Source organism: Roseicyclus mahoneyensis, from assembly GCF_003148775.1.
Taxonomy (GTDB): Bacteria; Pseudomonadota; Alphaproteobacteria; order Rhodobacterales; family Rhodobacteraceae; genus Roseicyclus; species Roseicyclus mahoneyensis.
In genome coordinates, this window is sequence record NZ_QGGW01000007.1 from 1 (window position 1) to 55,518 (window position 55,518).

57 protein-coding genes and 1 pseudogene (1 of these 58 only partly in view) are annotated in these 55,518 nt (G+C 66.2%); 30 read left to right on the plus strand and 28 right to left on the minus strand.

Features of this window, described 5'->3' with window-relative positions:
- From C7455_RS20490 to C7455_RS13800, 4 genes and pseudogenes are all read right to left on the minus strand, one after another.
- Positions 1-91: pseudogene (locus tag C7455_RS20490) on the minus strand (succinyl-CoA--3-ketoacid-CoA transferase); the annotation flags it as partial.
- A 69-nt stretch (positions 92-160) separates the two neighbouring features.
- Positions 161-1,267 carry a class II histone deacetylase gene (locus tag C7455_RS13790; RefSeq protein ID WP_109669504.1) on the minus strand — a complete coding sequence of 369 codons (1,107 nt, stop codon included), beginning with the start codon at positions 1,265-1,267 and terminating at the stop codon, positions 161-163.
- A gap of 188 nt (positions 1,268-1,455) precedes the next feature.
- Positions 1,456-1,695, minus strand: coding sequence for a hypothetical protein (locus C7455_RS13795; protein WP_109669199.1), 240 nt, complete (start codon positions 1,693-1,695; stop codon positions 1,456-1,458).
- A 10-nt stretch (positions 1,696-1,705) separates the two neighbouring features.
- Complete coding sequence (locus C7455_RS13800; RefSeq protein WP_109669200.1) at positions 1,706-2,095, minus strand: thiol-disulfide oxidoreductase DCC family protein; 390 nt, start codon at positions 2,093-2,095, stop codon at positions 1,706-1,708.
- 114 nt (positions 2,096-2,209) lie between these two features.
- On the opposite strand from C7455_RS13800, the gene C7455_RS13805 reads away from it, so the two are divergent.
- The 3 genes from C7455_RS13805 (at position 2,210) to C7455_RS13815 (ending at position 3,545) form a co-directional block, all read left to right on the plus strand.
- Positions 2,210-2,923 carry a M48 family metallopeptidase gene (locus tag C7455_RS13805; protein ID WP_109669202.1) on the plus strand — a complete coding sequence of 238 codons (714 nt, stop codon included), beginning with the start codon at positions 2,210-2,212 and terminating at the stop codon, positions 2,921-2,923.
- Between the two features lie 86 nt (positions 2,924-3,009).
- Positions 3,010-3,264 (plus strand): DUF6455 family protein, encoded by a 255-nt coding sequence (locus C7455_RS13810; protein WP_109669204.1) that lies wholly within the window; start codon positions 3,010-3,012, stop codon positions 3,262-3,264.
- Complete coding sequence (locus tag C7455_RS13815) at positions 3,261-3,545, plus strand: DUF6455 family protein (RefSeq protein WP_109669206.1); 285 nt, start codon at positions 3,261-3,263, stop codon at positions 3,543-3,545. Before C7455_RS13810 ends, C7455_RS13815 begins: the two co-directional genes overlap by 4 nt.
- Before the next feature lie 4 nt (positions 3,546-3,549).
- On the opposite strand, the gene rimO is transcribed toward C7455_RS13815, so the two are convergent.
- Entirely contained in the window at positions 3,550-4,917 is a 1,368-nt protein-coding gene (rimO, locus tag C7455_RS13820; protein WP_109669207.1) for a 30S ribosomal protein S12 methylthiotransferase RimO, read from the minus strand.
- 144 nt (positions 4,918-5,061) lie between these two features.
- On the opposite strand from rimO, the gene C7455_RS13825 reads away from it, so the two are divergent.
- From C7455_RS13825 to C7455_RS13835, 3 genes are all read left to right on the plus strand, one after another.
- Entirely contained in the window at positions 5,062-7,059 is a 1,998-nt protein-coding gene (locus tag C7455_RS13825) for an AsmA family protein (RefSeq protein ID WP_109669209.1), read from the plus strand.
- A 14-nt stretch (positions 7,060-7,073) separates the two neighbouring features.
- A complete protein-coding gene (locus tag C7455_RS13830) occupies positions 7,074-7,568 on the plus strand; it encodes a transglycosylase SLT domain-containing protein (protein WP_170119084.1) in 495 nt (164 codons plus the stop codon).
- Positions 7,569-7,672: 104 nt separating this feature from the next.
- A complete protein-coding gene (locus tag C7455_RS13835) occupies positions 7,673-8,854 on the plus strand; it encodes a S41 family peptidase (protein ID WP_109669212.1) in 1,182 nt (393 codons plus the stop codon).
- A gap of 83 nt (positions 8,855-8,937) precedes the next feature.
- On the opposite strand, the gene C7455_RS13840 is transcribed toward C7455_RS13835, so the two are convergent.
- The 5 genes from C7455_RS13840 to metF all read right to left on the minus strand — a co-directional run bounded on the left by C7455_RS13840 (position 8,938) and on the right by metF (position 13,899).
- A complete protein-coding gene (locus tag C7455_RS13840) occupies positions 8,938-9,558 on the minus strand; it encodes a GcrA family cell cycle regulator (protein WP_109669214.1) in 621 nt (206 codons plus the stop codon).
- Positions 9,559-9,685: 127 nt separating this feature from the next.
- On the minus strand, positions 9,686-10,528 hold the full coding sequence (locus C7455_RS13845; protein ID WP_245904354.1) for a DMT family transporter: 843 nt from the start codon (positions 10,526-10,528) through the stop codon (positions 9,686-9,688).
- Between the two features lie 118 nt (positions 10,529-10,646).
- Positions 10,647-11,573 carry an ornithine carbamoyltransferase gene (argF, locus tag C7455_RS13850; RefSeq protein WP_109669217.1) on the minus strand — a complete coding sequence of 309 codons (927 nt, stop codon included), beginning with the start codon at positions 11,571-11,573 and terminating at the stop codon, positions 10,647-10,649.
- Between the two features lie 88 nt (positions 11,574-11,661).
- Positions 11,662-12,852, minus strand: a complete 1,191-nt coding sequence (locus tag C7455_RS13855; RefSeq protein ID WP_109669219.1) for an aspartate aminotransferase family protein — start codon at positions 12,850-12,852, stop codon at positions 11,662-11,664.
- Positions 12,853-13,032: 180 nt separating this feature from the next.
- On the minus strand, positions 13,033-13,899 hold the full coding sequence (gene metF / locus C7455_RS13860; RefSeq protein WP_109669220.1) for a methylenetetrahydrofolate reductase [NAD(P)H]: 867 nt from the start codon (positions 13,897-13,899) through the stop codon (positions 13,033-13,035).
- 93 nt (positions 13,900-13,992) lie between these two features.
- On the opposite strand from metF, the gene C7455_RS13865 reads away from it, so the two are divergent.
- Positions 13,993-14,901 (plus strand): LysR family transcriptional regulator, encoded by a 909-nt coding sequence (locus tag C7455_RS13865; RefSeq protein ID WP_109669222.1) that lies wholly within the window; start codon positions 13,993-13,995, stop codon positions 14,899-14,901.
- A gap of 73 nt (positions 14,902-14,974) precedes the next feature.
- Positions 14,975-15,772 carry an inositol monophosphatase family protein gene (locus C7455_RS13870; RefSeq protein WP_109669223.1) on the plus strand — a complete coding sequence of 266 codons (798 nt, stop codon included), beginning with the start codon at positions 14,975-14,977 and terminating at the stop codon, positions 15,770-15,772.
- Here C7455_RS13870 and C7455_RS13875 read toward each other — a convergent pair.
- The 4 genes from C7455_RS13875 to fsa form a co-directional block, all read right to left on the minus strand.
- Positions 15,769-16,455, minus strand: coding sequence for a CDP-alcohol phosphatidyltransferase family protein (locus C7455_RS13875; protein WP_109669225.1), 687 nt, complete (start codon positions 16,453-16,455; stop codon positions 15,769-15,771). The genes C7455_RS13870 and C7455_RS13875 overlap by 4 nt on opposite strands.
- Before the next feature lie 59 nt (positions 16,456-16,514).
- On the minus strand, positions 16,515-17,438 hold the full coding sequence (locus tag C7455_RS13880; protein ID WP_109669226.1) for a tyrosine recombinase XerC: 924 nt from the start codon (positions 17,436-17,438) through the stop codon (positions 16,515-16,517).
- A 1-nt stretch (position 17,439) separates the two neighbouring features.
- Entirely contained in the window at positions 17,440-18,108 is a 669-nt protein-coding gene (locus C7455_RS13885) for a DUF484 family protein (protein WP_109669505.1), read from the minus strand.
- A gap of 115 nt (positions 18,109-18,223) precedes the next feature.
- The gene (gene fsa, locus C7455_RS13890; RefSeq protein ID WP_109669228.1) at positions 18,224-18,880 is read right to left on the minus strand and encodes a fructose-6-phosphate aldolase; all 657 of its coding nucleotides are present in this window, start codon (positions 18,878-18,880) and stop codon (positions 18,224-18,226) included.
- Between the two features lie 75 nt (positions 18,881-18,955).
- Here fsa and C7455_RS13895 point away from each other — a divergent pair, with 75 nt between their 5' ends.
- The 4 genes from C7455_RS13895 (at position 18,956) to C7455_RS13910 (ending at position 24,211) form a co-directional block, all read left to right on the plus strand.
- A complete protein-coding gene (locus C7455_RS13895; protein ID WP_109669230.1) occupies positions 18,956-21,148 on the plus strand; it encodes a primosomal protein N' in 2,193 nt (730 codons plus the stop codon).
- A gap of 68 nt (positions 21,149-21,216) precedes the next feature.
- On the plus strand, positions 21,217-22,302 hold the full coding sequence (hisC, locus tag C7455_RS13900; RefSeq protein ID WP_109669232.1) for a histidinol-phosphate transaminase: 1,086 nt from the start codon (positions 21,217-21,219) through the stop codon (positions 22,300-22,302).
- Positions 22,299-23,234, plus strand: coding sequence for a prephenate/arogenate dehydrogenase family protein (locus C7455_RS13905; RefSeq protein WP_109669233.1), 936 nt, complete (start codon positions 22,299-22,301; stop codon positions 23,232-23,234). The genes hisC and C7455_RS13905 overlap by 4 nt, the downstream gene beginning before the upstream one ends.
- Positions 23,231-24,211, plus strand: coding sequence for an extensin-like domain-containing protein (locus C7455_RS13910; RefSeq protein ID WP_245904336.1), 981 nt, complete (start codon positions 23,231-23,233; stop codon positions 24,209-24,211). The genes C7455_RS13905 and C7455_RS13910 overlap by 4 nt, the downstream gene beginning before the upstream one ends.
- Here the strand turns inward: C7455_RS13910 and C7455_RS13915 are convergent.
- On the minus strand, positions 24,208-25,209 hold the full coding sequence (locus C7455_RS13915; RefSeq protein WP_109669236.1) for a DUF2125 domain-containing protein: 1,002 nt from the start codon (positions 25,207-25,209) through the stop codon (positions 24,208-24,210). The genes C7455_RS13910 and C7455_RS13915 overlap by 4 nt on opposite strands.
- An 80-nt stretch (positions 25,210-25,289) precedes the next feature.
- Here C7455_RS13915 and C7455_RS13920 point away from each other — a divergent pair, with 80 nt between their 5' ends.
- The 3 genes from C7455_RS13920 (at position 25,290) to C7455_RS13930 (ending at position 29,138) form a co-directional block, all read left to right on the plus strand.
- A complete protein-coding gene (locus tag C7455_RS13920) occupies positions 25,290-25,826 on the plus strand; it encodes a gamma-glutamylcyclotransferase (RefSeq protein WP_109669238.1) in 537 nt (178 codons plus the stop codon).
- Between the two features lie 87 nt (positions 25,827-25,913).
- The gene (locus tag C7455_RS13925; protein ID WP_245904337.1) at positions 25,914-27,173 is read left to right on the plus strand and encodes a biopolymer transporter ExbB; all 1,260 of its coding nucleotides are present in this window, start codon (positions 25,914-25,916) and stop codon (positions 27,171-27,173) included.
- Positions 27,174-27,179: 6 nt separating this feature from the next.
- Positions 27,180-29,138, plus strand: a complete 1,959-nt coding sequence (locus C7455_RS13930; protein ID WP_109669239.1) for a peptidoglycan -binding protein — start codon at positions 27,180-27,182, stop codon at positions 29,136-29,138.
- An 11-nt stretch (positions 29,139-29,149) separates the two neighbouring features.
- Here C7455_RS13930 and C7455_RS13935 read toward each other — a convergent pair whose 3' ends face one another.
- The 3 genes from C7455_RS13935 to gloB form a co-directional block, all read right to left on the minus strand.
- Positions 29,150-30,109 carry a M23 family metallopeptidase gene (locus C7455_RS13935; RefSeq protein WP_109669241.1) on the minus strand — a complete coding sequence of 320 codons (960 nt, stop codon included), beginning with the start codon at positions 30,107-30,109 and terminating at the stop codon, positions 29,150-29,152.
- A gap of 91 nt (positions 30,110-30,200) precedes the next feature.
- Positions 30,201-32,537, minus strand: coding sequence for an ATP-dependent Clp protease ATP-binding subunit ClpA (clpA, locus tag C7455_RS13940; protein ID WP_109669509.1), 2,337 nt, complete (start codon positions 32,535-32,537; stop codon positions 30,201-30,203).
- A 194-nt stretch (positions 32,538-32,731) separates the two neighbouring features.
- Complete coding sequence (gene gloB, locus C7455_RS13945; protein ID WP_109669242.1) at positions 32,732-33,514, minus strand: hydroxyacylglutathione hydrolase; 783 nt, start codon at positions 33,512-33,514, stop codon at positions 32,732-32,734.
- Positions 33,515-33,580: 66 nt separating this feature from the next.
- Between gloB and C7455_RS13950 the strand changes: the two genes are divergently transcribed.
- Complete coding sequence (locus tag C7455_RS13950; RefSeq protein ID WP_109669244.1) at positions 33,581-34,348, plus strand: methyltransferase domain-containing protein; 768 nt, start codon at positions 33,581-33,583, stop codon at positions 34,346-34,348.
- A 12-nt stretch (positions 34,349-34,360) separates the two neighbouring features.
- Here the strand turns inward: C7455_RS13950 and C7455_RS13955 are convergent, their stop codons facing one another.
- The 3 genes from C7455_RS13955 to C7455_RS13965 form a co-directional block, all read right to left on the minus strand.
- On the minus strand, positions 34,361-35,152 hold the full coding sequence (locus C7455_RS13955; RefSeq protein WP_109669245.1) for a hypothetical protein: 792 nt from the start codon (positions 35,150-35,152) through the stop codon (positions 34,361-34,363).
- A gap of 129 nt (positions 35,153-35,281) precedes the next feature.
- Entirely contained in the window at positions 35,282-35,554 is a 273-nt protein-coding gene (locus C7455_RS13960) for a hypothetical protein (protein WP_146200003.1), read from the minus strand.
- Between the two features lie 75 nt (positions 35,555-35,629).
- Positions 35,630-35,893: a hypothetical protein gene (locus C7455_RS13965; protein ID WP_109669249.1), complete on the minus strand. Its 264-nt coding sequence runs from the start codon at positions 35,891-35,893 to the stop codon at positions 35,630-35,632.
- Between the two features lie 390 nt (positions 35,894-36,283).
- On the opposite strand from C7455_RS13965, the gene C7455_RS13970 reads away from it, so the two are divergent.
- The 6 genes from C7455_RS13970 to C7455_RS13995 all read left to right on the plus strand — a co-directional run bounded on the left by C7455_RS13970 (position 36,284) and on the right by C7455_RS13995 (position 41,630).
- Positions 36,284-36,826, plus strand: coding sequence for a F0F1 ATP synthase subunit delta (locus C7455_RS13970; RefSeq protein WP_245904338.1), 543 nt, complete (start codon positions 36,284-36,286; stop codon positions 36,824-36,826).
- 1 nt (position 36,827) lies between these two features.
- Positions 36,828-38,366, plus strand: a complete 1,539-nt coding sequence (gene atpA, locus C7455_RS13975) for a F0F1 ATP synthase subunit alpha (RefSeq protein WP_109669250.1) — start codon at positions 36,828-36,830, stop codon at positions 38,364-38,366.
- 12 nt (positions 38,367-38,378) lie between these two features.
- Positions 38,379-39,257, plus strand: coding sequence for a F0F1 ATP synthase subunit gamma (locus C7455_RS13980; protein ID WP_109669252.1), 879 nt, complete (start codon positions 38,379-38,381; stop codon positions 39,255-39,257).
- Between the two features lie 16 nt (positions 39,258-39,273).
- The gene (atpD, locus tag C7455_RS13985) at positions 39,274-40,698 is read left to right on the plus strand and encodes a F0F1 ATP synthase subunit beta (RefSeq protein WP_109669254.1); all 1,425 of its coding nucleotides are present in this window, start codon (positions 39,274-39,276) and stop codon (positions 40,696-40,698) included.
- 9 nt (positions 40,699-40,707) lie between these two features.
- A complete protein-coding gene (locus C7455_RS13990) occupies positions 40,708-41,127 on the plus strand; it encodes a F0F1 ATP synthase subunit epsilon (protein ID WP_109669256.1) in 420 nt (139 codons plus the stop codon).
- 152 nt (positions 41,128-41,279) lie between these two features.
- Positions 41,280-41,630, plus strand: coding sequence for an H-type lectin domain-containing protein (locus C7455_RS13995; RefSeq protein ID WP_109669257.1), 351 nt, complete (start codon positions 41,280-41,282; stop codon positions 41,628-41,630).
- 13 nt (positions 41,631-41,643) lie between these two features.
- On the opposite strand, the gene C7455_RS14000 is transcribed toward C7455_RS13995, so the two are convergent.
- Positions 41,644-42,672 (minus strand): ribose-phosphate pyrophosphokinase, encoded by a 1,029-nt coding sequence (locus tag C7455_RS14000; protein WP_109669259.1) that lies wholly within the window; start codon positions 42,670-42,672, stop codon positions 41,644-41,646.
- A 109-nt stretch (positions 42,673-42,781) separates the two neighbouring features.
- On the opposite strand from C7455_RS14000, the gene C7455_RS14005 reads away from it, so the two are divergent.
- The gene (locus C7455_RS14005; RefSeq protein WP_109669513.1) at positions 42,782-43,384 is read left to right on the plus strand and encodes a 2-hydroxychromene-2-carboxylate isomerase; all 603 of its coding nucleotides are present in this window, start codon (positions 42,782-42,784) and stop codon (positions 43,382-43,384) included.
- Positions 43,381-44,148, plus strand: a complete 768-nt coding sequence (locus C7455_RS14010; protein WP_245904339.1) for an alpha/beta fold hydrolase — start codon at positions 43,381-43,383, stop codon at positions 44,146-44,148. The genes C7455_RS14005 and C7455_RS14010 overlap by 4 nt, the downstream gene beginning before the upstream one ends.
- 48 nt (positions 44,149-44,196) lie before the next feature.
- Here C7455_RS14010 and C7455_RS14015 read toward each other — a convergent pair whose 3' ends face one another.
- The 6 genes from C7455_RS14015 to C7455_RS14040 all read right to left on the minus strand — a co-directional run bounded on the left by C7455_RS14015 (position 44,197) and on the right by C7455_RS14040 (position 49,241).
- Complete coding sequence (locus C7455_RS14015; RefSeq protein ID WP_109669262.1) at positions 44,197-45,243, minus strand: threonine aldolase family protein; 1,047 nt, start codon at positions 45,241-45,243, stop codon at positions 44,197-44,199.
- The gene (locus C7455_RS14020) at positions 45,240-45,686 is read right to left on the minus strand and encodes a YcgN family cysteine cluster protein (RefSeq protein ID WP_109669264.1); all 447 of its coding nucleotides are present in this window, start codon (positions 45,684-45,686) and stop codon (positions 45,240-45,242) included. Before C7455_RS14020 ends, C7455_RS14015 begins: the two co-directional genes overlap by 4 nt.
- Positions 45,683-46,609 carry a bifunctional riboflavin kinase/FAD synthetase gene (locus C7455_RS14025; protein ID WP_109669266.1) on the minus strand — a complete coding sequence of 309 codons (927 nt, stop codon included), beginning with the start codon at positions 46,607-46,609 and terminating at the stop codon, positions 45,683-45,685. The genes C7455_RS14020 and C7455_RS14025 overlap by 4 nt, the downstream gene beginning before the upstream one ends.
- Positions 46,610-46,655: 46 nt before the next feature.
- Positions 46,656-47,099 carry a MaoC family dehydratase gene (locus C7455_RS14030; protein ID WP_109669515.1) on the minus strand — a complete coding sequence of 148 codons (444 nt, stop codon included), beginning with the start codon at positions 47,097-47,099 and terminating at the stop codon, positions 46,656-46,658.
- Between the two features lie 206 nt (positions 47,100-47,305).
- On the minus strand, positions 47,306-48,178 hold the full coding sequence (locus C7455_RS14035) for a TIGR01459 family HAD-type hydrolase (protein WP_109669267.1): 873 nt from the start codon (positions 48,176-48,178) through the stop codon (positions 47,306-47,308).
- A gap of 139 nt (positions 48,179-48,317) precedes the next feature.
- Positions 48,318-49,241, minus strand: a complete 924-nt coding sequence (locus C7455_RS14040; protein ID WP_109669517.1) for a manganese-dependent inorganic pyrophosphatase — start codon at positions 49,239-49,241, stop codon at positions 48,318-48,320.
- A gap of 197 nt (positions 49,242-49,438) precedes the next feature.
- Here C7455_RS14040 and C7455_RS14045 point away from each other — a divergent pair, with 197 nt between their 5' ends.
- From C7455_RS14045 to C7455_RS14070, 6 genes are all read left to right on the plus strand, one after another.
- Positions 49,439-50,857 carry a Hint domain-containing protein gene (locus C7455_RS14045; protein WP_170119085.1) on the plus strand — a complete coding sequence of 473 codons (1,419 nt, stop codon included), beginning with the start codon at positions 49,439-49,441 and terminating at the stop codon, positions 50,855-50,857.
- 133 nt (positions 50,858-50,990) lie between these two features.
- Positions 50,991-51,302: a co-chaperone GroES gene (gene groES, locus C7455_RS14050; RefSeq protein ID WP_109669270.1), complete on the plus strand. Its 312-nt coding sequence runs from the start codon at positions 50,991-50,993 to the stop codon at positions 51,300-51,302.
- Between the two features lie 42 nt (positions 51,303-51,344).
- Complete coding sequence (groL, locus tag C7455_RS14055; protein WP_109669272.1) at positions 51,345-52,985, plus strand: chaperonin GroEL; 1,641 nt, start codon at positions 51,345-51,347, stop codon at positions 52,983-52,985.
- A gap of 189 nt (positions 52,986-53,174) precedes the next feature.
- Complete coding sequence (locus C7455_RS14060; protein WP_170119086.1) at positions 53,175-54,020, plus strand: NAD(P)-dependent oxidoreductase; 846 nt, start codon at positions 53,175-53,177, stop codon at positions 54,018-54,020.
- The gene (locus tag C7455_RS14065; protein ID WP_109669275.1) at positions 54,013-55,146 is read left to right on the plus strand and encodes an alpha-D-ribose 1-methylphosphonate 5-triphosphate diphosphatase; all 1,134 of its coding nucleotides are present in this window, start codon (positions 54,013-54,015) and stop codon (positions 55,144-55,146) included. Before C7455_RS14060 ends, C7455_RS14065 begins: the two co-directional genes overlap by 8 nt.
- Positions 55,143-55,518, plus strand: the 5' portion of a protein-coding gene (locus tag C7455_RS14070; protein ID WP_109669277.1) for a DMT family transporter. The gene runs 491 nt beyond the window's last position; the window shows 376 of its 867 coding nt (coding positions 1-376); the start codon lies at positions 55,143-55,145; the stop codon falls past the right edge of the window. The genes C7455_RS14065 and C7455_RS14070 overlap by 4 nt, the downstream gene beginning before the upstream one ends.

Sequence of the window (55,518 nt, forward strand, 5' to 3'; positions counted from 1 at the left end):
CGCACAGGCCGAAACCGCCCGCCGCGATCAGCATGCCGTCGAACAGAACCCCATCCAGCGCATCCGCCGCCGAGCTGTAGACCTTTTTCATGCCGGTTTCCCCTTGCTGAGTTGCTTGGCGCGCACCCTGCCGCCGCAACGCGGCGAAGTCAACGCGGGCTCAGGCCTCGAGCGCGGCCTCCATCTCGGCAATCAGGGTGGAACAATAGTGTTCGAACCGGGGGCCGGGTTGTTGCCGGTCAAGTCGGGGCTTCATCGGGTCGGGCGCGATGATGGCGCTGCCCGACATCGCCTCCAGCACGGCATGGCCGCAAAACGGCACATGCGCCTCTGAATAGCCGCCCTCATGTGTCAGCATCAGCTTGCCCTCGCACAGGTCAGCCGCCGCCTCCATCGTCATCTCAGTCATCGCGCGGAAGGTGTCCGATCCCGCCATCATCCGGCCCAAGGGGTCCACGCCCGAGGCGTCGAAGCCGCAGGCCACCACGATGGTGTCAGGCTGAAAGGCGTAGAGTTGCGGGATCACCAGCCGCTCGAACGCCTCCAGATAGGTGGCATGCCCGCCGCCCGGAGGCAGGGGGATGTTGAGGTTGAACCCCTCGCCCGCGCCCGCACCCCGATCCTCGAAATCGCCCGAATCCTGCGGATAGTTGCGTTCCTGATGGATCGAGATGGTCAGCGTGTCGGGGCGTTCGTAATAGATGGCTTCCGTCCCGTTGCCGTGGTGCACGTCCCAGTCGATCACCGCGACCCGGTCGGCAAGGCCCGCTGCGCGCGCCGCCTCAAGTGCAATCGCGATGTTGTTGAGCAGGCAGAACCCGTTGGGGAAATCGGGCAGGCAATGATGCCCCGGCGGGCGCGACAGGGCATAGGCGTTGTCGAGCCGGCCCTGCAGCACGTCGATGAGCGCGGCCCTGGTCAGCCCCGCCGAGATGGCCGCGATCTCGAATCCGTCGGGACCGAAGGGGGTGCGCAGGCCCAACTCGCCGCCGCCCTTGGCGGCCGTTTCGCGAAACAGGTCGATGTAGCTTTGCGGATGAATGCGCAGCAGGTCTTCCTCGGTGGCAGGCTGCGCGCCCGGCGTCGCAAGCTCGGCCATCAGGCCCGTCACCTCGACAAGGTTCTTGAACCTGCGCTTGGTCTCGGGGTTCTCGGGCAGGCCACCGGCGGTCGAAGGCTGCATCAGCCCGCCCACAGGCACCATGAAGCTGTAGTTGCCGCCCGAATGCCAGAAGCACCGTTCGTTGACGAAAAATCCGGTGGTCATGCGCATCCCCCTTGCCCGGTCCGGCGTCGGTCTGGCCCTGGGCAGAGTATGGGGGTCTGGAAGGGCACCTGTCCATAGGGCTCAAGCTGGGTGTGGACAAGGGTGTGGAACGATTGCAAAATCACAAGGATCTGTCCCTGCGCGCCCGCGGAGAGGGAAAAGGATACCGGATTTGTGACAGTTGCGGGTCAGTCCCGCTCCAGCCGGTAGACCCCCTCGGGCAGATCCAGAGCCGCGGCCAGGTCGCGCAATTGCGCCATGGACAACGTCACCACCTGCTCGCGGTCGGTGCGTGCGTCATATTGGGTGAGCGTGACGCATTCGGCGAAGGCTGCGATGGCCACATCCTCTTGCAACGGCTGGCCATCCTCGCCTTCGTCGACAAGGGTGATGACGGTTGCGTCGAACTCGTGCTCGATGGTGAACATGAGCGCGAGCCTAGGCGCGCCGATCCGGACCCGCAAGCCCTCGCGCCTCACGCCGCATCTGCTTGCGGTAGAGCCACGGTGCGGCCAGACGGTTGTAGGCCAGATCAGCCAGCGGGCGCATGCCGGGCGCCATGACCAGCCGCGCAAGCCAGCCCATGCGCGGCAGCGTTGCCCAGATCGCGGCAAAGGCGGGGATGCCGCTGACGATGGTGCCATCGGGAAGGGCCGCGTGCATCCGACGCTTGGCCTGATCGGATGTCAGGCTCCAGCCGCCCAGATCTGCGGTATTGAGATCCTCGAACCGCAGGGGGGCGCCCGCGGCCTCGGCCCGGGCGCGGTAATGGGCGATCTCGGCCCGGCAGATCGGGCAGCGGTCGTTGTAAAGGATGCGTGTGGTCATGCTCCCACAGCTAAGCTGCGCCGCCGCCGCGTCAACCGGCCACAAGCCCGTGATCGGGGCTGGACCGTCCGGGGTGGGCCGCTAAAACTGGCACGGAGATCGGAAAAAGCTCCCATGCGCCTGACAGTGATCGCCCTTTGCGCCGCCGCCCTGTTGTCGGGCTGCGTGCAGGTCGTGCCCCTCCCACAGGCCTCGCCGCCACCGGTCGATATGGCCGCCCGCGCGCGGCAGGCGGTCGCGAATTTCGATGAGGTGGTGACGCGGGTGGAGCCTGTCGCCGAACAGGTCTGCCGCGAACAGACGCCCGACCAGATTTGCGATTTCATCATCTATGTCGACCGGTCGCCCCAAAGCGGCGTCAACGCTTTTCACACGCTCGACCCGCAGGGGCGGCCCGCGATCATCTTCACGCTGGGCCTGATCGCGGTGGCGCAAAACACCGACGAGCTGGCCTTCATCATGGGGCATGAGGCTGCCCATCACATCGCCCGACACCTGCCCACCGGCCGATTGCAGGCCGAGCAGGGCGCGCGCGTCTTCGCCGATATCGCCCGCGCCCGCGGCGCAAGTGCCGCCGAGATCGGCGAGGCGGCGCAGATCGGATCCTTCGTCGCCTTCCGCCAGTTCGGCCAGCAGGCCGAGCTTGAAGCCGATGCCATCGGCACCTTGATCGCGGCGCGCGCGGGCTATGACCCCTTGATCGGGTCAGCCTTCTTTACCCGCATCCCCGATCCGGCGCAGGAATTCCTGTCTTCCCATCCCCCCAATGCGGCACGGATCGAGACGGTCCGCAGCACCCTGCGCGCCATGGGCCGCCCCGGCGTTTGATCTGCGTCAAGGCGGTCCCGGCGCGCGAGGCTAGATTTCCCAAAGGATCAGAAGCCTCACCGAAGGCCGCACAAGGGGTGCCACGCATGCAATCCAACATGACAAGCGACCGCCACGCGGCGTTGATGGCCAAGATGGCCACCATTCTGGGCACCGATCTGGACGATGCGGAACTGCGCGGCGACCTGCCGCCCGAGATGCGCGACGACATGCTGAGCGCCTGCACCGGCTGCGCCGAGCCGGGCAATTGCGCCCGCTGGCTTGCCCGAACGGCCCAGGCCGAGGCCGCGCCGGACTATTGCCGCAACCGCGACATCCTGCACGCGTTGGCGGCGGAATGACCGATCCGCGCCCTCATCCGCTTGGCCCCGAGAACCGCCATTACTGGCTGGCCGTGACCATGGCTCGGAAAACCGGCGCCGACATGCAGCGCGCGCTGGAGGATGGGGTGATCGCTCACGCAGACTGGGCCGCTTTGGTGCAGCGCTGCCGTGGCTGCGGCTGGGCCGAGGGGTGCAATCACTGGATGAGGTCGCAAGATGCGGGCGCGGCCGATGTGCCGCAGGCCTGCCCAAACGCCCCGACCTTCGAAAAGGTGCTGGCGGCGTTCGGCGCTGTCTGACCTCTCAGGCGCGGATACGGCCCCAGAGATCGTATTCGCTGGCCTCTTCCACCTCGACGGTCACGAAATCGCCGGGGGAAAGCCCCTCGAACCCTTCGTCGATGAAAAGATTGCCGTCGATCTCGGGCGCATCCGACATGGTGCGGCAGGTCGCGCCTTCTTGGTCCACCGTATCGACCAGAACGGTCAGGGTCCGGCCCACCTTGGCGGCCAGCTTGGCCTCGGAAATTGCCTGCGCCTTTTGCATGAAGCGGTCCCAGCGGTCTTGCTTGACGGCCTCGGGGACATGATCGGGCAGGGCGTTCGACCGGGCCCCGGCGACATTTTCATATTGGAAGCAGCCGACGCGATCGAGCTGCGCCTCGTCCAGCCAGTCGAGCAGTGTCTGGAACTCCGCCTCGGTCTCGCCGGGGTAGCCAACGATGAAGGTCGACCGCAGCGTGATGTCGGGGCAGTCCCGTCGCCATGCCGCGATCTCGTCGAGGGTGCGCGAAGCTGCTGCGGGCCGCGCCATGCGCTTCAGAACGTCCGGGTGGGCGTGCTGGAACGGGATGTCGAGATAGGGCAGCAGGCCGTTGGTGGGGTCGGCCATCAGCGGGATCAGATCGCGCACATGGGGGTAGGGGTAGACATAGTGCAAGCGAACCCACGCCCCGAGTGTGGACAAGTCTCTGGATAGATCGAGAATCGGAAACTTCGCCTCGCGCCCTTTCCAGTCGGTGCCATAGGCGCTGGTGTCCTGGCTGATCACCAGCAACTCGCGCACGCCCGCCTCGACCAGCTTTTCCGCCTCGCGCAGCACCGCCTTGGCCGGGCGCGACTGCAACCGCCCACGCATGTCGGGGATGATGCAGAACTTGCACTTGTGATCGCAGCCCTCGGCAATCTTGAGATAGCTGTAATGGCGCGGGGTCAGCGACACGCCGCGCGCGGGCAGAAGGTCGATGAACGGATCGGGCGCGGGTGGCACGGCGGCATGCACGGCATCAAGCACCTGCTCGTACTGGTGTGGCCCCGTCACGGCCAGCACGGTCGGATGCGCGCCGGTGATGTATTCCGGTTCCGCCCCCAGACAGCCCGTCACGATCACCCGCCCGTTTTCGCGCAGCGCCTCGCCTATGGCGTCGAGCGATTCCAGCTTGGCGCTGTCCAGAAACCCGCAGGTGTTCACGATCACCGCATCCGCACCGGCATAATCGGGCGAGATGGCATAGCCCTCCGCGCGCAGCCGCGTCAGAATGCGTTCACTGTCGACCAAGGCCTTGGGACAGCCGAGCGAGACCATCCCGATCCGGGGCTGGCCGGGGCGGGCGGTGTCGGGAATAGCGGCGCGCGCAAGGTCGGGCCGCAGGGCGGGCGGGTTCTGGCTCATGGCTGCGGCAGATAGCGCGGTCTGCGCTTGCGCGAAAGGGGTCAGCGCCGCTTTGCCGATCCGCCCGCGGCCGAGCGCAAAAAGGGGTGCACAAGGACCTTGGCTTCGCGTTAGACTCGCAAGAAACGGGCAGGGGCACCCCTCATGCGGTGGTTGATACGAATTCTGGGCGTCTTGGCGCTCTTGGCTCTCCTTTCGGTCGGCGCGATCCTCGCGGTGCCCGCCGACCGGATTGCGTCGGTCGCGGCCGACCGCTTGGGTCAGGCGCTGGGCCGAGAGGTCAGCCTGTCGGGTGCGGTGCGCCCCACGCTCTGGCCGCATCTGGGCGTCCGGGCCGAGGGGGTGCGCGTCGGCAATCCCGACTGGGTGACGCAAGGCCCCCTGATTGCCGCCGAGGCGCTGAGCCTGCGCGTGCCATGGTCGGCGGTCCTGTCGGGCGAGGTCTTGATCGACGAGATCACGCTGGTCGCCCCCCAGATCATGCTGGTGCGTGCCGCCGACGGGCGGGTCAGCTGGGCGCTGGCCGCCGAGGCGATATCCGATGCAGGCCCGGCGACGGCCCCGGCGGAAACCCGCAACATCGGCATCACCTCTGTGCGCATCAGCGACGGCAGCTTTGCCTATATCGACAGCACGACGGGTCAGACGCTGCGCATCGCCGAGCTTGACGCCCGTCTCGGACTGCCCGCCGATGGCCCCGCCACGGTGGAGGGCACGGCCGAGGTCAATGGCACGGCCCTGACCCTCGCCGCCACGCTGGGCGCCCCCCGCGCGCTGATGGATGGGGCGACCAGCCTCCTCGATGTGGCGCTGGACTGGCGTGGCGGCAGTGCCCGCTTCGACGGGCGGGCAGAGCTTGCCCCGGCCTTCAGCGGCGATCTGCAGGTGGATGCCACCGACCTCGACCCGCTTCTGGCGATTCTTGGCGCGGCGATGCCGGACCTGCCGCAAGGCTATGGCCGCGACCGGCTGGCCTTGGCGGGGCAGGTGACGCTGACCGAGGCGGGCACGGCCCATCTGCGCGACGGTCGGCTGACGCTGGACGACACGCAGCTGACGCTCGCGCTGGACCTGACACCAGGCGCGGAGCGCCCGATGATCCGCGGCACCGTCACGGGCGCGCGCCTTGTGCTGCCCTCGGACGGTTCCGCGACCGGGGGCGGGTCCGGCACCGCGTCGGATCCCCAGCAGGGCTGGTCGCGTGTGCCTATCGATGTCTCGGGCCTGTTCGCTGCCGATGCCGAGATCGCCCTTGTCGTCGAGCGGATCGAGGGGGCGGGCGTGACGCTTGGCCCGGTCGATCTGCGCGCCACGCTCGACCGCGGGCGTCTGGTGCTCGATATCGAACGGATCGGCACCTATGGCGGTGTCCTTGCGGGGCAATTCGTGGTCAACGGGCGCAGCGGCCTGTCGGTGCGCAGCGATGTCATCCTTGCAGGCGTCGACCTGAACCCGCTCATGACCGATCTGGCCGATTACGACCGGCTGGAGGGCAGGGGCAGCATCAGCCTGCAGCTTCTGGGCGTGGGCAATGACATGGCCACCCTGATGGCCAGCCTTGAGGGCGAGGGCGATTTCGCCCTTGGGGCAGGCGCGATCCGGGGCCTCGATCTGGCCGGCATGATCCGCAACTTCGATCCCTCCTTCCGCGGCGAAGGGGTGCGGACTGTCTTTGACAGTGTCGAAGCGAATTTCGCCGTCGCGGGCGGCATCTTGACCAATGACGACCTCTTGCTGGATGCGCCTTGGGGCGATGTGACGGGCGAGGGGACGGTGAACATAGGGGCGCAGACGCTGTCCTACCGCCTGACGCCGGGTGTGCTGCGTGGCGAGGGGGGGGCGCGTATCCGGGTGCCGATCCTCGTCTCGGGCGCTTGGGCCAACCCCAGCATCCGCCCCGACCTCGAATTCCTCGCCGAGCAGGAATTGGCCGAGCAGGCCGAACGGCTGGAGGCCGAGGCCCGCGCCCGTCTTGACGCCGAGGCCGCGAGGCTGGAGGAAGAGGCGCGCCGCCGGATCAACGCGGCGCTCGGCACCGAGTTCGACGCCGAGACCACCGAGGAGGCCGCCCGCGAGGTGCTGGAACAGCGCCTGCGCGAGGAAGCGGAACAGCAACTTCTGCGCCTACTGGGGCGCAACTGAGGCGGGGAAATGCGATGCAGCGTGTGACGGGTGTGGCAATGGTTCTTGCCGCGATGATGCTGGCGGCCTGCGGCGGCGGGCGCGAGACGGCATCGACATCTTCGGTGCCGGCCGGCCTCTATCCCGGTGAAACGCCACAGATGCGCGCGTTGGTGCAGCGCTACGCCCGCATCCACGACATCCCCGAGCCGCTCCTTCACCGGGTCATCCAGCGCGAAAGCGATTACCGCGCCGATGCGCGCAACGGGCCCTATTGGGGCCTGATGCAGATCTTGCCTCAGACGGCCTCGACCATGGGGTTCGATGGCCCGCCCGAGCGCTTGCTCGACCCCGAGGTGAACCTGCAATATGCGGGCCGCTACCTGCGCGGCGCGTGGCTGGTCAGCGACGGCGACATCGACGAGGCGGTGGGCTGGTATGCGCGCGGCTACTATTACGAGGCGCGCGACCGCTGCTTGCTGGTCGAAACCGGCCTGAACAGCCGCGAGATCGCGCGACACTGCCGGTAGGGGGTTGGGTGTTGGTCCTGTGCGGACCTTTGCGGCATTGCGAGACCGAGGACCGTTCAGTGCCCTTCCTGGACATTGAGTCACGCATGCATACACATTGACCCATGTCGATGATCCATGACCTTGAGCAAATAGAGAGAACGGTCCTGCCGACGGACCCCAGCTTTCGGGCAATCGCACGCGAGGAAGTGGATCGTCACATCTTTGAGGCCCGGCAAAATGCCCTTGCGGATGCGAAGGACGAGTTCCTCCTGTCATTGATGCGACTTCTGGCGCTTCCGGGGAACGGGCATACACGTCTCATCCCGAACAATGCCATCTCGGTTCTGCCTCTCAGGTTCGTGACCATCGGGACCGCTGTACGACTGCTTGGCGCCCCGTCCGGTTTCGCCGGGGCGATTGGCACAGATTTGATATCCATCAACGGCATTCCTGTGAGCGAGATCGAAGTCGCCGCAGAGAAGTTTCTGGCGGGAACAAGACAACGAAAACGCGTCATCGGACCAATCCTTTTCGCTTGGCCGAGCGCATTGGTTCGCTTGGGCGTTTTGTCCGGCAGCGGCACAATCGAATACCGGATACGCAATGAGACGGGCCGGATCAGCGAGCTTGTTCCGGATATGGCAAACAGGGTTCCCGGTTCTGCGCTCTACCCGCGAAACGAGCATGGAAAAGCCTGCGCGCTCTGGTCTCCCACGACCTTTCTGGAGATCAGGGATTTCGGCCCACGCGGTCTGCTACTGGTGCTTCCGAGCTTCTTCGATCCCGGCGAAACGGAACTTTCGAATGCGGTTTCCGAGGCGGCAAGCTGCGCAAGATCGCACCCCTACACGCCCCTTCTTTTGGATGTTCGAGGCAATACGGGCGGCAACTTTCTCCGGACCATGCCATTGATCGACGCGATCATGGAGGGTGCGCAAGATCGCCGGGTTGGCGTGCTTGTCGATAAATTCACCTTCTCTGCCGCGATCGTCTTCGTCGCCATCCTGAAGCACCGTCTCGGAGCGCGGCTCAAACTTGTCGGGGAAGAGATGGGGGATGGTCTGACCTTCTTTGCAGAAGGGGGAACGATCGACCTGTCGACCGGTGGCGCGGTCGTCCGATACGCATCGGCCTTTCATGATTGGGCGGAAGGGCGCATCGACGAGACCACTCCGAGCGAGATCGCGGAAGAGATCGTCCCGGTCGGAACACTGGAGTTGGACACTACCCGGATCGCAAATTCAGACGATGCTGCATCGCGGGATCGGTTCTGCCGGGAGGTTCTCATTAGCCTAAGCGTCTAGACGAACCTCCGGTCCGTCTAGCAACTCGGGCGTTCGTGCCGCGCGGGTAGGTTCCGCGTCCGCCTCCCGGGTGTCCTTGTCGCCTACCGCCGCCTGTCGCGGCGGCTCGACATCGGCTGGAACGCCACGCCCACATGCGCCTCGCAATAGGGTTTGCCCTGTTGCACCGGCAGGCCGCAGAAATAGAAATCCTCGGTCGCGGGGTCGCCGATGGGCCATTTGCAGGTGCGTTCGGTCAGTTCCATCAGGCTGATGCGCTTGGCGGTCTTTTCGACCTCCTGCACCTTTGCCAGCGCCTCGGGGCTGATTTCATTGGCCGAGGGTTGCGGCGGCAGGGGCTGGCCCGCGGGCACGATGGCCTTGCGCAGCGGCGTCACGTTCGACGGGCGCGGCGTCGGCTCGGGCTCGGTCATGTCTTCGGGCGTCGCGGGTTCTGCGGGTGCCTGCCGCGTCTCGGGCTTGCGCGGGCGCAGGGGCTGGGCGGCCTCCTCGGTCTCGGGCGTGGCCTCTGGGCTGGGCTTTGGCGCGGTGCCCGCCGCCGCAACCGGGGCGCCGGTGGTGCGGTTCGACAGGCCAAGGCGATGGACCTTGCCGATCACCGCATTGCGGGTCACGCCGCCCAGTTCCTTGGCGATCTGGCTGGCCGACTGGCCCTCGCCCCACATCTTCTTTAGCAGCTCGACCCGTTCGTCGGTCCAGGACATGCCTGTCTCCTGATTGCTGGGCCGCCGTGGCCCGTCCCCAAGGTCCCGCCCTATGACGGGTCTGGCGCGAAATTTGAACCCCCATTCTATCCTTGCGGCCTTGGGCGGCGCAAGGGCAGGACCGCGATCAGCTGTTACGGCGGTTGACCGCCTCGCGCCACGCCAGTAGCGCCGCGCCTGCGATGATGGTCAAGGCGCCGATCAGGCTGACCGCCGTCGGGACCACCCCGAAGAGCAAGGCATCGTAGCCCGCTGCAAAGACCAGCGTGAGGTAGGAAAACGGCGTGATGAAACTGGTGTCGGCACGCGCCAGCGCATTGATGAAGAACACCTGCGCGCAGGCCATGAGCAGGCCGATGCCCGCCATCCCCGCCCATTGCGCGGGCGCGGGCGGTTGCCAGACCCAGACCACGGCCAGCGCCGCGATGGCCAGACCGATGGAATTGTTGACGATCAGGATTTGGAGCGGCCTTTCGCGTCCCGACAGCCGCTTCATGAAGATCAGTTCCAGCCCCAGCGCCAAGGCGGCGCCAAGGGCAAGCAACGCACCGGGCTGCACCGCCTCGGTTCCGGGCCGGATCAAGATCATCGCACCGGCCAGTGCGATGGCGGCGGCAAGCCAGCGCCACGGCCCCACCTTTTCCCCCAACAGCGGGATGGCAAGGATCATGGCGAGGACCGGGTTCAGAAAGGAAATCGCCGTCGCATCCGACAAGGGGATGGAGGCGGCCGCCGCAAACATCAGCGTAACACCGCCCCAGCCGCAGGCTGTGCGCAGCACGTGGGTGCGGTAATCTGGTCGGGTCAGCACCGGGCGCAGCGCGACGATCGCCGTTGCAAAGACCAGCCACGCAAAGAGGAACCGCCCGAAACTCACCTGCATCGGATGAAGCGCAGGCCCGAGCGCATCGGTGCCCAGCGCCTTGGCGATCAGCGTGGTGGCGGCCAGAAAGGCGGTGGCGCAGATCATCAGCACCACCGCCAGCCCGGGCGCGGCCCGGTGCAGCGGCGCAGGGATCGCCGCGGGCGGGATGGCGGCCTGCGGCGTCGACGCCGAACGGGGCGGTGTTGCGGTCATCGCGGGGCGGTCATACCCCCAGGCACCAGCGCAAGATCGCCTTTTGCGCATGCAGCCTGTTCTCCGCTTCGTCGAAGACAACCGATTGCGGGCCGTCCATCACCGCATCCGTCACCTCCTCGTTCCGGTGCGCGGGCAGGCAATGCATGAACAGCGCGTCGGGCTTGGCCTGCGCCATGAGAGCCTCGTTCACCTGATAAGGGCGCAGCTGGTTGTGGCGGCGTTCCCGCGTGGTCTGGCTGTCATGCATGCTGACCCAGGTGTCGGTCACCACCAGATCCGCGCCCGCGACCGCGCGCGCGGGGTCGCGCTCGATCGTGACGGTAACGCCCTTGGTGCGGGCCTCGTCGAGAAAGAGCCGTTCGGGGTCGAGCGTCGGCGGCCCGGAAAACGTCAGGTCGAAGCCGAACTGCCCGGCGGCATGGGCGAGGCTGGCAAAGACATTGTTGCCGTCGCCGCACCAGACGACCTTTTTCCCAGCGATGGGCCCGCGATGTTCCTCGAAGGTCAGGATGTCGGCCATGATCTGGCAGGGGTGGGTGCGGTTGGTCAGCCCGTTGACGACCGGCACGCTGGCATGATCGGACATTTCCAGCAGCACATCCTCTTCGAAAGTGCGGATCATGATGAGATCGACGTAGCGCGACAGCACGCGGGCGGTATCCGCGATGGTCTCGCCATGGCCGAGCTGCATCTCGGAGCCCGTGAGCACCATGGTCTGCCCGCCCATCTGCCGTACGCCGACGTCAAAGGACACCCGGGTGCGGGTCGAGGGTTTCTCGAAGATCAGCGCGACCATGCGGCCCGCCAGCGGCTGATCGTCATCGGGCGCGCCCTTTGGGCGGCCGGTCCGGTCCGTCTTCATCGCGGCGGCCTGATCGATCATGGCCCGCAGGTCTGCCGGGGCGGTCTTGTTGATATCGAGGAAATGGGGCATGCGAAAACGCTTCTTGTGAGCAGCGGGGCCGGTGGGGGGCTGCCTGCCCCCCACACCCCCCGGGCATATTTCCGGAAAGATGAAGGAGTTACGCGGCCGCGATTTTTCGGCTGACGGCAGAGGCGGCTGTGTCGAGGCGGGCGACACCTTCGGCGATCTCAGCCTCCGAGATGGTGAGCGCGGGCAGGACTCGCACCACGTTGTCGGCTGCCGGAACGGTCAGAATCTGGGCGTCATAGCCCGCCGCGACCACATCGGTGTTGGTCGCCTGGCACTTGAGGCCCAGCATCAGGCCCGAGCCGCGCACGCCCTCGAACACATCGGGATGGGCTGCGACGAGGCCCTCGAGCCTCTGGCGCAAGAACCCGGCCTTCTGGCGGACCTCGTCGAGAAACCCCTCGCGCGTGATCTCGTCCATCACCGCAACGCCCACGGCGCAGCCGAGCGGGTTGCCGCCATAGGTAGACCCATGCGTGCCCGCCGTCATCCCGCGCGCGGCGCGTTCAGTCGCCAAGAGCGCGCCCAGCGGGTAGCCGCCGCCGATGCCCTTGGCGACCATCATGATGTCGGGCGTGATGCCCGCCCATTCATGCGCGAAAAGACGGCCCGTCCGGCCGACGCCGCATTGGATCTCGTCGAAGATCAGCAAAAGCCCGTGCTCGTCGCACAGATCGCGCAGGCCCTTGAGGCAGGCATCGGGCAGGGGGCGGATGCCTGCCTCGCCTTGCACCGGCTCGACCATGATCGCGCCCACATCCGGGGCGGCCGCGGCCGCGCGCAGCGCCTCATGGTCGGCGAACGCCAGTTGGCGGAAGCCGGGCAGCAGCGGGCCGAAGCCCTTGGTCAGCTTCTCCGACCCGGCGGCGGAAATCGCGGCGATGGACCGCCCGTGGAACGCACCCTCGAAGGTCAGGATCGTGGTGCGTTCGGGCGTGTCGCTCTCGGACCAGTATTTCCGCGCCATCTTGACGGCGAGTTCTGTCGCCTCGGTGCCCGAGTTGCAGAAAAACACCGTGTCGGCGAAGGTATGCTCCACAAGCCGTTCGGCCAGCGCCTCCTGCTGCGGCACGACGTAAAGGTTCGACGTGTGCCACAGCGCATTCGCCTGATCGGTGAGCGCGCGGACCAGCGCCGGATGCCCATGGCCCAGCGACATCACCGCGATGCCGGAGGCGAAATCGATGAAGCGTCGCCCGTCGGCCTCGACCATCCACGAGCCTTCGCCTTTGACGAATGACAGCTTGGCACGGTTGTAGCTGGGCAGGACAGGCGAGATCATCTCCGTCTCCGATGCTGGACTGAAAGGACCTGCATTGCGCAGGCCGCATCCCAAGTCAATTCACGGAAGATGATGGGGTCAAGTGCGCTGCGTGATGAGGACGCTGTTTTATTGCGCCCTTCTGTGTTTTGAAACTACCCTTTGGGGGGCCGGAAGGGGCCGGGGCAGGCCCCCCACGTCTCAAGCGACCTCGGATAGCGCGACCTTGGGGGTAACACCCAGCGCGGCACATACATCGCGGGTCAGGTCCGGCGCGTTGAGTGTGTAGAAATGCAGATCCTCGACCCCGCCCTCGATCAGGTCGGTGCACAGTTCGGTCGCCAGTGCCGTGGCCAAGAGCTGCTCGCGCCCATCGCGGGCGGCCTTGTCGAAGGCCTCGTCCAGCCAGCCAGGAATCGGCGTGCCGCACATCTCGGCGAATTTGCGCACGCCCTTCCAGGAATTGATCGGCAAGATGCCGGGGATGATGGGCGCGGTGATGCCAGCCGATGCGCAGGCGTCACGGAAGCGGAAGAAGGTCTCGGCCTCGAAGAAGAACTGCGTTATCGCGGAATTCGCGCCGGCATCGATCTTGCGCTTGAGGTAATCGACGCAATCCTGCACCGAGCCCGCCTCGGGGTGCGGGTCGGGGTAGGCGCCGACGCGCAGGTGGAACTTGCCGGTCTTGGCCAGCGCCTCGATCAGCTCGATGGAATTGGCGAAGCCGTCGGGATGCGGGGTGAACCGGCCCGCGCCCTTGGGCGGATCGCCGCGCAGCGCCACCAGCTGGGTCACGCCGGCGGCGGCATAGCTCTGTGCGATTTCAAGCGTCTCTTCGCGGGTGGCGTCGACGCAGGTCAGATGCGCCGCGACATCGACGCCGTAATTGGCATGGATCGTCTTGACCGCGTCATGGGTCAACGCCCGCGTGGTGCCGCCCGCGCCATAGGTCACAGACACGAAGGTGGGCGCCAGCGGAGACAGCACGCCAAGTGTTTCCCACAGGCGAAACGATGCCTCCAGCGATTTGGGCGGGAAGAACTCGAAGGAGACGCGAGGGGCGGTCATGGCGATTCTGATCCTTGATGTGTCGCCACCGGATGTCGCATAGACTACCCCTTGCGACAAATTCATAATCCTCAAGATCAATATGAGTTTCACATGCATCTCGAGTTCCGGCACCTGCGCACGATCAAGGCCATCCACGAGGAGGGCGGGCTGGCGCGTGCCGCCGACCGCCTGCACATCACGCAGAGCGCGCTCAGCCACCAGATCAAGGGGCTGGAGGATCAGGCGGGTCTTGATCTGTTCGTGCGCCGCTCCAAACCGATGAAGCTTTCGCCCGCGGGGCTGAAACTGCTGCGGCTGGCCGAAGAAGTGCTGCCGCGTATCGCGGCGCTCGAGGATGAGTTCGACAACCTGCGCAAGGGCAAGTCGGGCCGGCTGCACATTGCCATCGAATGCCACGCCTGTTTCGATTGGCTTTTGCCGGTGCTGGAGGCCTTCCGCACCGGCTGGGCCGATATCGACGTGGATATCCGCCCCGGCCTTCAGTTCGAGGCGCTGCCTGCGCTTTTGCGCGAAGAGGTGGATCTTGTGGTCTCCTCTGATCCCGAAAAGATCGCAGGCGTCGATTTCACGCCGTTGTTCGACTATGAGCCGGTCTTCGTCTGCGCTGCCGATCACCCGCTGGCGGCCAAGGACTGGATCGAGGCCGAGGATTTCGCCGATCAAACGCTGATCACCTACCCGGTTGACCGCGCGCGGCTTGATGTGTTCAGCCAGTTGCTGTTCGCGGCAGGGGTGGAGCCGAAATCGATCCGGCAGGTGGAACTGTCCGCCGTCATCTTGCTGCTGGTCGCCTCGGGGCGAGGCGTGGCGGTGCTGCCCGACTGGGTGGTGCGCGATACCGGGCGGCATCCCTCGCTGGTGACGCGGCGCCTGACCGAGGGCGGCATCACCCGGCGGCTTTACGGTGCGACGCGGGCCGATGACACCGCCAAGCCCTTCATGGCGCAGATGCTGAAACTGTGCCGGACCGAGCCGCCCAAACTCCAACGGCGGGGCTGAACGCCTCGGCCCCTTGGCACGCCCGCGCGCGGGGTCTATAGGCTCGCGCCTGTCCGATCCGAAGGAAAGACCGATGCAAGGCTCCGCCAATCTCAACATTATGCTCAAGGCCGCTCGCAAGGCGGGGCGGAGCCTCGTCAAGGATTTCCGCGAGGTGGAGAACTTGCAGGTCTCCACCAAGGGCCCCGGCGACTTCGTCACCCGTGCCGACCGCGCCGCTGAGGAGATCCTGAAGACGGAGCTGATGTCGGCGCGTCCGAACTACGGGTTTCTGGGCGAAGAGGGCACCGTGATCGAAGGCACCGATCCGACGCGGCGCTGGATCGTCGATCCCTTGGATGGGACCACGAATTTCCTGCACGGCATGCCGCATTGGGCGGTCTCCATCGCCTTGGAGCACAAGGGCGAGATCGTCGCGGGCGTCGTCTACGACCCCGCCAAGGACGAGATGTTCTACGCCGAAAAGGGCGCGGGCTGCTGGCTCAATGACAGCAAGCGGTTGCGCGTATCGGGCCGCACCAAGTTGATCGAAAGCGTCTTTGCCACCGGTGTGCCCTTTGCGGGCGGCCGCTACCTGCCCGCCACCTTGCAAGATCTTGCGCGCCTGATGCCTGCCTGCGCGGGCGTGCGGCGCTGGGGGGCGGCGGCGCTCGATCTGGCCTATGTCGCGGCGGGGCGCTACGAGGGCTATTGGGAACGCGGCCTAAATGCCTGGGATATCGCCGCCGGCATCATTCTTGTCCGCGAGGCGGGCGGTCTGGTGCAGCCGATCCGCGAGGGGCAGGACATGCTCGAGGATGGACAGGTCGTCGCCGGCGCCGAGCCGATCTTCGACCAGTTCGCCAAGATCATCCGCGACCGCGAGGCCTAACCCCGCGCCGGGACCATTTGCTGCACAATGCCTGCAAGCAGCAGGTAGAGAGAGGTCGCGGTCACGATCCCCGTCAGCACCGGATTGGGCGCAAAGCCCGTCCAGGCGGCAAAGGCGATGGACAGTGTCCAGAGGATGGCCACCGGCAGCGTCACCATCCTCCAGCGCGCAGTGCGCACGGGATGGACGAATTTCAGGTTCAGGAACTGCGCCACGCTCAGCACGATGACCAACGCGAGGATGGCTTCCCATGGGGGGACCATCACCAACAGCGCCAGCGTCACCATGTTCCAGCAGCCGGGGAAACCGCGAAAGCTCTTGTCTGCGGTCTTCATCCGCGTATCGGCGAAATAAAGCGCCGAGCCAAACGGGATCAGCAGGACCACGACCCAGCCAGACCATCCCGGCAACAGCCCCGAGCCATAAAGCGCGTAGGCCGGGATCATCACATAGGTCAGGAAGTCGATGATGAGGTCCAGAAGAACGCCGTCGATGATCGGCGCATTCTCGGTCACGACGTAGCGCCGCGCGAGCGGACCGTCGATGCCATCGACGATGAAGGCCACGGTCAGCCAGATGGTCATCATCGCCCAATCCTGCTGCGCCGCCTCCAGCAGGGCCAGCATGGCGAGCGAGGCGCCTGCCGCAGTAAAGAGATGAACGGAATAAGCCCGGATACGCATCTGGTCCAGATGACCTGTTGCGCGGGTCTTGGCAACAGGGCCGTGACGGTTTTGTGACGTCAGGCCTTGGGATGGGCCATGGCATAGACTTCGAGCAGGCGGGCGGTGTCGACCGCCGTATAGGCTTGCGTTGTCGACAGCGAGGCATGGCCCAGCAATTCCTGGATCGCCCTAAGGTCACCGCCCGCGTTCAACAGGTGCGTGGCAAAGCTGTGGCGCAGGGCATGCGGCGTGGCCGTGGCGGGCAGGCCCAGTTGCATCCGTGCGTCTTCCATCACCTTGGCCACCAGTCGTCCGTTCAGCGGCCCGCCCCTTATGCCACGAAAGATCGGCGTGCCGGGGCGCAGGTCATGGGGGCAAAGTTCCGTGTAACGGGCCACCGCGTCGCGGGCGGCGGGCAGCACCGGAACCTCGCGGTCGCGGCCGCCCTTGCCGCGGATGCGCAGGCCCTCGCCCAGCGGCAGCACCGCGGCGTCAAGCGCCAGCGCCTCGGACCGGCGCAGCCCGCAGCCATAAAGCAGCGTCAGCACTGCCACGTCGCGCGCCCCGACCCAATCGCGGGCGTCTTGCCCGCCCACCGTCTCGATCATGTCGCGCGCGCCCTCGATGCTGAGCGGACGGGGCAGGCGGCGGCCGTGTTTCGGCGCGCGCATCGACAGGACGGGTGTGGCGTCGAACCCCTCGCGCTCGGCCCACCAGCGGTAGAAGCCCTTCACCGCCGAGAGCCTGCGCGCCAGCGAGCGCGATCCGACGCCGCGCGCCCGCTGCGCCGCCATCCACGCGCGCAGGTCCGACGCGGTCAGCGCGCGCAAGGCCGCGGGGCCGGGGATGTCGCCCGCATGCTGCGCCTGAAAGCTCAGGAAATCTGTCAGGTCGCGCCCGTAGGCGTCGACCGTGGCATCCGATGCGTCGCGCAGGCTGCCGATGTCCGACAGCCAGCGCTGCATCAGGTCGCGAAGCCCGGGGGCAAGCGCGAGGCTCATCTCAGTCGAGCCAGCGCCGCATCAGCCGCTCGAAGGCACCGGCAAAGAAGGTCAGCAGGTCGGTGCCCTGGCTTGGGCGGAACTGATGCGGGTCCTCGGACCCCATGACCAGCAGCGCGGGAAGGCGGCCGGGACCGAGGTTCAGCGCCATCAGCGCCTCGGACTTGATCCAGACCGCATCGGCGCCAAAGATCATCGGGCTGCCGTCGCCGACCTGGCGCAGCGTCACCTGCCGGTGCGGCACGGCGCGCCCGCCGGTGATGTAGCTTTCGACGAACCCGGGCGCGACGACGGTCAGCACATCCTCGAGCTTTTGCACATGGGGGGCTGCGGTGGCCGTCGCCTCGGCGCTTTCGAGAACGAGGCGCACCCGGTCGACCCGCAGCGTGCCCGCCACATCGGTGCCGAGCGCGCGCAGGAAGCCGGTGAACTCGGTCTGGTCCAGCAGCGTCAGGATCGCCCGGTGCAACTGGTTGGTACCCGCGAGGTTCTCATAGGCCGCAGCGATGACCGACCGGTGGGTATCCTCCAGCCGGTCCAGCCGGTTTTCCAGCCGCTCCATCGCGATGCCACGCATGTCGACGATGTTGCCGCCCATCTGCCGGTCGTTGGCGGCGATCAGGGCGCGCATCAGGTCGCGGTCGTCAAGGATAAGGTCGGGATCGGACATGATCCGGTCCCGCCAGTCGGCTTCGGCATAGGATGACAGATCGTCGGGTTCAACGCTGCTCACGGGTGCTGCCCCTCTTGGTGTTTTTGTCGTTGTCCGCGACCTTACAGGAAAGTCACAGAATTTTCTGCCCCGTTTTTGTCCAATCTTTCAGGAAGGCGTCCAGCCCCTTGTCGGTCAACACATGATTGGCCATCGCTTTGATCACGGCAGGTGGCGCGGTGGCCACATCGGCACCCAGCAAAGCGGCCTCTTTCATGTGGTTGGCGGTGCGGACCGAGGCTGTGAGTATCTCTGTGGGGAAATCGTAATTGTCATAGATCTGACGGATCTCCGCGATCAGTTCCATGCCGTCGATGTTGAGATCGTCCAAGCGCCCGACGAAGGGCGAGATGAACGTGGCCCCCGCCTTGGCCGCCAGCAGCGCCTGGTTTGCGCTGAAACACAGCGTGACGTTGACCATGCGCCCTTCGCCGGTCAGCACCTTGCAGGCCTTCAGCCCGTCCCAGGTCAGCGGCACCTTGATGGCGATGTTGTCCGCGATCTTGGCCAGTTCGCGCCCCTCGGCAATCATGCCCTCGGCGTCCAGCGCCACAGTCTCGGCCGACACCGGGCGGCCCGGGATCATCGCGCAGATCTCGGCGGTGACCTCCTTGATGTCGCGGCCCGATTTGGCGATCAGCGAGGGGTTGGTAGTGACACCGTCGACCATTCCCAGATCGTTGAGTTCGCGGATCGCATCGACTTCGGCAGTATCCACAAAGAATTTCATGGCGGCTCTTCCTTTCGGGCTGAGGTCATGGTGAGTTGGCCGTCTTCTATCGCAGCGACCCCCGGGCGAAAAGCCATGAGTGACAGCTATTTCGACGAAGGCGCGCTGATCGGCGTCCTCACGCCCGAGCCGCTGGACCGGGTGCTGGACTACCGCGCGCCCGAAGGCGGGTGCTGGCCGGGTGCCTTTGTCGAGGTGCCCTTGGGGCCGCGCAAGGTGCTTGGCGTGGTCTGGGGGCCGGGGCAGGGCGATTTCGACGCGTCGAAAATCCGCGCCGCGACCCGCGTTCTCGATGCCGCGCCGATGCGCGACGAGTTGCGGGTTTTTCTTGAAAAGGCAGGGGCCTACACCCTCACGCCGCTGTCGCAAATGCTGCGGCTTGCCACCCGTGTGCCGGGCCTGTCGGATCCGCCGTCGATGCGCAAGGTCTACCGGCTGGGTCATGCCACCCCCGCCAAGATGACCGATGCGCGGGCCCGGGTAATCGCGGTTCTGGTGGAGTATGGCGGCCTCGCCTTCACGCTCAAGGAACTGGCCGATCTGGCAGGCGTCACCGCCTCCGTGGTCAAGGGGCTGGCCGCCCAAGGCGTGGTGGAGGAGGCCGACACCCCCCGCGACACGCCCTTTCTGCCGCTCGACCCCGACCGTCCGGGCAAACCTTTGACGGATGACCAGCAGGCCGCCGCCGACGCCCTGCGCACCGCCATCACGTCCGGGCGCTACGGCACGACGCTGCTCAAGGGCGTGACCGGCTCGGGCAAGACCGAGGTCTATCTGGAGGCGGTGGCTGACTGCTTGCGACAGGGTCGTCAGGCGCTGGTGCTTTTGCCCGAAATCGCGCTGACCTCCGAGTTTCTCACGCGGGTCGAGGCGCGCTTTGGCGCCAAGCCCGCCGAATGGCATTCGGGCGTCACCATGACCGAACGCCGCCGGACGTGGCGGATGGTGGGGCAGGGGCACGCGCAACTGGTCGTCGGCGCGCGCTCTGCGCTGTTCTTGCCGTTTCAGGATCTTGGCCTGATCGTCGTGGATGAGGAACACGACACATCCTACAAGCAAGAAGAGGGCGCGCTTTATAATGCGCGCGACATGGCCGTGCTGCGCGCCTCGCTCAACGACGCGCAGGTGGTTCTGGCCTCGGCCACACCGTCGCTCGAGACTTGGGCCAATGCGCAGGCGGGCAAATACGCGCGCCTCGACCTGAGTGCGCGTTTCGGCACCGCCGTCCTGCCCCAGATGCGCGCCATCGACATGCGGGCCGAGGATCTGCCGGGGCAGGCGTGGATTTCCCCTACTCTCAAGCGCGAGGTTTCACAGCGTCTGGACAAGGGCGAACAGTCCCTTCTCTTCCTCAATCGCCGCGGCTATGCCCCCGTCACACTCTGCAGGGCCTGCGGCGCGCAGGTCGGCTGCGACCATTGCGACGCGCGGATGGTCGAACACCGCTTCCAGAAGCGGCTGGTCTGTCACCAATGCGGCGAGACCAAACCCCTGCCCGAGGTCTGCCCGGCCTGCAACGTTTCGGGCAAGATGGCCGCCGTCGGCCCCGGCGTGGAACGCATCGCGGAGGAGGCCGCGCGCGTCTTTCCCGACGCGAAGCTGGCGATCCTGAGTTCCGACCTCTTCGGCTCCGCCCGCGCCCTCAAGGCGCAGATCGAACAGATCGCATCGGGTGAGACTGACATCATCATCGGCACGCAACTCGTCGCCAAGGGGCACAATTTCCCCCGCCTGACACTGGTAGGCGTGATCGACGCCGACCTCGGCCTGCAAGGCTCCGACCTGCGTGCCGCCGAGCGCACGTTCCAGCTGATGCGGCAAGTCTCGGGCCGCGCGGGCCGGGCAGAGGCACCGGGCGTGGCGCTCCTGCAAAGCTTCCAGCCCGAGCACCCGGTGGTCCGCGCCATCCTGAGCGGGGACGAGGAAGGCTTCTGGCGGGCCGAGGCGGCGGAGCGCGAAGCGGCGGGCATGCCGCCCTATGGCCGGCTCGCGGGCATCATCATAAGTGCCGAGGATGCAGCGGCGGGCTTTGACCTCGGGACGCGGCTTGCCCGCAACGACCAGCCCATCCGCGACATCGGCGGCATCGTCTACGGCCCCGCACCCGCCCCCATTGCCCGCGTGCGCGGCCGCCACCGGGTGCGCCTGCTGGTCAAGGCCCCCAAGGGCGCGCCGCTGCAATCGGCCATCGCGCGCTGGATCTCGCCGGTAAAGGCATCTGCCAAACTGCGGCTATCGGTCGATATCGACCCGCAAAGCTTCTACTGATAGCGGTTTTCCACAGCGCAAAACCCCGCTAGGTAGACCCGATCAACTCCAAGCCTCCGGTGCATCCCATGTCCGCCCCGATCCGCCCACAACCCGGCATCCTCGACATCGCGCTTTATCAGGGCGGGCAATCCGTGCTGGAGGGTCATGCCGAACCGCTCAAGCTCAGCTCGAACGAGAACCCCTTCGGCCCATCCCCCGCTGCGCTCAGGGCGATGGCAGCGGCGCTGGGCGACAGCCACCGCTACCCCTCGACCGACCACGCCACCCTCCGCGCCGCCATCGCAGAGGTGCATGGGCTGGATGCGGATCGCATCATCTGCGGCACAGGCTCGGACGAGATCATCCACCTGCTGTGCCAAGCCTATGTGGGCGAGGGGCTGGAGGTGATGCACACCGAGCACGGCTTTGCCATGTATCGCATCAGCGCGCTGGCTGCGGGCGCGACCCCGGTGGAGGTCCCCGAGCGCGACCGCGTCGTCGATGTGGGCGCGATTCTTGATCGTGCGGGGCCGGAGACCCGGCTGGTGTTCATCGCCAACCCCGCCAACCCTACCGCGACCTTCCTGCCCATGGATGCCCTGACCCGGCTGGCCGATGGTCTGCCCGAGACCTGTGTTCTTGTGCTCGACGGCGCTTATGCCGAGTTCGCGGAAGGGTATGACGGCGGCAAAGCGCTGGTCGAGGCACGGCAAAACGTCGTCATGATGCGCACCTTTTCAAAGGCTTACGGCCTTGGCGGCTTGCGCGTGGGGTATGGCTATGCGCCGCGCGACATCATCGATGTCCTCAACCGCATCCGCGGCCCCTTCAACCTTTCGGGCGTGGCCCTTGCGGGGGCAGAGGCCGCGGTGCGCGATCTGGATTGGGTCGCCAAGTGCCTGCAAGACAACGCAGAGGAACGCGCCCGGCTGACGGGCGGCTTGCGCCAGCTGGGCATCGCCTGCGACGAGAGTTTCGCCAATTTCGTCCTTGCCCGCTTTGCAGACGAGGCCGAGGCGCTGGCCGCCGACGCTTTCCTCAAGCGTCACGGCATCATCGTGCGCCACCCGAAAAACTACGGATTCCCTCAGGCGCTGCGCATCACCGTAGGTCGGCCCGAGGACAATTCCCGCGTGCTCGATGCGCTGGCCAGCTTCAAGGGGGCGGCATGAGCGCGCTTTACAACCGCGTCGCCCTGATCGGGCTTGGCCTGATCGCGGGCTCTATGGCGCATGCGATGCGGCGTGGCGGGCTGGCGGGGGAAATCGTGGGCACTGCCCGCTCCCCCGAAACCCGCTCCGTCGCGGCCGAGATCGGGCTGTGCGACCGCATCACCGAGACCGCGGCCGAGGCTGTGGCAGGTGCCGACCTTATCGTGCTTTGCGTCCCGCCCGGCGCCATGGGGGCGGTGGCCGCCGAGATCGGCCCCCTTCTGGCACCGGGCGCCACCGTGACCGATGTCGGATCGGTCAAGCGCGATGTCATCGCACAGGTCGGTCCCCATATTCCCGCAGGCGTCCATTTCGTGCCGGGCCATCCGCTCGCGGGCACGGAACATTCCGGGCCGCGCGCGGGCTTCGCGGAGCTGTTTGACAACCGCTATGTCCTGCTGACCCCCGAACCGGGCACGGATGCCGCCGCAATCGCCCGCCTGCGCGCGCTTTGGGAAGCCTGCGGCGCCCGGGTCGAGGAGATGGACGCCGATCACCACGACCTTGTGCTGGCCGTGACCAGCCACACGCCGCACCTGATCGCCTATACGATGGTGGGCGTGGCCGACGACCTGCGCCGCGTCACCGACAGCGAGGTCATCAAGTATTCCGCCGCCGGTTTCCGCGACTTCACGCGCATCGCCGCCTCCGACCCGACCATGTGGCGCGACGTGTTCTTGACCAACAAGGATGCGACGCTGGAAATCCTCGGCCGATTCACTGAGGAACTCTTCGCCCTTCAGCGCGCGATAAGGCGCGGCGATGGCGATCACCTGCACGCCTATTTCACCCGTACCCGCGCGATCCGACGAGGGATCATCGAGGCCGGGCAGGATACCGACGCCCCCGATTTCGGCCGCTCCAAGCCCAAGCGCGAGGTGCCCGGCGCGTGAAGGCATGGGCCGGAACCATGGCCGCCTGCGTGGCTGTCTTGTGTGCCGCGACGGTTGCGGCAGACCCCGTGGACAGCTCGCCCAGACCGGCCCTGCGCCCCGGGCCGCCCGCCGTCGCAGCCGCCCAAGCACCGACTGTTGCGCGAGTCGTGGTGGCAGGCAGCGCGCAGGCACCCCGTGCAGCCCTCCGGCCCGTCCTCCGGCCCAGCGGCCCGGTTGCGACGGAGCCGGCACCGGCCCAAGCCCAATCCGCCGTCCCCGCCCAGCCTGCCCCGCCGCCCTCCGCCACCCTGCCCGATGCGCTTGCAGGGCTGGTGTTCAACGGCGGCGTCGCGTCGCAATTCGCCCTTGCGCAATCGCCGCGCCCGGCCCTGCGACCGGATGGGTTGGAACAGCGGGTGGCCGCGGCCACGACCGCGACACGACCGGGCCGCACCCAACCCTCTGGCAGCGGCGGTCAATTGTGCGGCGTTCCGGGCCTTGTCGGAGAAAGGCTGGAGCCGATCACCGTGCGCGGCAGCGCCTGCGGCATCGCCGAACCCGTGCGTCTGCGCGCCGTCGACGGGATCGCGATGAGCACGCCCGCCACGGTCAATTGCAACACCGCCCGCGCGCTTCAGACATGGGTGCAACGCAGCGTGGTTCCCAGCGTGGGACGCACCGGAGGCGGAGTGTCATCGCTGCGGGTCGTCGCATCCTACGCCTGCCGGACGCGCAACAACCAGCCCGGCGCGCGGGTGTCGGAACATGGCCGGGGCAATGCGATCGACATCGCAGGCATCGGGCTGGCCGACGGGTCCGAGCTGACGGTCCTGACCGGTTGGCGCGACCGCCGTCAGGGCCAGATCCTGCGCGCGATGCACAGCGGTGCGTGCGGGCCCTTTGGGACGGTGTTGGGGCCCAATGCGGACCGTTTCCATCAAGATCACTTTCATCTGGATGTGGCCACGCACCGGTCCGGCACCTATTGCCGTTAGCGCAGGCGCAGCCGTGGCGCGTCGCCCACCGGCAGCGGGCCGAAATACATGAAGCCGGCGTCCAGCCGCAGCGTCACGTCCAGATCCTCGCGCCGGCCCGACAGACCCGCAAGAAACCCCAGCGCGGTCTCGACCGAGCGCCGCATGCTCGCCCCCAGCGCGCCCGAGCGTTCGGCCATGTCCAGCATCGCGGGCCAGTTTTGCGCCCGGATCGCCACCTCGCCCGTCGCGCGGCCCTCGGCATCCACATCGACCGCACCGGACAGGCGCAACATCAGATCGCCCCATTCGGCCCGTGCCTCCGACAGGTCGATGCGGGTGGGCTGCGGGCGCCTCACCTCGAGCGCTGACAGGTCCCATGGCCGGTCAAAGGTCACCACCGCCTCCGACAGCGCCACGGGGATCGCCGCAGGCATCACGCCCGCTGGGTCGAGCAGTCGGGCCACATCCTCGGGCGGGGTAAGGTCGCTGGCCCTGAACGAGATCGTATAGGTAGCGTCGGTGTCGGTCTGGCGGATCATGCTCAACTGCCCCTCGGCCAGATGGCTGCGCCAGCCAGCGGTGCTTTCGATGGCCAGATCGCGCATCCGCGTCTGCGAGGCATCGAGCGCCAGATTGGCCGCGGGGCGCAGATCCAGCACCGAGGCCAGATCGGCCGCGCTGATGGTCAGGCGCTCATGGGGCGAGGCAAGGCTGTGGCTGGGCGGCCAGATCGCCTCGATCCGCCCCGGATCGAGCGTGGCTTGCCGCAAGGTGAAGGACGGGGCCGACCAGACCAGCCCCGTGGCCGGATCGGCCAACGTCAGGTCGGTGAAGGCGGTCACGAATTGTGCCGGAAAGCCCGTCACGCCCACATCGGCGCGGGTGACCACCCAGCCTTCGGCCTCGCGGGCATCCAGCCATCCGGTCACTGCCCGTTCCGTCAAGGCGGCCCAGCCGAACCAAGCGCCCGAGGCAAGCGTCGCCAAAACCAGCAGTGCCGCAAACAGCCGTTTCATGCCACATCCCCTACCGTCTTGACGCCCGTCCCGCTATAGCGCCGTGCAAGGTGGCTGACCATGCAAGAGGCGACGGGCAAATGGGCGATCTTTGGGTCTTTGGATACGGATCGCTTTTGTGGAACCCCGGCTTTGTGGTGGCCGAGACGCGGGTGGCGCGGTTGCACGACTGGCGTCGCAGTTTCTGCATGTCCTCGATCCACCACCGCGGCACGCGCGATGCGCCGGGCCTTGTGCTGGCGCTCGATCATGCGCCGGGCGCGGTCTGCCACGGCATCGCCTTTCGCGTGGAGGCCGGTCATGCACAGGACACGCTGGGCTACCTGCGCGACCGCGAACTGATCTCCTCCGCCTATCTCGAGACGCGACAGGAGGTGGAGCTTGCCCAAGGCGGGCGGCAGGCCGAGGTCCTGACCTATGTCATCGACCCCGCGCATGAGCAGTATTGCACCCTGCCGCTGGAGGATCAGGCGCAGATCATCGCGCGCGCGGTGGGCGGGCGGGGGCCGAACGACGAATACCTCACTAATACCGCGACCCATCTGCATGCGTTGGGCCTACCCGACCCGGATCTCGACTGGCTGGTCGCCCGTGTGCGCCAGATCAAGGCGGGCTGAGGGCGGCGCGGGCGCATTGCGCCATTGGCTTATGCACGCAGCGCTTGTAGATTGACCGCAGGCAACATCAAGAACCGGGCCGGAGCCATGGCGAGCAGAGCAGACACGGGCGCCCCGGCGCAAGGGCCGCGCATGACGCGCACCACGCCGCAGGGGCCGCGCATCACGCGACCGACACAGCAGATCGTCTTGATGCTGATCATCTGCGCTGCGGTCGCGGCGGGCGGCGTGCTGGTCTGGCCGCAGGTGCAGCCCGTTTTCCTTGCCTCGCCCTATCTCAACGGCACCATCGGCGTCGTGTTCATCGTCGGCGTGCTGGCCTGTTTCTTTCAGGTGTTCCAGCTGTTTTCCTCGGTCGCCTGGATCGAGGCGCTGGCCGGCACTGCCCCGCAAGACGCCACCGAACGCCCGCCGCGCCTGCTGGCGGCGATGACCGGCATCGCACGGGTGCGGGGCCGCGGCCTTCAGGTCACGGGACCCGCGGCGCGCTCGATGCTCGACAGTGTCGGTGCCCGGATGGAGGAAAGCCGCGACATCACGCGCTACATCGCCAACCTGCTGATCTTTCTAGGGCTTCTGGGCACCTTCTTTGGTCTGGCAACCACCATTCCCGCCGTGGTCGATACCATCCGCTCGTTGCAACCGGGCGAGGGTGAGGCGAGCGTGGCCGTCTTTGGCCGGCTGATGGACGGGCTCGAGGATCAGCTGGGCGGCATGGGCACGGCCTTTGCCTCCTCGCTTCTGGGCCTTGCGGGCTCGCTGGTCGTAGGCCTGCTGGAGCTTTATGCGGGGCACGGCCAGAACCGGTTTTACCGCGAGCTTGAGGAATGGCTGGCCTCGATCACCCGGGTCAGCTTCGCCAGTGGCGAGGGCGAGGGGGGCGGCGTCGATCGCAACGCCATCGCCACGGTGCTCGACCACATGGTCGACCAGATGGAAACGCTGCAATCGCTCTTCACCCAGTCCGAGACCCGCCGCAGCGCGACCGAGGACCGGATGCTGCGGCTGGCGCAAGCGGTTGAGGGGTTGACCACGAAATTGGGGCCCGGACCCGTTGCTGCGACCGAACGTCTGGCCGAAGCACAAGAGCGTCTGAGCCAAGTGCTCGAGGAAGGCCAGCGCGGCGGCGGCATCGACGACGAAAGCCGGATGCGCCTGCGGTCCATCGACGTGCAACTGCTCAAGATCTACGAGGATCTGGGCGCAAGTCGCAATGACGAGGTGATGGCGCTGCGCGGCGATCTGAACGAGCTGACGACAGCGATCCGCGATCTGGTCAACGCCGCCCGCGCGCCTGCCCGTCGCCCGCAGCCCGCCCCCCCGCCCCCCGTCCAAAGCGGGGAGTGACCCGCGATGGCCTTTCAGCGCCGCGCGTCCAACAAGATGTCCGGGGTCATCTGGCCCGGCTTCGTCGATGCGATCACGTCGCTTTTGATGGTGATGATCTTCGTCTTGTCGATCTTCATGGTCGTCCAGTTCGTTCTCTCCGAACAGATCACCACGCAAGACGAGGAGCTGAACACGCTCAACGCCCAACTCAACGCGCTGGCCGACGCGCTGGGGCTTGAGGAAAACCGCGCTGCGGCGCTGGAAAGCCGGGTGGCGACGCTGACAGGCTCGCTGGCCAGTGCCGAAAGCGCACTGGCCGAGCAAGACGCGCTGATCGCCTCGCTCACCGCCCAAGGTGAGGCGCAAGTCGCCCTGATCGCCGATTTCGAGGCGCGGGTGGCCTCGCTCATTGCGGCCAATACCCAACTTGAGGCCGACCGTGACGCGGCCGCCGCCGAATTGGCCGAAACGCTCAGCGCCGCCGAGGCGCTGCAACTGGCGCTGGCCACGGCCCGGTCCGAGATCGACAGTGCCGCCGAGGAGGCCCGTCTTGCCGCTGCCCGCCGCGAAGCGCTCGAAGCGCTGATCGCGGACCTTCGGACCGAGACAGAGACGCAATCGGCCACCATCGCCACGCTCGAGACGCAACTGAGCGAAGAGGAGGCCGCCCGTCTGGTCGAGGCCGCCGCCGCCGAGGCTCTGCGCGCGCGGCTGGAAGACGCTGGCGCTGAGCTGACCGCGATGACCCTTGCGCTGGAGCAACAGCGCCGCCGTGCCGAGGAAACGCTGACCCTGCTGGCCGCCGCGCGGGCCGCCGAGCAGGATCTGGCGGCCCGCCTTGCCGCCGCCCTTGTCGCTGCCGACGAACGCGGCAGCCTTGCCGACCAGCTTGCCGCAGCCGAGGCCGAGGCCGACCGGCTCGAGGCGTTGGCGGGTGATCGCGCGCGCGACCTGACCGAGACCGAGGCTGCGTTGGCCCTTGCGCTGTCGCGCATCGAAAGCGTCGAGGCCAGCGCCGCCGCGCGTCTGGCCGAGCTAGAGGCGCAGATCGCGGCGATGGAGGCCGAGGCGCAAGGGCAGGCCGAGGCCGCGACGAGCCTTGAGGCTCGTGCCGAAACGCTGGAGGCGCAACTGGCCGCCGCCCTCTCCGCGCGTCTGGCGGCAGAGGCGTCTCTCGAAAACGCCCTGTCCGAGGCCGAGGCCCGCGCCGCCCTGCTGGCGCAGGCCAATGCGGAACTGGACCGGACCGAGGCCGCATCCGCCGAAAGCCAGCGGCAGGTGGCTTTGCTCAACGAGCAGGTGGCCGCCCTGCGCACACAGCTGGGCGGATTGCAGGCCCTGATCGACGCCTCTGCCGCCCGCGACGCGGAGGCCGAGGTGCAGATCGCCACCTTGGGCGCACAGCTCAATCAAGCGCTTGCGCGCGTGGCGCAGGAACAGACCGCGCTGGCCGCCCAGCAGACCCGGCTGGCGGAACTGGAAGCCGCCGAAGCGGCGCGTCTGGCTGCCGAGGCGGAAGAGCTGGAACGCTACCGCTCGGAATTCTTCGGTCGGCTGCGCGCGTTGCTGGAGGGGCGCGAGGGTGTCAGGATCGAGGGCGACCGCTTCGTCTTTTCCTCCGAGGTGCTGTTCGATCTGGGCTCGGCCGATCTGGCGCCCGAGGGGTTGGCGCAGATCCGCAGTGTCGCCGAGCTTTTGTCCGAGGTGGCGGACGACATCCCCGAGGGGATCGATTGGATCGTGCGAGTCGACGGACATACCGACAATCAGCAGGTTCGCGTGGGCGGGGCTTTTGGCTCGAACTGGGAATTGAGTCAGGCGCGCGCGCTGTCGGTCGTCTTGTTCATGTCCGAGGAACTGGGGTTTGCGCCCGACCGGCTGGCTGCCACGGGATTTGGGGAATACAGCCCGATCGCCGACAATGCGACAGCGGATGGCCGGGCGCAGAACCGCCGGATCGAGTTGAAACTGACCGAGCGTTAGAGACCGGCCGCTCAGGGCGTGACGATCACCGCTGCGTCAAGCCTGTCGATCTCCACCCCGTCGCGGATCAGCGTCACGGCACCCCGGTAAAGGCCAGGCGACCATCCGCCTGACGGTGTCCGCAGGCCCGTGGCGCGAAACAATTGCGCCTGCGTGCGGTCGAGCGCGACGTCATGCGCATGCACCTCCGCCCCAGAAGCGTCGGCGATGCGCAAGCGCAGCGTGTCGCCCGCCCTGCCGCTGTGGATATAGGCCCAGAGCACCAGCGCCTCTCCCCCGGCCGGCACCGCCCCTATCGCGGCCGCGCCGGCTTGAATGGCCTCGAATTCGGGGATGGACGCGGCGAAGCCGGCCGACAAGATGCCCCCGCCGGGATGGTCCAGCGGCTCGGCCCAGAGCGGGGTCGCCGACCCGCCGCAGTTGGCAAGATCGGAGGGGTCGAAGGGATCGACGACGCGCCCCTCGTGACGGAGGATGAATTCCAGATGTGGAAACTCCGTCCGGCCGGAATAGCCGATCAGGCCAAGGGGTGTGCCCGCGGCGACCTGTTGTCCTTCGACCACCGCGATGGAGCCTTGCATCAGGTGGCAATATTGCGTCTCCCAGCCGCCAGGATGGGTCAGCACCACGCCGTTGCCGCAGTCCTGCCCCTCTGGCCGTGTCGCCGTCCCGCCATCTGGCACACCGTCGCGCAAGGCGCGTACCACCCCATCGGCGGCAGCGATCACCGTGACACCGGCCAGCATCGCGGCCAGATCGGCGGTGCGGATGTCGGTGCCGGTGTGGGTGTCGTAGCTTTGCGGCCCGCACGCGTAATCGCGCGCGCCCGGTCCCGGATCACGATCAACGAATTGCTGCAAAAAGCAGGTCTCGCCCAAGGTGCAATCGACCGGAAAGAGCAGGCGGGGCGCATCTTGCGCCATTGCGGGCAGGGCGAGGGCGATCAGAGCCGTGGCGAGACTGTGACGCATGATGGGGCAGGGGCCTTTGCCGTCAGGGGAAGGAAAAAGGCCCGGCCCACACGGGACCGGGCCTTTTTGTCGGATGTACTCTCGTTCGCCGTCAATCGGCGGTCAGCAGCGGCGGCTTTTTCGAGGTGATACGGCGGCTGCCCGGTTCCTCGATCTTCAGGTCGATCTTGCCGTCCTTCACGCCGACCGTGACGTTGCCGCCCTTTGCCAGCTTGCCGAACAGCAGTTCCTCGGCCAGCGGCTTCTTGATGTGCTCCTGGATCACGCGGCCCAGCGGGCGGGCGCCCATCCGGTCGTCGTAGCCCTTTTCGCCCAGCCATTCGGCCGCCGGTTTGGTCAGTTCGATGGTCACGTTGCGATCCATCAGCTGCGCCTCGAGTTGCAGCACGAACTTTTCCACCACCTGCAAGATCACCTCTTTCGGCAGCGCGCCGAAGGAGATGACCGCATCCAGACGGTTGCGGAATTCGGGCGTGAAGGTCCGCTCGATGGCGGCGGTATCCTCGCCCTCGCGCTTGTCGCGGCCAAACCCGATCGCGGCCTTTTGCATGTCGGCCGCGCCCGCGTTCGAGGTCATGATCAAGATTACGTTGCGGAAATCGACCTTGCGCCCGTTGTGGTCGGTCAGCGTGCCATGGTCCATCACCTGCAAGAGGATGTTGAACACATCGGGATGCGCCTTTTCGATCTCGTCAAGCAGCAGCACGCTGTGCGGATGCTGGTCGATCCCGTCGGTCAGGAGGCCCCCCTGATCGAAGCCCACATAGCCCGGCGGCGCGCCGATGAGCCGGGAAACGGCGTGCTTCTCCATGTACTCCGACATGTCGAAGCGCAGCAGTTCCACGCCCAGCGTGTCCGCCAATTGCTTGGCCACTTCTGTCTTGCCGACGCCCGTGGGGCCGGCGAACAGGTAGTTGCCGATGGGCTTTTCGGGCTCGCGCAGACCGGCCCGCGCCAGCTTGATCGACGAAGACAGCGCCTCGATTGCGGCGTCCTGACCGAAGACCACGCGCTTGAGCGACACTTCAAGGTCCTTCAGAACCTCGGCGTCGTCCTTGCTGACGTTCTTGGGCGGGATGCGGGCGATTTTGGCCACGACATCCTCGATCTCTTTCGCGCCGATGGTCTTGCGCCGCTTGCTTTCGGCCACAAGGTGCTGCGCCGCGCCGGCCTCGTCGATCACGTCGATGGCTTTGTCGGGCAGCTTGCGGTCGTTGATGTAGCGCGCGCTCAATTCCACAGCCGTCTTGATCGCGTCGGCCGTGTATTTGACGCTGTGGTGTTCCTCGAAATAGGGCTTGAGACCCCTGAGTATCTTGATCGCATCCTCGACCGAAGGCTCGTTCACGTCGATCTTCTGGAACCGGCGCGACAGCGCGCGGTCCTTTTCGAAATGCTGGCGATATTCCTTGTAGGTGGTCGATCCCATGCAGCGCAGCTTGCCGCCCTGCAACGCCGGTTTGAGCAGGTTCGAGGCATCCATCGCCCCGCCGCTGGTCGCGCCCGCACCGATCACGGTGTGGATCTCGTCGATGAACAAGATCGCGTCGGGGTGATCCTCAAGCTCTTTCACCACGGCCTTCAGCCGCTCCTCGAAATCGCCGCGATACCGGGTGCCGGCCAGAAGGGCGCCCATGTCGAGCGAGAAGATGGTGGATTTCGCCAGAACCTCGGGGATTTCGCCCTCGACGATCTTTTTGGCCAGACCTTCGGCAATGGCGGTCTTGCCCACGCCGGGGTCGCCCACCAGAAGAGGGTTGTTCTTGCGGCGGCGGCACAGCACCTGGATGCAGCGTTCCACTTCATGGGCGCGACCGATCAGCGGGTCGATGTCGCCCTTGCGGGACTTGGCATTCAGATCGACGCAATATTTCGCAAGTGCCGATTCCTTCGCCTCGCCCCCCTCGTTGGAGGAGGTTTGGCTGGCGCGTGTTTCCTCTTCCATGTCGGTCGCGCCCGTGACCGGGCGGCTTTCGCCGTAGGACGGATCCTTGGCGACGCCATGGGCGATGAAGTTCACCGCGTCATAGCGCGTCATGTCCTGTTCTTGCAGGAAATACGCGGCGTTGCTCTCGCGCTCGGCAAAGATGGCCACCAGCACGTTTGCCCCCGTCACCTCGGTCCGGCCCGAGGACTGGACGTGGATGGCGGCGCGCTGGATCACGCGCTGGAAGGCAGCCGTCGGGACCGCCTCGGAACCGTCGATATCGGTTTCCAGCGTCGACAGGTCATCGTCGATGAACGCGGTCAGCGTCTCGCGCAGCGCGTCGATGTCGACCGAACAGGCCAGCATGACTTTGCGGGCTTCGGGTTCGTCGATCAGAGCCAGAAGCAGATGCTCCAGCGTTGCAAGTTCGTGGCGGCGCGCATTCGCGTTGGCCAGCGCCGCGTGAATGGCCTGCTCAAGTGTTGTCGAAAAAGACGGCACCAGCGTGCTCCTTTCCTCGTGCATCGGTCCGGCCTGTGCCTGACGCGATCATGGCCTCATTGTCTTAAGCTTTGCTTTCTCCGGGCGTCTTTCAAGGAGAAACTGCTCAAGGTCTCGTGTGCGGGCGCGGCCGTGGCCTCTATACCTTGGCCGCGGCGTCGTTGCTCAAATTTTGTGCACTTGCCCGGGGGATCTCAGAACGCATCCTTCAGGCTTCGGATGCGGGCAAACACGGTTGTGGCGTCGGCCCCCGAAAGATCGAGGGTCCGGGCGATGGATGGGTCTGTGGCGCGCAGAAACGGGTTGGTCGCCAGTTCCTCGGCCAAGGTGGAGGGGACTGTGGGACGGCCCGCGGCACGGGCCGCCTCGATGGACGATACCCGAGAGATAAGCGCGGAATTGCCGGGATCAACCGTCACCGCGAAACGGGCGTTGCCGGTGGTGTATTCATGCCCCGAGCAGACCAGCGTCGCAGGCGGAAGGGCAGCCAGTTTCGACAGGCTCGCCCACATCTGCGCGGCCGTCCCTTCGAACAGGCGCCCACACCCCAGCGCCATCAGGCTGTCGGCGGTAAACACTGCCTGTGCTTGCGGAAAATGAAAGGCGATATGGCCAAGCGTATGCCCCGGCACGTCGATCACATGGCCGGTCAGCCCGCCGATGGTAACGCTGTCACCTTCGGCGAGCGGATGGTCGAGCGCGGGCAGGCGGTGGACATCTGCGGCCGCGCCCCAGACCTGCGCGCCGGTCGCGGCGCGCAAGGCGTCCACGCCATCGACATGGTCCCAGTGGTGATGGGTGATCAAGATGTCGCTCAGGGTCCAGCCGCGCGCTGCCAGAACGGCCTCGATCGGGGGCGCCTCGGGCACGTCGATCACGGCGGTGGCCCCCGTCGCGGGGTCATGCAAAAGGAAGGCGTAATTGTCCTTCAGGCAGGGGATGGTCACGATTTCTGGCGCTGAGGCGGTCTCGGGCATGGAATTCCTGTCTGCGTTCCGTAAGGTGCGGGGGTGCCACCCTCGCGCACCCAACCAGCTAGTGCAATGCATCTCGACGTCACTGACCTGCGCCAATTCTATTACCGCACCCGTCTGGGCCGCATCGCGCAAAAGGCGATCCGCGACCGGATGCTGGCACTCTGGCCCGAGGCGCAGGGGCAGACGGTCGTGGGGTTCGGCTTTGCCGTTCCCTTGCTGCGCCCCTATCTGGCCTCGGCGCGGCGGGTCGTGGGCCTGATGCCCGCCGAACAGGGCGTGATGCCGTGGCCTGCGGGCCTCGACAACGTGTCCGTCCTGTGCCGCGAGGGCCTCTGGCCACTTCAGACGGGTGTCGCCGACAAGATCGTGTGCCTGCACGGGTTGGAGACCTCGGAACATCCCTCTGCGGTTCTGGAGGAATGCCAGCGCGTTCTGGGGCCGGGCGGCAAGGCGCTGTTCATCGTGCCCAACCGGTCTGGCATGTGGGCGCGACGCGACGCCACGCCCTTCGGATTTGGCCGACCCTATTCGCTGAGCCAGCTCGAGGCGCAAATGAAGCGGCATGATTTCATGCCCGAACGCCACGCTGCCGCCCTGTTCGCGCCGCCCTCGCACCAACGGTTCTGGCTCCGATCAGCCGAGCTGTTCGAGCGGCTTGGCGCCACAATGTCGAGCTATTACGCCGGTGGCGTTTTGCTGCTGGAGGTGTCCAAGCGCGTCTATGCCCCCACGCGCCCCGGTTTGGCCGAGCGCGTGCGCCAGCCGCTCAAGGTGCTGGAAGGCAGTCCTGCGCCCGCAGGGGCCAGCAACCGGGATGGCGGCGGACCCGTGTGACCATCCTGCGCGTCATGCAAACACTGCCTGATCCGTCGTGATCGTCCGGTTCGAGATCACCTGAGGCGCAATTTCCTGCCGGGTGTCCTCTAGGATCGTGATCTCGCCGGTGTTGGGGTCGGTCCGGGTCACCAGTTGCCCCAGATCAATCTCGCCCAGCCGGATGAGGCCCAGTTCGGCGATCAACGCCTCCTCGGTGGTCGCGGTGATGTCGGCGGGGGGCGTCACGCCTTCGGGCAGGATGTAGATGGCGCGCGACAAGAAGGTCTGGTCGGGGTCGGTGCCGGCACCCAGCGCGACATTGGCAATGTCGAGCACGAAGAGAGATCCTTCGACGTCATCGGCAAGGATGATTTCCAGCGTATCGCCGCTGTCGAGGAAGGCGGTGAACCCATCCTCGGGCGCGTCCGGGTCGGTGGCCAGCGTTTCGAGCGACGCGTTGCTGATGTCGATCGTGATGAGCGCGTCCTCGCCGTCGGCCTCGTTGATGAGGTCGGGAAACGGAGGGGTGTCCGGTTCGGCCAAGGGGGCCGGGTCGGTCGTGCCGGGGTCGGTATCGGTATCCCGCACCGGGTCGGGTGCGGGGACCGGGTCCGGTTCGGTCTCGGGCGGGGTGTCGTCCAGATCGTTCACCGGCGGTACGGGTTCAGGCGTGGGCTCGGGCATGACGCCACCGCCGACATCGACGGGGTCGAGATCATCGGGATCGGGTTCCGCAAACTCGTTGTCGCCGCCGTCCAAAAAGGCGGGGGCGGCAAACGCCACAAAAAGAAGTGCGGGCAGAAGCCCGATCAGACCGAACATTGAGGTTTCCTAGCATCTGCCGTCAATCATTGGGGGGGAGATAGCAGGCATTTGAGGCAACTTTTCGACCGACCGGGAAAAAAACAAGGAGTCCGATCTTGGATCTTGCCGGGTTTCGGGGCCACCGGCTCAGGGTCGGACGCGCCAAGCGGTGTGCGGTCCCGGATGGTGCGCGATGCCCTTGGCGGTGCCGAACTCTCGGGGCACGGCCGGGAAACCGGTGCCGAAGGCCATGGCATCCCCCTGCAGGTCGGCCAGAGGAAGGCCCGGGTCATTCGCCTCGACCTGTCGCGGTGCGGTGCGGCTGTCGCGGATGTTGGCGGGATCGCTTTCGTCGACGCGGCCCAATTGGCCCAAGGCCAACAGCGGCACTCCGGTCGCAAGGTGGACCTCCTGGAGCATCGGCTGGGCGAACCCTTCGGGCGCGTGCATGATGTGCAAGATATACTCAGTGATGCCGTCACCCCTGTCGATCCCTTAGGTCACGACAAGGCTGTCTTGCGGTTCGATCTGCGCGATATCTTCGGGGCCTGCCTGCGCGGCCGGCGCCTTGGCGCAGATCGGCGCAAAGCTCGCAGACGTAGCGTTGGTGACCATGGTGTCGTTGAGGCCCGCATCCATGGCGGGTTGCAGCACTGGTTCAGGCGTTTCGGGCGAGGTGCCTTGCTTGCAGGCGCTGTCGTCATGATCAACGCTCAGGGCGCTGGCCGCGACCAGCACCACGCCGAAAATGCAAAGCAAGAACGACCTGCGCGCATGATCACCGTGTTTCCAGTTTCCATCAAGATCTGTTCTGCGCGACCCGTCTGAATCGAAGCACCGAATCCCGGGGGATGTGTTGCCGGGACGCGGTCGGATTCTCGCCCGGCTCTGGCACGGCCGTCGTTTGCTGCAAGGTCAAAGCGTCGCAGATGCCGTCTTGTCGGCGACGCCCTTTCCAGCAAGGTGATCTCGATGCGGCAAACGCATCCTATCGCGGTTGCAGCATTGCGGGGGCTCTGCTACATGACCGGCGATTTAAGGGGAAACGGCTGCCATCCGCTGCCGCTATGCGAAAAGCCCGGAAGCGCCGCAGCGCTTCTGCCGGGTTACCTTTATGATGAAAGGGTGGACGTGAGCGAACCTGTTTCAATGTCGACTGGCATCGCCGCGCGCTATGCGACCGCGTTGTTCGATCTCGCCTCGGAAGAAGGCGCACTGACCGCGCTCGAAGCGGATGTCGGGGCGCTGGAAACAGCGCTTGCCGACAGTGCCGATCTGCGCGACCTGATCACCTCGCCGATCTACGGGCGCGGTGTCAGCGCCATGGCCATCGGCAAGGTCGCCGAGGCGATGCAGCTCAGCGCGATCACCGGCAACACGCTGCGCCTTATGGCGTCCAAGCGCCGCCTGTTCGTGCTGCCCGCCCTGCTGACAGCACTGCGCGCCAAGATCGCCGACCACAAGGGCGAGATCAGCGCCGAGGTCACCTCCGCCAAGGCGCTGACCAAGGCGCAGTCGGACAAGCTCTCCAAGGTTCTCAAGGCCGCCACCGGCCGTGACGTGACCCTGAAATCGACCGTCGATGAAAGCCTCATCGGCGGTCTTGTCGTCAAGGTTGGCTCGACCATGATCGATACCTCGATCAAGGCAAAGCTCAACGCACTCCAGAACACGATGAAAGAGGTCGGTTAAGATGGCGATCCAAGCTGCAGAAATCTCTGCGATCCTGAAGGACCAGATCAAGAATTTCGGCCAGGACGCCGAAGTGGCCGAAGTGGGCCGCGTGCTGTCGGTCGGTGACGGGATCGCCCGCGTCTATGGTCTGGACAATGTCCAGGCCGGCGAGATGGTGGAATTCCCCGGTGGCATCCGCGGCATGGCTCTGAACCTCGAAGCCGACAATGTCGGCGTCGTGATCTTCGGCTCGGACCGCGACATCAAGGAAGGCGACACCGTCAAGCGGACCAAGTCCATCGTGGACGTGCCCGCAGGCAATGCGCTGCTGGGCCGCGTTGTCGACGGTCTGGGCAACCCGATCGACGGCAAGGGCGAGATCAAGGCATCCGAGCGTCGCATCGCCGACGTCAAGGCACCGGGCATCATCCCGCGCAAATCCGTGCACGAACCGATGGCGACCGGCATCAAGGCCATCGACGCCATGATCCCGATCGGCCGTGGCCAGCGCGAACTGATCATCGGCGACCGCCAGACCGGCAAGACCGCCGTGGCGCTCGACACGATCCTGAACCAGAAATCCTACAACGACGCCGCAGGCGACGACGAGAGCAAGAAGCTCTATTGTGTCTATGTGGCCGTCGGTCAGAAGCGCTCGACCGTGGCGCAGCTGGTGAAAAAGCTCGAGGAAGCCGGCGCGATGGACTACACCATCGTGGTCGCCGCCACCGCATCCGACCCCGCGCCGATGCAGTTCCTGGCGCCCTATGCCGCGACCGCCATGGCGGAATTCTTCCGCGACAACGGCCGCCATGCGCTGATCATCTACGACGACCTGTCCAAGCAGGCTGTCGCCTACCGCCAGATGTCGCTGCTTCTCCGCCGCCCGCCGGGCCGTGAAGCCTATCCGGGCGACGTGTTCTACCTCCACTCCCGCCTGCTGGAACGCTCGGCCAAGCTGAACGAGGACAACGGATCGGGCTCGCTGACGGCCCTTCCCGTCATCGAGACGCAGGGCGGCGACGTGTCGGCCTTCATCCCGACCAACGTGATCTCGATCACCGACGGCCAGATCTTCCTTGAAACGGAACTGTTCTTCCAGGGCATCCGCCCCGCCGTGAACACCGGTCTGTCGGTGTCGCGCGTGGGCTCCTCCGCCCAGACCAAGGCGATGTCGTCGGTCGCAGGCCCGGTGAAACTGTCGCTCGCGCAATACCGCGAAATGGCGGCCTTCGCCCAGTTCGGTTCCGACCTCGACGCCTCGACCCAGCAGCTGCTGGCACGCGGCGCACGTCTGACCGAGATGATGAAGCAGCCGCAGTATTCGCCGCTGACCAACGCCGAGATCGTGACCATGATCTTCGCCGGCACCAACGGCTATCTCGACAAGCTGCCGGTGGCAGACGTTGGCCGCTTCGAAGACGCGCTGTTGAACTTCATGCGCACCAAGAAGGCCGATGTTCTGGAGTGGATCACCAAGAACGATCCCAAGATCAAGGGTGACGATGCCAAGAAACTGAAGGCTGCCATCGACGAATTCGCCGCCGATTTCGCCTGAGGGGTCTGACAGATGCCCAATCTCAAGGACCTAAAGAACAGGATCGCGTCGGTCAAATCGACCCGCAAGATCACCAAGGCGATGCAGATGGTCGCCGCCGCGAAACTGCGCCGGGCGCAGGACGCGGCGGAGGCTGCCCGCCCCTACGCCGAGAAGATGGAGGCCGTGATGAGCGGCCTCGCACAATCGGTCGGCAATTCGGATGGCGCGCCTCGCCTTCTGGCCGGAACCGGCAAGTCTGATGTGCATCTGCTGGTCGTGATGACGGCCGAACGCGGCCTGTGCGGCGGCTTCAACTCGACCATCGTGCGCAAGGCCCGCGCGCAGGTCGAGACGCTGCGCGCGCAGGGCAAGACGGTCAAGATCCTGACCGTCGGCAAGAAAGGCCGCGAACAGCTCAAGCGCGACCACGCCGACAAGTTCGTCGGCCATGTCGATCTGTCGGACGTCAAGCGCCTCGGTTATGCCGATGCGGCAAGGATCGCGTCCAACGTGCTGGGCCGGTTCGATGCGGGCGAATTCGATGTCGCCACGATCTTCTTCAACCGCTTCCAGTCGGTCATCAGCCAGATCCCGACCGCGACGCAGATCATCCCGGCGCAATTCGATACGCCCGATGCAGGCCAGGACAGTGGGTCGCTCTACGATTACGAACCCTCGGAAGAGGCCGTGCTCGAAGACCTGCTGCCGCGTGGCGTCGCCACGCAGATATTCACTGCGCTGTTGGAAAATGCCGCCTCCGAACAGGGCGCGCGGATGTCCGCGATGGACAACGCGACCCGCAATGCGGGCGACATGATCGAGCGGCTGACAATCGAATACAACCGTTCGCGTCAGGCCGTCATCACCAACGAGCTGATCGAAATCATCTCGGGCGCCGAAGCGCTCTAAGAACCGGAGACACGACATGGCAAATGCAGTCGGCAAAATCACCCAGGTCATCGGCGCCGTCGTCGACGTGCAGTTCGGCGACCACCTGCCCGAGATCCTGAACGCGCTGACCACCGACAACGGCGGCAAGCGTCTTGTGCTCGAGGTTGCCCAGCACCTTGGCGAAGGTACCGTGCGCACCATCGCGATGGACGCGACCGAGGGCCTCGTGCGCGGTCAGGCCGTGACCGACACCGGCGGCCCGATCATGGTCCCCGTGGGCAACGCCACGCTCGGGCGCATCCTGAACGTCGTGGGCGAGCCCGTGGACGAAGGCGGCCCGGTCGAGGCAGATGAATACCGCTCGATCCACCAGCCCGCGCCCGAGTTCAACGAGCAGTCGACCGAGAGCGAAATCCTTGTCACCGGCATCAAGGTCGTCGACCTGCTCGCCCCCTACTCCAAGGGCGGCAAGATCGGTCTGTTCGGCGGCGCCGGCGTGGGCAAGACGGTTCTGATCATGGAACTGATCAACAACATCGCCAAGGTGCACTCGGGCTATTCCGTGTTCGCGGGCGTGGGTGAACGCACCCGTGAGGGCAACGACCTTTATCACGAGATGATCGAATCGAACGTGATCAAGCCCGACAACCTGACCGAATCTCAGGTGGCGCTGGTCTACGGCCAGATGAACGAGCCGCCGGGCGCGCGTGCCCGCGTGGCGCTGACCGGCCTCACCTTGGCCGAACAATTCCGCGACCAGTCCGGCACCGACGTTTTGTTCTTCGTCGACAACATCTTCCGCTTCACCCAAGCCGGTTCTGAGGTGTCGGCGCTTCTGGGCCGCATCCCGTCGGCCGTGGGCTACCAGCCGACGCTGGCCACCGACATGGGCCAGATGCAGGAACGCATCACCTCGACCAAGTCGGGCTCGATCACCTCGATCCAGGCCGTCTATGTGCCCGCCGACGACCTTACCGACCCGGCACCGGCCACGACCTTTGCCCACCTCGACGCCACGACCGTTCTGTCGCGCGCCATCTCGGAACTGGGCATCTACCCGGCCGTGGACCCGCTCGACAGCTCGTCGCGCCTGATGGACCCCCAGATCCTGGGCGATGAGCATTACAAGGTCGCCCGCGACGTTCAGGGCATCTTGCAGCGCTACAAGTCGTTGCAAGACATCATCGCGATCCTCGGGATGGACGAACTGTCCGAAGAGGACAAGCTGACCGTGTCGCGCGCCCGCAAGATCCAGCGCTTCTTGTCTCAGCCCTTCGACGTGGCCAAGGTCTTCACCGGCTCCGACGGCATCCAGGTGCCGCTCGACGTGACGATCGACAGCTTCAAGCGCGTCGTCGCCGGTGAGTTCGACCACCTGCCCGAAGGCGCCTTCTACATGGTCGGCGGCATCGAGGACGTGATCGCCAAGGCCGAGAAAATGGCGGCCGACGCCGCGTAAGGGGGCCTTATGGCAACGAAGATGCAATTCGATCTGGTATCGCCCGAACGCAGGCTTGCCTCGGTCATGGTGGAGGCGGTGCAGATCCCCGGCGCGGATGGCGACATGACGGCGATGGCCGATCATGCGCCCCTGATCACCACGTTACGTCCGGGCATCGTGCGTCTGGACGGGGTCGAGGGCGCGGCCGAAAAGGCCTATTTCGTCACTGGCGGATTTGCCGATGTGGCAGGGCCCAAGGTGACGTTGTTGGCCGAACAGGCGATGCCCGTCAGCGAGGTCACGGCCGAGATCATGGACGGCCTGATCGCCGAGGCGCGCGCCGCTCAAGACAAGGCACGCAACGCGACCGATGGCGGCACCGGCGTGGATACCGCCGGCAAACTGGTCGCCGATCTTGAGGCCGCCCGCGCCAGCACGCTTGGCTGAGCCTATTTCAGCGCTCCGACAAGATGGCCCTTGCAGCGTGCTGCGAGGGCCTTTTTCATGGCCAAAGCCGTGGAAAAGCCGGTATCTGTCCACAGGCTCGGCAAAATGTGGCGATAGCGCCGGATTAACGAGCAAAACAAACCGCAGGACCGATGAAACGTCTGAACCATCATCTGATCGGCGCCGACCAAGGGTCGGTCATGATGTTCAGCGATTTCGCTGATAACGGCCCGATGTGGACGGGAGACGGCCCGCGCGAAAAGCGTCGCTCCGTCACCTTCACCGAACCGTTTCGAAGCCTGCCTCTGGTGCAGGTCGCCATTTCGATGTGGGATATGGATGGCGACACCAACCAGCGCGCCGACCTGAGGGCCGAGAAGGTCACCGAAAAGGGCTTTGACCTCGTGTTCCGCACATGGGGCGACAGCCGCGTCGCCCGCATCCGCGCCGATTGGCTGGCGCTGGGCGAGATCGCGGGCGAGGACGACTGGGAATTGTATTGATCGCCCGGTGCGCTTATCGCCCCCACATGCCCTTGGGATACAGACCCTCGTAGATCGGCACGAGTGTCTCGGTGTCAAACAGCGACGACACGCTGGTGCCGTTCCAGATGTTCAGGATGGCTTGGGCGAACATTGGCGCGGTCGGCACGACGCGAATATTCGGGCAGGCCTTGGCGGCCGCCGTCGCTTCGATCGTGTCGCTGATGACCAGCGATTTCAGCACCGAACCGGTGATCCGTTCCACCGCAGGTCCCGACAAGACACCGTGCGTGGTATAGGCGTGCACTTCGGTTGCACCTGCCTCCATCAGCACATCGGCGGCCTTGCACAAGGTGCCTGCCGTGTCGCACATGTCGTCCACGATCAGGCATTTGTGGCCCGCGACATCCCCGATCACCGTCATCCCCGAAACTTCGCCCGCCTTTTCGCGGCGCTTGTCGACGATGGCCAGCGGCACCCCGATCCGGGTCGCCAGTTCACGCGCGCGCGCCACACCGCCCACGTCGGGCGAGACCACCATCACATCCGATACGTCGCCGTCGAACTGGTGCAATATGTCGAGCGCAAAAATCGGCGACGCATATAGGTTGTCGACCGGAATGTCGAAAAAGCCCTGGATCTGCGCGGCATGCAGATCCATCGTCAAGATCCGCTCGATCCCCGCCGTGACCATCATGTTGGCCACCAGTTTCGAGGAAATCGGCGTGCGGGCCTTGGTGCGTCGGTCCTGCCGCGCGTAGCCGAAATAGGGGATCACCGCCGTGATGCGCGCCGCCGACGACCGGCGCAGCGTGTCGGTGATGATCAACAATTCCATCAGGTTGTCATTGGCGGGCTTGGACGTGGGCTGGACGATGAACATGTCCTCACCGCGGACATTCTCGAAGATCTCGACAAAGATCTCACCGTCGTTGAACCGTTCCACACGGGCATCGACAAGCGACACCTGCATGCCGCGGTGCATCGACATCCTCCGCGAGATGGCGTTTGCCAGCGTGCGGTTGGCGTTCCCGGAAATCAGTTTCGGGTCTTGTGCAGGCATTGTGTGATGTCCCTTGTGGCAGCCGTCCCCGGCCCCCCGGCGCGGGATGTTGACACCCCCTAACACCCGTCTAGGGTCGGCGCAAAGCCGAAAAGGAAAGGCGCTGACCGTGGCCCATATCGATTACTACTTCTCGACCGTCTCGCCCTACACCTATCTTGCAGGCACAAGGATGGAGGCCGTTGCCGCCCGCCATGGCACGACCATCGCCTACAAGCCCGTCGACCTGACCGGCGGCATCTTTCCCCGCACCGGCGGCGCCCCCGTGGCAGAACGCCCGCCCGCACGGCTGGCGCTCAGGGCGCAGGAATTGCGGCGGCAGTCGCGCAAGCATGGGCTGCCGATGGATCTCGACCCGCCTTACCGCGCGGTCAATCCCGCGCCGTCCTCCTATGCCTTCATCGTCGCGCTGCGGGCGGGCGGCGGCGATCCGGGCAAACTTGTTCATGCCTTGACCGGCGCGGTCTGGCGCGACCGCCGCGACATCGCCGAGGATGAGGTCATCGCCGATTGCCTTGCCGCAGCGGGATATGACCGTAGCCTTGCGGGCATGGCGATGCTGGCCGGCGCGGACGAGTATGTGCGCAACACGGAACATGCGGTGCTGGCGGGCGTCTTTGGCGCGCCCTTCTATATCGTCGATGGCACCGAAAAGTTCTGGGGACAGGACAAGATCGAGGATCTGGACCTGTTCCTTGCCGGGACATTGTGACGGGCTTTGCCAAGGTCTGGGGGCAGGGGGACGAGCCTGCACTTTTGCTGCATTGTTCCCTCGCCCATTCCGGCGCATGGGACGGTGTGGCGAGTGCCCTGTCCGACCGGCTGCGCGCGACAGCGCCGGACCTTGTCGGCCATGGCCGCGGCCCTGCCCGTGACGAAAGCCGCGACTATCACGACCATTGCACCGAGATGGCGCTGACCCATCTGCCGGACAGGCCCTGCCACCTCGTCGGCCACAGTTTCGGGGCAACCGTCGCGCTGCGTCTTGCGCTCGATCATCCGGGCCGGGTGGCGAGCCTGACGTTGATCGAGCCGGTCCTCTTTGCCGCCGCGCGCGGGCAGCCCGGCTGGCGGCGCCAGAGAGAGGTCGACGCCAGCCTTGATGCCGCCTTCGCCACGGGCGATCCTGCCGCGGCCACCCGCAGGTTCCTGTCAGTCTGGGGCGACGGGCCGGCCTTCGACAGCCTCACTGCGAAACAGCGGGCCTATCTGCAGAACCGTATCTGGGTGGTCGCCGCCAGCAGCGCTGCGCTCCACGACGATACCGCGGGCCTCTTGCCGCGCCTTGACCGGCTCACCTGTCCGGTCCTCTTGATCGAAGGCGACCGCTCGCCGCTTGTCATTGCGGAGATTCAAACGGCCTTGGCGGCGGCGATCCAGCAAGCGCGGCGTGTCATCATTTCGGGTGCGGGCCACATGGCGCCCATCACTCATCCGGACGCGGTGGCGAGCGAATTCCGGCACCTGCTGGCGTGAGGGGGCGGAAAACTGCAGTTTTCCGCCCCGTTTTGCTGCCGCAAAACGCTAGCCCGCCCAAGCCTCCAGCAAGCGCTCCACATCCTCGGGCGTTTTGGCCCAGTCGCACACGATCCGGCAGCGCAAGGGTGCGTCCGTCGCTCCATCGTCCACCGTGCCGCCAAAGAGGTAATACTGCGCCCCCGCTGCAAAGGCGCGCGCATGGGCTGCCCGCGGCACCTCGATGAAGGCAAGGTTGCCCGCCGCCGGATGCACCAGATGCGCACCGTGCACCCGCGCCAGACCCTGTACCAACTGCGCCATCCGCGCATTGGCCGCCCGCGCCATGTCAAGCCACAGGTCATCCGCGCAATAGGCCAGCATCTGCGACGACAGATACCGGTGTTTGGAAAACAGATGCCCACCGCGCTTGCGGCGCAACTCCAGCTCGCGGCCATGTGCGGGGTCGAAGAACACCACCGCCTCCACCCCCATGCAGCCATTCTTGGTGCCGCCGAAACTGACAGCGTTCACACCCGCCTTCCACGTCATCTCGGCCGCGCTGCACCCCAGCGCCACGCAAGCATTGGCAAAGCGCGCGCCGTCCAGATGCACGGCCAAGCCATGCGCCTTGGCCACCGCAGAAATCGCCCGGATCTGGTCGAGCGAATAGACCGTGCCGCGCTCGGTCACATTGGTGATCGTCACCGGCCCCGGCTGCGCGCCATGCACGCCCCGCGCCTTGCACTGCAGGATCGCGGCCTCCAGCGCCTCCGGGGTGAAACGGCCATCGGCGCCGTCGATCAGAACGGTCTTGGCCCCCGAGTAGAAATCGGGCGCGCCGCATTCATCCTCTTCCACATGGGCGGTGCGGTGGCAAAAGACGCCGTCCCATGGCTTTGCCAGGCAGGCCAGCGCCAGCGCATTGGCCACACTGCCCGTTGCCACGAACTCCACCGCCGCGTCCGGCGCCTCGAACACCGCACGCACGGCCTGACGCGCGGCTGCGGTCGTGGCGTCATTGCCATAGGGCATAGCGTAGCCGTCATTGGCCGAAGCCACCGCCGCCATGATCGCCGGATGCACCGGCCCGGTGTTGTCGCTCGCGAACATCATGTGCCCGGCTCCTCGATGATATAGTCTTCCCAGTCTTCTTCCGGCACCTCGAATTCGGGAACCGTGATCCCGCGCACGCTGACGCCCGCCTCATGCACCGTCTCGGTGTCGCCCGACACCAAAGGGTGCCACCAGTAGAGCGGCTTGCCCTCATGGATCAGCCGATAGGCGCAGGTCTCGGGCATGAAATAGGCGACATCGCCCATGGTCTGCGGCGTCAGGCGGATGCATTCGGGCACCAAAGTCTTGCGGATCGCGTATTGCCCGCAACGGCAGGTCTCATCGTCGAGCAACCGGCAGGCCACGCGCGTCAGCGCGACTTCGCCCGTCTCCTCATCCTCAAGCTTGTTGAGGCAGCACTTGCCGCAGCCGTCGCAGAGCGCCTCCCATTCCTCGGGCGTCATGCGTTCGGGGCGCACCTTTTCCCAGAATCTGTCCCTCATGACCGGGCGAGCGCCTCGCGCGCTTGCGTAGAATCGCGGTCCATCTGGACGATCAGCGCGTCAAGACCGTCAAACTTCATCTCGCCCCGCAGCCACGCGACCAGCCCGACCGAGAGCGGCCGGCCATAGAGGTCGCCCTTGAAATCGAACAGGAAGGTCTCGAGGTTCGGCGTCGCCCGCTCGAACATCGGCCGGATGCCAAGGTTGGCGACGCCTTGGTAGGTGCCCCGATGCGGCCCCTCCAGCACATCGACCAGCACGGCATAGACGCCCAGCCGCGGCACATGCAGCCCATCCAGCGCCATGTTCGCGGTCGGATAGCCCAGCTCGCGCCCGCGCTTGTCGCCATGCAGGACCGGCCCTTCGATCCGGTGCCAATGGCCAAGCATGCCAGCGGCGTCGCGCGGACGGCCCTCGCTCAGCGCGGCGCGGATCGCGGTCGACGAGACGGCACCATCCGCCCCCTCCAGCAACTCGGCCACTGTCACGTCGAACCCGTAGCGCGCGCCAAGCTCGCGCAAGCTGGCCGCCGTGCCGGTGCGCCCCTTGCCGAAACAGAAATCCGCGCCGACCACGACATGGGACAGGCCCAGCCCCTCGGCCAGCACGATACGCGCGAAATCCTCGGCTGACAGCGCCGCCATGCGCGCGTCAAACGGCAGCTCGGCCAACACCTCGACGCCCAGCTTCTCCAGCCGGTGCGCGCGGGCAGCAGAGTTCATCAGGCGAAAGGGCGGGGCGGCGGGGGCGAAGAACTCGCGCGGATGCGGCTCGAAGGTCACGACGCCAAGGGGCGCGCCGAGGCGACGGGCGAGATCGATCACATGACGATGGCCGCGATGGACGCCATCGAAATTCCCGATCGCGGCGCTCGCGCCACGATCCTCACGACGGGTGTACTGGGGGTCACGCAAGATCCGCATGGGCAAGGGCGTAGCCGCCCACGCGCAGATAGGCAAGAAGCGGGCGTCAGTCGAACTTGCGCGACGGCGCCAGCACGGTCGCCTCGCCCTTCAACACGACGATCTCGCCCACCTTGCAATGTGTTGCCAAGGTCACGCGGCGGCGCGAATGGTCGATGGCCGTCACCTCCACCTCGGCGTGGACCATGTCGCCGGGCCGCACGGGGGCCATGAATTTCAGCGTCTGGCCAAGGTAGACCGTGCCATGCCCCGGCAACTGCTCGCCGATCACCGCCGAGATCAGGCCCGCCGTCAGCATCCCATGCGCGATCCGCCCCTCAAAGATCGTGTCGCGGGCATAGTCGTCATCCAGATGCACCGGGTTCCGGTCGGTCGAGACCTGCGCGAACAACTCGATATCGGTATCGGTGATCAGCTTCTGCAAGCACCGCGTCATCCCGATCTCCAGATCCTCGATGACGATCGTGCCGGTCATGATGTTGTCGAGCATGGGGGGCGTCTCCTGCATGATGAGGCCTCATACCCGATTCCAGGGGGCTTCTGCAATGCAGAAAGTAATAAAACTGCGCGTGATACCCAAATTTTCGCAACTATCTTGCGTGCACGTTATCCTTCAACTTTCTGCAAATATGCGCGGGGGGCAGGGGGGCGGCAGCCCCCCGGTCGGGCGCTGCCCTTTGGCGGCGGAACCGTGGATCAGCGCAGCATGCCGATCGAATAGCTTGGTTCCATCTGAACATCGGTCAGAAAGCGCGCCAGCTTGGCCGGGTCGGGCTTCTCATCGGTCATGGTCTCCTCGCGCGCCAGCCCGCCGGTGATGAACAGCGTGTCGATGTTCTCGCCCATGCCGCCCATGACATCAGTCAAGATGCCATCGCCCACCGCAAGGATGCGGTCATCCGATATGGATCTGCCGAGCTGCTGCAACCGGCGGCGGGCCAGATCGTAGATCGGCGGGTGGGGCTTGCCGAAATACAGGCTCTCACCGCCCATCGCGGTGTAAAGCCGCGCCAGCGCGCCCGCACACCATTCCCGCGTCTCGCCACGGTCCACGACGATGTCGGGATTGGCGCACAGCAGTTTCAGGCCGCGGGTCTTGGCCAGCAGGAACTGCGGTCGCATCACCGCCGGGTCGGCCATCGGGTCGAAGGGCCCGGTGCAGACGATCCCTTCCGCTTCCTCCAACGCAACCCGAGTGATCTCGACAGGATTGTCCAGCAAGGCGAGCGGCTCAAAGAACGGAGCGTCGTGTTTTTCGCCGATGTGCCAGACCTTGTGGCCCACCACGCCTTGATACATCGCCGCCCGCGCGCTGTCGCCCGAGGTGGCGATCACGTCCCAGCTATCGCGCGGCACGCCCATTCGGGTGATTTGTGCCTCGACGCTGGCGCGGGGGCGGGGCGAGTTGGTCACCAGCACCACGGTCCCACCCTGCGCCTTGAAGGCGCGCAAGGCCTCGACGGCGGCTGGAAAGGCGCGGATGCCGTCATGCACGCAGCCCCAGAGGTCGCAAAACAGCGCGTCATAGTGCTCGGCAATCTCGGCAAGGTTGTCGATGATGCGGGTCATGGGGCGTGTCCTGTCTGTCTTGTCGGCGTCCCCGTCTCGTTACGACAGGCGGCCCCGTTGGGCCAGCCCATGCCGCAGCATCCGCGCAGCACAAGGGGCGGCCCGTGACGGGGCCGCCCCTTGTGCGCATCGCAAGTGATCAGAGCGTCAGGTTGGGGATGATCTGCTTCTTGCGGCTGACGACGCCGGGCAGAACGATGGTGTCGCCTGTCCCACCCTCAACACCAAAGCTTTTCACCGCGACCTGCCGGACCAGATCATTGGGCACCAGTAGCGTCGCTTGCTCGCGCAAGATGTCGACCACAAACAGCAGGACCTGATCGGCGCCATCCTCGGTTGCGACGACGGGCATCGTGTCCATCAGGCTCGCCTTGCGGTTCAGCACCGTCTCGGGCGAGGTGGTTTCCAGCACACTCACACGGAAGGTCTTGCCGCCGACCTCATAGGTCTTGCTATCCATGCGCAGCAGTTCCGCATCCGAGAAGGCCGAGACATCGGATTTTGCCGCGAACATCTCGGCGGCGTAATCGGGGATCGAAATGCCAAGATCGCCCGCCAGAGCTTCGGCCACAACACGATCCTCATCCGTGGTTGTGGGCGAGCGGAATTCCAGCGTGTCCGACAAGATGCAGGTCAGGATCGTGGCCTTCACCCACTCGGGCGCCTGCGTGATGTCGGCGCCGATCATCTTGTGCATAATCGTCGCGGTGCAGGCGAGCGGCTCCATCCGGATGTCGATCGGGCCTTTGGTTTCCAGACCGCCCACCAGTTTGTGATGGTCGATGATGGCGCGGATGTCGGCGTCGTTGATCGACTTGGGCAATTCGGCGGGGTTGTTGGTGTCGACGATCACGACCGGCTGGCCTGCGTCCACATCGGCGATGATGCGCGGCTTGGGCAGGTTCCAGCGCTGCAGCAGGAAGGCCGCCTCGGTGTTGGGTTCGCCCAGCAACACCGCTTCGGCGGGCTCGTTGCGCACCTCGCTCAGATACCAGGCCCAGATCAGGGGCGAGCCGGTGGAATCCGTGTCGGGGGAGGTGTGGCCGAAAACGAGCGTGGTCATGGGAATTTTCCGCGAATGGGGGCTGGTATTGCGCGCCTCATAGCGAAGCTGACGGGCCTTGTCAGGGGGCAAGTGCGCCGCAGGCATCTGCAACTTTAGATAGCTTTGTATACTTTGGGGAAAAATTGTGTCAAAAACTCGACATAGCCGGGGCACACCGGCGTCTGAGGCGGTTTCGAAAAAGGCGGGCGGTTTTCTTGCCCAATATCGATGGCACATGGCAAGACGACACGCTGTCGGGCGGGTCCGGGGATGACAGCATCCGCGGGTTTTCCGGCAACGACAGCCTGTCGGGCGGCGACGGCGATGACACGCTCATCGGCGCCTCTGGCAGCGACACGCTGGTCGGTGGCTCGGGCGACGACCTGCTCGACGGCGGCAGCCAGAACGACCTGCTTGTCGGCGGTGACGGTGACGACACGCTTATCGGCGACTCGGGCGCGGACACTCTGGAAGGTGGCGCCGGCAACGACCTGATCGACGGCGGCAGTCAGGATGACGTGATCTCGGGCGGTGACGGTGACGACACCATCCTCGGCCAGAGCGGCGGCGACATCATTTCCGGGGGAAACGGCGACGATCTGCTCGACGGCGGATCGCAAAACGACACGCTGTTCGGCGGGGCGGGCAACGACACGCTCATCGGCGGATCGGACAATGACTGGCTCGACGGCGGCGCGGGCGACGACCTGATCATTGCCGGCGGCTATGGCGGCGGGTCCGATACCATCGTTTTTGGCCCGGGCATGGGCAATGACACGATCGAAGGGTTCAACCCCTCGACCGATTTCCTGCATATCGGCGGCGTGGACCGGGATGACCTGATCTTTACGCCCACCGCAGATCCTCGGATCTGGGTGCTGACGATCGATGGTGTGCCCGATACCAGCCTGACCATCGATTTCACCTTCTACTGGGATGCCGGGGTCAACATCGCCGAACTCGATGACCGCGTCCTGACCGATACGGATGTGACGCCCCCGGATGACCCTTATGAAGACCCCATCTGCCTGACGGCGGGTGTTCTGGTGCAGACCGCGCGCGGCCCGGTTCCGGCTGCCGCGCTGCGCGAGGGCGACCGCGTGCAGACGCGCGACGCAGGCTGGCAACCGGTGCGCGCCGTGCTGCGGCGCTGGTTCCCGGCGACCGAGCTTGCCGCCGATCCGTCGCTGCGCCCGGTGCGTGTCGCTGCGGGCGCTTTCGGCAACGGGCTTCCCTTGCGCGACATGCGGGTGTCGCTGCAGCATTGCTTTCTGGCCGCAGATCCGGCGGGCCGCCACCCCGAGGCGATCATCCGCGCGCGCCATATCGCCGTCACACTGGGGCAGGCAGACTTGTCCGACGACGCGCCAGCGCAGGGCGAGAGCTATGTGCATATCCTGCTCGACGCCCATCACCTGATCCTTGCCGAGGGCGTCTGGACCGAGACGATCTTTGCCGGTCCGTGTGTCTTGGCCGCCGACGCGGTGCTGGCGCGGATGCTGGGCGGGCGGCGTCTGCCCGCCATGGAGGCACGGGTGCGTCCGGCGCTGACCCGGCGCGACCTGCGCGGCTTTGCGGGCTATGTGCTGGGCGGCGCCCATGAGGCCGCGAGCCCATCCCGGCGCGCCGCCTGACGATCGCGCATTTTCCTGAAATCCACCCTGTTGACAGCCTGCCGCCACCTGCCTATCTGCAAGGTGTTGGCACTCGCCCCGGCTGAGTGACAACACCAGAGATGAAACCGAACCCTAAAGGAGTGTTCGACAGATGGCATTCACACCGCTTCACGACCGCGTGCTGGTCCGCCGCATCGAGTCCGAGGAAAAGACCAAGGGCGGTCTGATCATCCCCGATAGCGCCAAGGAAAAGCCTGCCGAGGGCGAAGTGATCGCAGTCGGCGCAGGGGCCAAGGACGAGAACGGCGGCCGCATCGCGATGGACGTCAAGTCCGGCGACCGCATCTTGTTCGGCAAGTGGTCCGGCACCGAGGTCACCGTTGATGGCGAAGAACTTCTGATCATGAAGGAAAGCGACATCCTCGGCGTGATTTCGGCATCTGCCGCCGCCGCCGCCGCCTGATCCGCATCCAAAGCTGAATCCAATTTAGGGGAGCTATTCAATATGGCTGCTAAAGACGTAAAATTCTCCACCGATGCCCGCAACCGTATGCTGCGCGGCGTCAATATCCTCGCCGACGCGGTCAAGGTCACGCTGGGCCCCAAGGGCCGCAACGTGGTGATCGAAAAGTCCTTCGGCGCGCCCCGCATCACCAAGGACGGTGTGTCGGTCGCCAAGGAAATCGAGCTCGAGGACCGCTTCGAGAACATGGGCGCGCAGATGGTGAAAGAAGTCGCCTCGCGCACCAATGACGAGGCCGGCGACGGCACCACCACCGCCACCGTGCTGGCTCAGGCCATCATCAAGGAAGGCATGAAGTCGGTCGCCGCCGGCATGAACCCGATGGACCTCAAGCGCGGCATCGATCTGGCCACCGCCAAGGTCGTGGCCCACATCAAGGCCGCTGCCCGCGACGTGACCGACAGCGACGAAGTCGCCCAGGTCGGCACGATCTCGGCCAATGGCGAGAAGGAAATCGGCCGTCAGATCGCGGATGCGATGCAGAAGGTCGGCAATGACGGCGTCATCACCGTCGAAGAGAACAAGGGCCTCGAGACCGAGACCGAAGTGGTCGAGGGCATGCAGTTCGACCGTGGCTACCTGTCGCCCTATTTCGTGACCAACCCCGACAAGATGGTCGCGGAACTGGATGATGCGCTGATCTTGCTCCACGAGAAGAAGCTGTCGTCGCTCCAGCCGATGGTTCCCCTGCTCGAGGCCGTGATCCAGTCGGGCAAGCCGCTTCTGATCATCTCCGAAGACGTCGAGGGCGAAGCGCTGGCGACCCTCGTGGTCAACAAGCTGCGCGGCGGCCTCAAGATCGCCGCCGTCAAGGCACCGGGCTTTGGCGACCGTCGCAAGGCGATGCTGCAAGATCTCGCGGTTCTGACCGGTGGTCAGGTGATCTCGGAAGATCTGGGCATGAAGCTTGAGAATGTCACGCTCGACATGCTGGGCAATGCCAAGAAGATCCTGATCAAGAAGGACGACACCACGATCGTCGACGGCGCCGGCAACAAGGCCGAGATCGAGGCCCGCGTGGCTCAGATCCGTCAGCAGATCGAGGACACCACCTCGGACTATGACAAGGAAAAGCTGCAGGAACGTGTTGCCAAGCTGGCAGGCGGCGTTGCAGTCATCCGCGTCGGCGGCATGACCGAGATCGAGGTGAAGGAGCGCAAGGACCGCGTCGATGACGCGCTGAACGCCACCCGCGCCGCGGTGCAGGAAGGTGTCGTGGTCGGCGGCGGTGTGGCTCTAGTGCAGGCTGCGCGCGCGCTGGACGGCGTGACGGGAGACAACTCGGACCAGAACGCCGGTATCTTGATCGTCCGCAAGGCGCTCGAGGCACCGCTGCGCCAGATCGCCGAGAACGCAGGCGTCGACGGCTCCGTCGTGGCCGGCAAGATCCGCGAATCGAACGATCCCAAGTTCGGCTTCAACGCCCAGACCGAGGAATATGGCGACATGTTCAAGTTCGGCGTGATCGACCCCGCAAAGGTCGTGCGCACCGCGCTTGAGGATGCAGCGTCGATCGCGGGCCTGCTCATCACCACCGAAGCGATGGTTGCCGATCGTCCGAAGAAGGACGAAGGCGCCGGCGGCGGCATGGGCGGCATGGGCGGCATGGACGGCATGATGTAAGAGAGAATTTCCCTCGGGAAATTTGCTCGTCACCCCGGCAGGGTCGTTTCCATCGGAAACGATCCCGTGAGGGGTAAGCCTTCGACCAGATGCAAAGGGGCCTTCGGGCCCCTTTGTCATGTCTGGCCCTTTCCTTCCGAGGCCCGCCGGGGCAAAACCGCGGCGCGACGGATGGCCGGAGGCGACAAGATGGACAGGATCGGCGTGATCGGCTTGGGCCGGATGGGCGCGGCGATGGCGATGCGCCTGTCCGTGCAGGGCGTGCCTGTGACCGGCTGGACCCGCAGCGGTCGCACGGTTCCGGGCGTGACACAGGCCCCGGACCTCGCCGCGCTTTTGGCGGCCTCCGACGTCATGATCCTCAGCTTGTTCGACGATGACGCCGTGGGCGCGATGCTGGACGCATTGGCGCCCTTCGATCTGTCGGGCAAGCTGGTCGTGGAGACCAGCACCGTGACCCCGCGCACCCTGGCCGCGCGCGTCGATAGGCTGGGCGCAGCGGGCGCGGCCCTTGTCGATGCGCCCGTATCGGGCGGGCCGGAACTGGTCGCGCAAGGCGCTTGCGGCTTTTTCATCGGTGGCCCGCCCGAGGCCGCGGTTCGCGCGCAGGCGGCGCTCACCCCGCTGTCGACACGCATCTTTCATGTCGGCCCGCTGGGCACGGGGCTGGTCATGAAGACCGTTAACAACGCCCTGATGCAGACCTATACCGCCGGCCTTGTCGAACAATTGCGGGTCGCCGCCCGCGCGGGCCTGCCGCTCGAGACGGCGCTGACGATCCTGTGCGGCGGGCCTGCGGGTCTGCCCATGGTGCGCGACCGGGTGCCGCGCATCCTTGGGCAAGACACCAGCGTCGGCTTCCCGGTCCGCGGCGTGGCCAAGGACAATGCCGTCTTCCGCCGCGTGGCCGCCGAGGCCGGGGTTGCCACTCCGACGCTGGATGCCTTCGCCGACATCCTCGCAGATGTGATCGAGGCGGGCCTGTCGGATGCCGATATCGCCGCTGTCATGTCCCGGGCCTACCACGATGCCTGATCTGCCGCCGCTGCGCCTGACCGGAGCGGAGGTGCTGCTGCCGGGCGGCTTCGCGCACGAGGCGCTGTCCATCTCGGGCGGCCGCATCGCGGGCGAGGGCGGGCGCGACGTCGACCTGAGCGGATACCGCATCCTGCCCGGCATCATCGACCTGCATGGCGACGGGTTCGAACGCCACATGGCGCCCCGCCGGGGGGCGGTGGAAACGCCCGCGATGGGTCTGGCCGCGCTCGACGCCGAATGCGCCGCCTGCGGGATCACGACCGCCATGCTGGCCCAATTCTGGAGCTGGGAAGGCGGCATGCGCGGCCCTGCCTTTGCCGCGGCGCTCGCGGAAGCGCTGGACGCGGCCGAGACGCTGACCGACATGGACCTGCAATTGCGGGTCGAAACCCACATGCTCGACACGCTGGACGCGATGCAGGCCTTGGTGGCGCGCCATGCCATCCGCTATGTCGTCTGGAACGACCACCTGCCGCACCGCGAACTGGCCGCCGGCAAGCGCCCGCCGCGCCTGACGGGCCAGGCCCTCAAGTCGGGACGCTCGCCCGAGGCGCATGAGGCACTGTTGCAGGCCCTGCACGCCAACGCCCCGCAGGTGATGGCCGCGCTGGCCGATGTGGCGCGCGATTTCCGGGCCAAGGGCGTGCGGATGGGCAGCCATGACGACCACAGGGCGGCGGATCGGGACATGTTTCGGGCGATCGGGGCCGATATCTGCGAGTTTCCCGAGACGCTGGAGGCCGCCCGCGCGGCCAAATCTGCGGGCGAGCCGGTCATCATGGGCGCGCCCAATGTCGTGCGCGGCGGCTCGCACAATGGCAAGATCGCCGCCGAGACGCTGATCGAGGCAGGGCTCGTTGATGCACTGGTCTCCGACTACCATTACCCCTCGCTCGGGCGCGCCGCCGTCAAGCTGAGCGCGCGCCACGGCTGGCCCGCCGCATGGGATCTGGTCTCGGGCGGCCCCGCGCGGGTCATAGGCTGGACCGACCGGGGCCACATCGCCGAGGGGTTGCGCGCCGATCTGGTGATTCTCGATGACGCTGGCCGCGTTGCGGGCACCATCGCGGGCGGGCGGGTATCGCAGATCTCGGGCGCCTTGGCCGTGCGGTGGCTGGCATGAGGCTGGTCGCGATGACGGCGCTGGTGATGGTGGCCTTTGCCGCAAATTCGGTGCTGAACCGCGCTGCAGTGGGGGGGGCGCAGATCGGCGCGCTCGATTTCGCGCTGGTGCGCGCGGTGGCGGGGGCGGCGGTGCTGGTGCTGCTGATCCGGCTGCGCCATGCCCGCCTGCCGCTCATGGAACCGCGCCGCATGCTCGGTGGCCTGATGCTGACCACCTATCTGATCGGGTTTTCCGTGGCCTATCTGGCGATGGATGCAGGCCTTGGGGCGCTGATCTTGTTTGGCGGCGTTCAGGTCACGATGTTCGCGGGTGCGCTGGTGACGGGTGAACGCCCGCCCGCGCGGCGCTGGATCGGTGCGGGGCTGGCGC

Bases quoted from the DNA above. Each gene is read 5' to 3' on its own strand.
- C7455_RS13790 (WP_109669504.1), bottom strand. From the start codon at position 1,267: ATGACCACCGGATTTTTCGTCAACGAACGGTGCTTCTGGCATTCGGGC.
- C7455_RS13795 (WP_109669199.1), bottom strand. From the start codon at position 1,695: ATGTTCACCATCGAGCACGAGTTCGACGCAACCGTCATCACCCTTGTC.
- C7455_RS13800 (WP_109669200.1), bottom strand. From the start codon at position 2,095: ATGACCACACGCATCCTTTACAACGACCGCTGCCCGATCTGCCGGGCC.
- C7455_RS13805 (WP_109669202.1), top strand. From the start codon at position 2,210: ATGCGCCTGACAGTGATCGCCCTTTGCGCCGCCGCCCTGTTGTCGGGC.
- C7455_RS13810 (WP_109669204.1), top strand. From the start codon at position 3,010: ATGCAATCCAACATGACAAGCGACCGCCACGCGGCGTTGATGGCCAAG.
- C7455_RS13815 (WP_109669206.1), top strand. From the start codon at position 3,261: ATGACCGATCCGCGCCCTCATCCGCTTGGCCCCGAGAACCGCCATTAC.
- rimO (WP_109669207.1), bottom strand. From the start codon at position 4,917: ATGAGCCAGAACCCGCCCGCCCTGCGGCCCGACCTTGCGCGCGCCGCT.
- C7455_RS13825 (WP_109669209.1), top strand. From the start codon at position 5,062: ATGCGGTGGTTGATACGAATTCTGGGCGTCTTGGCGCTCTTGGCTCTC.
- C7455_RS13830 (WP_170119084.1), top strand. From the start codon at position 7,074: ATGCAGCGTGTGACGGGTGTGGCAATGGTTCTTGCCGCGATGATGCTG.
- C7455_RS13835 (WP_109669212.1), top strand. From the start codon at position 7,673: ATGTCGATGATCCATGACCTTGAGCAAATAGAGAGAACGGTCCTGCCG.
- C7455_RS13840 (WP_109669214.1), bottom strand. From the start codon at position 9,558: ATGTCCTGGACCGACGAACGGGTCGAGCTGCTAAAGAAGATGTGGGGC.
- C7455_RS13845 (WP_245904354.1), bottom strand. From the start codon at position 10,528: ATGATCTGCGCCACCGCCTTTCTGGCCGCCACCACGCTGATCGCCAAG.
- argF (WP_109669217.1), bottom strand. From the start codon at position 11,573: ATGCCCCATTTCCTCGATATCAACAAGACCGCCCCGGCAGACCTGCGG.
- C7455_RS13855 (WP_109669219.1), bottom strand. From the start codon at position 12,852: ATGATCTCGCCTGTCCTGCCCAGCTACAACCGTGCCAAGCTGTCATTC.
- metF (WP_109669220.1), bottom strand. From the start codon at position 13,899: ATGACCGCCCCTCGCGTCTCCTTCGAGTTCTTCCCGCCCAAATCGCTG.
- C7455_RS13865 (WP_109669222.1), top strand. From the start codon at position 13,993: ATGCATCTCGAGTTCCGGCACCTGCGCACGATCAAGGCCATCCACGAG.
- C7455_RS13870 (WP_109669223.1), top strand. From the start codon at position 14,975: ATGCAAGGCTCCGCCAATCTCAACATTATGCTCAAGGCCGCTCGCAAG.
- C7455_RS13875 (WP_109669225.1), bottom strand. From the start codon at position 16,455: ATGCGTATCCGGGCTTATTCCGTTCATCTCTTTACTGCGGCAGGCGCC.
- C7455_RS13880 (WP_109669226.1), bottom strand. From the start codon at position 17,438: ATGAGCCTCGCGCTTGCCCCCGGGCTTCGCGACCTGATGCAGCGCTGG.
- C7455_RS13885 (WP_109669505.1), bottom strand. From the start codon at position 18,108: ATGTCCGATCCCGACCTTATCCTTGACGACCGCGACCTGATGCGCGCC.
- fsa (WP_109669228.1), bottom strand. From the start codon at position 18,880: ATGAAATTCTTTGTGGATACTGCCGAAGTCGATGCGATCCGCGAACTC.
- C7455_RS13895 (WP_109669230.1), top strand. From the start codon at position 18,956: ATGAGTGACAGCTATTTCGACGAAGGCGCGCTGATCGGCGTCCTCACG.
- hisC (WP_109669232.1), top strand. From the start codon at position 21,217: ATGTCCGCCCCGATCCGCCCACAACCCGGCATCCTCGACATCGCGCTT.
- C7455_RS13905 (WP_109669233.1), top strand. From the start codon at position 22,299: ATGAGCGCGCTTTACAACCGCGTCGCCCTGATCGGGCTTGGCCTGATC.
- C7455_RS13915 (WP_109669236.1), bottom strand. From the start codon at position 25,209: ATGAAACGGCTGTTTGCGGCACTGCTGGTTTTGGCGACGCTTGCCTCG.
- C7455_RS13920 (WP_109669238.1), top strand. From the start codon at position 25,290: ATGGGCGATCTTTGGGTCTTTGGATACGGATCGCTTTTGTGGAACCCC.
- C7455_RS13925 (WP_245904337.1), top strand. From the start codon at position 25,914: ATGGCGAGCAGAGCAGACACGGGCGCCCCGGCGCAAGGGCCGCGCATG.
- C7455_RS13930 (WP_109669239.1), top strand. From the start codon at position 27,180: ATGGCCTTTCAGCGCCGCGCGTCCAACAAGATGTCCGGGGTCATCTGG.
- C7455_RS13935 (WP_109669241.1), bottom strand. From the start codon at position 30,109: ATGCGTCACAGTCTCGCCACGGCTCTGATCGCCCTCGCCCTGCCCGCA.
- gloB (WP_109669242.1), bottom strand. From the start codon at position 33,514: ATGCCCGAGACCGCCTCAGCGCCAGAAATCGTGACCATCCCCTGCCTG.
- C7455_RS13950 (WP_109669244.1), top strand. From the start codon at position 33,581: ATGCATCTCGACGTCACTGACCTGCGCCAATTCTATTACCGCACCCGT.
- C7455_RS13955 (WP_109669245.1), bottom strand. From the start codon at position 35,152: ATGTTCGGTCTGATCGGGCTTCTGCCCGCACTTCTTTTTGTGGCGTTT.
- C7455_RS13960 (WP_146200003.1), bottom strand. From the start codon at position 35,554: ATGCTCCAGGAGGTCCACCTTGCGACCGGAGTGCCGCTGTTGGCCTTG.
- C7455_RS13970 (WP_245904338.1), top strand. From the start codon at position 36,284: ATGTCGACTGGCATCGCCGCGCGCTATGCGACCGCGTTGTTCGATCTC.
- atpA (WP_109669250.1), top strand. From the start codon at position 36,828: ATGGCGATCCAAGCTGCAGAAATCTCTGCGATCCTGAAGGACCAGATC.
- C7455_RS13980 (WP_109669252.1), top strand. From the start codon at position 38,379: ATGCCCAATCTCAAGGACCTAAAGAACAGGATCGCGTCGGTCAAATCG.
- atpD (WP_109669254.1), top strand. From the start codon at position 39,274: ATGGCAAATGCAGTCGGCAAAATCACCCAGGTCATCGGCGCCGTCGTC.
- C7455_RS13990 (WP_109669256.1), top strand. From the start codon at position 40,708: ATGGCAACGAAGATGCAATTCGATCTGGTATCGCCCGAACGCAGGCTT.
- C7455_RS13995 (WP_109669257.1), top strand. From the start codon at position 41,280: ATGAAACGTCTGAACCATCATCTGATCGGCGCCGACCAAGGGTCGGTC.
- C7455_RS14000 (WP_109669259.1), bottom strand. From the start codon at position 42,672: ATGCCTGCACAAGACCCGAAACTGATTTCCGGGAACGCCAACCGCACG.
- C7455_RS14015 (WP_109669262.1), bottom strand. From the start codon at position 45,243: ATGATGTTCGCGAGCGACAACACCGGGCCGGTGCATCCGGCGATCATG.
- C7455_RS14020 (WP_109669264.1), bottom strand. From the start codon at position 45,686: ATGAGGGACAGATTCTGGGAAAAGGTGCGCCCCGAACGCATGACGCCC.
- C7455_RS14025 (WP_109669266.1), bottom strand. From the start codon at position 46,609: ATGCGGATCTTGCGTGACCCCCAGTACACCCGTCGTGAGGATCGTGGC.
- C7455_RS14030 (WP_109669515.1), bottom strand. From the start codon at position 47,099: ATGCTCGACAACATCATGACCGGCACGATCGTCATCGAGGATCTGGAG.
- C7455_RS14035 (WP_109669267.1), bottom strand. From the start codon at position 48,178: ATGACCCGCATCATCGACAACCTTGCCGAGATTGCCGAGCACTATGAC.
- C7455_RS14040 (WP_109669517.1), bottom strand. From the start codon at position 49,241: ATGACCACGCTCGTTTTCGGCCACACCTCCCCCGACACGGATTCCACC.
- groES (WP_109669270.1), top strand. From the start codon at position 50,991: ATGGCATTCACACCGCTTCACGACCGCGTGCTGGTCCGCCGCATCGAG.
- groL (WP_109669272.1), top strand. From the start codon at position 51,345: ATGGCTGCTAAAGACGTAAAATTCTCCACCGATGCCCGCAACCGTATG.
- C7455_RS14060 (WP_170119086.1), top strand. From the start codon at position 53,175: ATGGACAGGATCGGCGTGATCGGCTTGGGCCGGATGGGCGCGGCGATG.
- C7455_RS14065 (WP_109669275.1), top strand. From the start codon at position 54,013: ATGCCTGATCTGCCGCCGCTGCGCCTGACCGGAGCGGAGGTGCTGCTG.